This is a genomic window from Pseudomonas sp. GW460-LB5, assembly GCF_059423245.1.
In genome coordinates this window covers 1-56,680 of sequence record NZ_JBWKXT010000004.1, presented here as the reverse complement: position 1 = coordinate 56,680, position 56,680 = coordinate 1, and the positions used below count along the sequence as shown (strand labels likewise).

Below are 56,680 nucleotides of genomic sequence, written 5' to 3'. Positions count from 1 at the left end.
GGGTGGCATCGCCCTTGCGCCAAGGCAAGGCTTTGTCGAACCAGCCCGGTACCACCTTGTCGGTGAAGTGCGGGTACAGCACCAGATCGTCGCCACGGTAGGGCAGGTCGAGGTGGTAGTCGAGCAGGCCGCCGTCGCGGTAGGTGCCGGCGCCAGCACCGGGGATGTCTTTCACGCCGTGCATGACCATGGGGATCGAACCCGAGGCCAGCAGGGCGTGGCGCAGGTTGGTCAGGTCCAGCGGCAGGTAGCGTGAGGGGAAGTCGGTCAGTGCGTCGAGCGGCGGCGCGGCGCGCCCGTCATGCAGGATGATGCGCTCGAAGTGGCGCGCCAGCCGCGAACGGCCAAGCAGGTTGCTGGCAACTACCGAGCCCAGGCCCAGGCCCAGCCGGCCGCGATGGTCGTGGGCAAGCTGGCCGTGGCTTTTCACTACCAGGATATTCAGGTGATAGTGCGGGTTGGCCAGCAGTTGGGCGTCACGGCCCTGCAGCAGGTCGTCGAGCATGCGTTGGCAACTGTGGCTGATTTCGGCCGGGGTGGCGCCCTTGGCAAAATCCAGTTCGGTGTACAGCTCGCCCAGCCGACGGATACCGGCGATGGGGTCCTCGAGGCAGGCGCTGGCGAAGCGCCAGGCACCGATCGAAGCGCCTATCAGGGCGCGCTGGCGGGGTGCCGAAGGCAGCCACTCGCCGAACAGTGCCAGGTCCAGCCCCTGGATACCCAGCGGCTTGGGCCCACCGGCTGCACCCGGCAGCACCCCGACATCGGCGGCTTGCAGGCCGCGCTCGCGGATGTGTTGCAGGGCACGCTGGCCGGCCTTGAAGGTGAGGGCAGGGTACTTGATGTGGATGGCGCTCATGACGGATCTCTCGGGCATGTCGGTGCGAAAGGGCCGTCATAGCCTACACAACTGGCTGCACCAGCTGCAGACCGAGTCTGTCTGAAGGTGTAACTGCGCTATCATGCCGCCAGCTGTTTTCAGGTTCAATTAAGGACCGGTGGTTAGTCTTGATTGCGTAGACAACTTACACAGTTCTCAGGAGAGAAGAACGATGAAAACCTTGACTGCCCTGTTCGCCGCCACCGCCCTCGCCCTGGGGGCCAATGCTGCTTTCGCCAAGGATGTACAGCCTGACGAAGTGGTCAAGCTGGTCAACGCCAAGACCATCAAGTCGCTGGATGAGCTCAAAGCCGCCGCCGTGGCCAAGCACCCCGGTGCCACCGTCACCGACTCGGAGCTGGAAAACGAATACGGTCGCTACATCTACAAGGTAGAGATGCGTGACACCCAGAACGTCGAATGGGACGTCGACCTGGACGCCAAGACCGGTGAAGTGCTGAAGGACGAGCGGGACAGCTGATGATTCACTTACCGCGGCCAGCGCGCTACCTCGCGCTGGCGCTGTTGGCCGTATGCTCTCTGGCCGCTGCCCGCGACCTTGACCAGGACGAAGCCCTGAAGCTTCGCCAGAAGGGCGTCATCCTGCCGCTTGAGCAATTGCTGGAAACCGCCTTGGGGCGTTACCCCGGGGCGCGCCTGCTGGAAGCCGAGCTGGAAGAAGACGACGATCGCTACGAATATGAAGTCGAGCTGCTGACGGCTGAAGGTGTGGTGCGCGAGATCAAGCTCGATGCCAGCACCGGTGCCCTGCTCAAAGACGAGGAAGACGACTGAATGCGCCTGTTGCTTGTCGAGGACAATGTCCCGCTGGCTGACGAACTGACTGCTGGCCTGCAGCGCCAGGGCTATGCCGTGGACTGGCTGGCCGACGGCCGAGACGCGGTCTACCAAGGCCAGAGCGAACCCTACGACCTGATCATTCTCGACCTTGGCCTGCCTGGCTTGCCGGGCCTGGACGTACTGGCCCAGTGGCGCGCTGCCGGCCTGGCCACCCCGGTGCTGATCCTCACCGCCCGTGGCTCCTGGGCCGAGCGCATCGAAGGGTTGAAGGCCGGGGCCGATGACTACCTGAGCAAACCGTTTCACCCGGAGGAGCTGCAATTGCGTATCCAGGCGTTGCTGCGGCGTGCCCGGGGCCTGGCCAACCAGCCGAAACTGGAGGCGGCCGGGCTGCACCTGGATGAAAGCCGTCAGTGCGTGAGCCGTGATGGCGTGGATGTGCAGCTGACTGCTGCGGAGTTCCGGCTGCTGCGTTACTTCATGCTGCACCCGCAGCAGATCCTGTCCAAGAGCCACTTGGCCGAGCACCTTTACGATGGTGAAACCGAGCGTGACTCCAACGTGTTGGAAGTGCACGTCAATCACTTGCGGCGCAAGCTGGGCCGTAGCGTGATCGAGACCCGTCGCGGGCAGGGCTATATCTATGCCGGGAGCGCTGAGTGAAGTCGATCCAGGCCCGCCTGAGCCTTGGCCTGGTGGCGGTGCTGGTGGTGGTGGGCGTGGTGCTGGCGCAACTGACTCTGTGGCTGTTCGAAGCCGGCCTGCAGCGCTACCTGGAAAACGGCCTGCGCAAGGAAAGCGAGAACCTGCTGGTGGCATTGGTGCGTGGCCCGTCCGGCCTGCAGCTGGATGAGCGCCGTATTTCGGCTGCCTACCAGCGGCCCTTTTCCGGTTACTACTTCCGCATCGATTTCGACAAAGGTACCTGGAGGTCCCGTTCGCTGTGGGATCTGGACATGCCGAAACCTTCGGCGCCCGGGCTCTCCGACAGTCATGAACTCGGCCCGGAAGGCCAGCAACTGTTGGCCCTGCGCGCCGACTACCGGCGCCTGGGCCAGGACATCTCGATCAGCGTGGCGCAGGACTATTCGCCGGTGCGCGAAGGCTTCCGGCGCTTGCAGCAGATCGGCCTGGGCATGGGGTTGGTGGCCCTGATCCTGGTCCTGGTGCTGCAGCGCATCACGGTTACCCGCTCGCTGCGGCCGCTGGAGCGGGCACGCCAGCAAATCGCCCAACTGCAGCAGGGCCAGCGCTCGCAGCTGGATGAGGAGGTGCCCAGCGAATTGGCGCCACTGGTGGGGCAGGTCAACCACCTGCTCAGCCATACCGAAGATAGCCTGCGCCGTTCGCGCAATGCCTTGGGCAACCTGGGGCATGCGCTGAAGACGCCGTTGGCAGTGCTGCTGAGCCTGGCCTCCAGCGAGCGTCTGAAGGATTTGCCCGAAGTCCGCGCGCAGATGCGCGAGCAGCTGGAGCAGATTCAGCAGCGGCTGGCGCGCGAGCTGAACCGTGCGCGGCTGGCGGGTGACGCGTTGCCAGGCGCGCAGTTCGATTGTGACGCCGAGCTACCGGGGTTGCTGGGCACGTTGGGCATGATTCACGGAGAAGGCCTGCTGTTGGCAAGTGATGTGCCGCCCGGGCTGTTATTGCCATGGGACCGTGAAGACTTCCTGGAGCTGCTGGGCAACCTGCTGGATAACGCCTGCAAGTGGGCTGACAGCGAGGTGCGACTGGGTATTGCGCCTAGTGCCGAGGGTTATCAGCTGTGGGTCGATGACGACGGTCCCGGCATCCCTGAGGGCCAGCGCCAGCAAGTGCTGGAGCGTGGTTCGCGGTTGGACGAGCAGGTGGACGGGCATGGCCTGGGCTTGGGCATCGTGCGCGATATCGTCGACGCCTGGGGTGGGCAACTGGCCTTGGAAGAGAGCCCGCTGGGCGGATTGCGCGTGAGCATTGACCTGCCGCGCAAGGCCCGGTAATGCTGGGGCCGCTGTGCGGCCCATCGCGACACAAGGCCGCGCAGCGCCCCTTTGGTCCTATCAGTACTGCAAAAAAATTGCAGTACAGCCGCAGTTTTTTGAATTAGCCCAATTTCCCTCCACCCGGCAAAATCCCCCTCACGAAACCCTGCGGTTTCCATCTCTCCACGGACGGAGCCCCTTGTGGTATTGCACGCGCAATACGAGGCCCAGGCCAGCTCGGCTGGGCTTTCTTTTTAATCAGAAATAGCAAAGATCCCGATTACCTAAATGTCTGCCTCGCGTTCCGAAAACCGTCTGCAGCGCCTGTTGCCGGCGCCTCTGAATACCCCTCCAAAAGAATGGTTGCGTGCCGGTATCGGTGCGGTGTTCGGTTTGTTCCTTGCGGGCTGGCTGACCAGCATGGCCTACGGTCCCGACATCGCCTTGCACCTGCTGGGCCCGCTGGCTGCCTCGGCAGTGCTGGTATTCGCCGTGCATTCCGGCCCATTGGCCCAACCTTGGCCGGTGCTGGGTAGCTACGCGCTGGCTGGCGCGGTCGGCCTGGCCCTGCGCCAAGGCTTTGGCCCGGAACTGTGGGTGGCCGCTGCGGCCCTGGGTATCTCGATCCTGGTCATGTGCCTGCTGCGCTGCCTGCACCCGCCGGGTGGCGGGGTGGCGGTGAGTGCAGTGCTGGCCGACACAGGGCTGACCGCCATGGGTGATCACCTGCTTGAGCCGATCCTGCTCAATGCACTGATCCTGGTGAGCGTGGCGGTGCTCTACAACCGCCTCACCGGGGTGCGCTACCCGAAAGGCGTCGCGGTACGCAAAGACTCGCACCACACCCACGACCGACAGCCCAGTGAACGGGTCGGCATCCGTGGCGAGGACCTGGACCAGGCCCTCGAAGAGTTGGGTGAGTTCGTCGACGTTACCCGTGACGAGCTGGAGCGCATCCTCCTGGCCACCGAGCAGCACGCCCTGCAGCGCAGCCTTGGCGGTATTACCGCGGCCTCGGTAATGTCGCGCGATGTTCAGTTTGCCACGCCCCAGACTACCCTCGAGCAGGCCTGGAAAATGCTGGCCAGCCACCACCTGAAAACCCTGCCGGTGTTGCAACAGGGCAGGCTGGTGGGCATCGTCAGCCTTAGCGACCTGGTGGGCCCGGCGATGCAGCATGGCCGCTTCAGCTGGCGGGGGCTGTTCGGCCGCAAGGCGGTACGCATGGAGCAGGTGATGAGCCGGCGGGTGGTCAGTGTCAGCAGTCAGCACCCGCTTGAGTGCCTGCTGCCGTTGCTGTGCGAGCAAGGTCTGCACTGCCTGCCGGTGCTCGATGGCGACCAGTTGGTGGGGGTAATCACCCAGACCGACCTCATCGCCGGCCTCAAGCGGCAACTGCTCAGCAAAGCCGTGGCCTCAGATAACCGGGTCCCAGCGTTGTGACCAGTCGCTGGCGCCGGCGGCGACCAGCCGGCGCAGGATGGCGAGGGCCTGTTGCAGGGCCTCGCTGTCGCGCTTGCGTGGGTATACCAGAAAGGTCGGGTAGGTGAATTCCGGTGCCTGCGGTACCCGCTCGAACACGCCACTGTCCAGGTAAGCCTGCACCACCCGCGTACGAAAATAACCGCTGCCGCCCTGATCGAGGATGAACTGCAAGGCCAGTGGGCCCAGGTTGAAGCTGAGCGCCGGGCGGGCGCAGTCGGGCAGGGCGGCATCGTGCTGGCGGCGGAAGGCCTCGCCCCAGTCGATGTAGACATAGGGCTCTGGCCGGTCGACCCGGCGCACGCGGATCAGCTTCTCTTCCATCAACTGTTCCACCTGCAGGCCCGGCCCGTAGGTCGGCTGGTACACCAGCGCAGCGTCCAGCAAACCCATCTCGACCTTGCGCAGCAGCGACTCGCCGTCGCTCACCTCGCTGCGGATGGCATGGCTGGGCAGCTCACGGTGCAGGGCGCTGACCCAGTCGAGCAGCATCGGGTTGCCCAGGCTCACTTCTCCCCCCACATGCAGCACTTGCTGGCAGCCCTCAGGTAGCGGCAGGTCACGTCGCGCCGCTTCCCAGGTTTGTACCAGCTGGTTGGCATAACTGACGAATGCCTCGCCATCGCTGGTCAGGCTGGCGCCGTTGCGGCTGCGCACGAACAGCTGGCAGCCCAGTTGCTGCTCCAGGCGCTGAACCCTGGCGGTTATGGCCGTTTGTGACACGAACAGGCGTTCGGCGGCGGCGACCAGGCTGCCGCAACGCACGATTTCCAGGAAGGTTCGGGCCTGATCGATGTCCATGGGCTGCTCGGTGGCTGAGGGTGGCCTATTCTAGAGGCTTTGCACCGTTATGGGGCGTTTTTGCGTTGTCTGCAAATTTGCAGGTCGGTTGTGACTTTAGTCCCCTGGCGGCGCGGGTGTAGCGGTCCATACTCAGGGTTCGCCCTTCAATAACAACAAGTACCGGGTTCCCTTCGATATGAGCTATCAGCACAGCTACGCCCATTCCATTTCCGACCCTGCCGCTTTCTGGGCGGAACAGGCCGCGCACCTGGCCTGGCACCGCAAGCCTGCCGTCATCCTGCAAGACAACCCTGACGGTACCCACCGCTGGTTCGCCGACGGCCGCCTGAACAGTTGCTACCTGGCCCTCGATCACCAGATCGAGCAGGGCCGTGGCGAGCAGTTGGCGCTGGTCTACGATTCGCCAGTCACCGGCGTGCAGCAGGCCTACACCTACAACCAGCTGCGCGATGAAGTGGCGCAACTGGCCGGTTTGCTGCGCCAGCTAGGGGTGACAAAGGGCGACGGGGTGATCATCTATATGCCCATGGTGCCGCAAGCGGCCATGGCCATGCTGGCCTGCGCGCGGATCGGTGCAGTGCATTCGGTGGTGTTCGGCGGCTTTGCCGCCAACGAGCTGGCTTTGCGCATCGATGACGCCCGGCCCACGCTGCTGTTGACGGCATCTTGCGGGCTGGAATTCGACAAGGTTATTGCCTATAAGCCGCTGGTCGACCGCGCCCTGCAGCTGGCCCGGCACCAGCCGCGCAATGTGCTGGTGCTGCAACGACCGCAGGCGCAGGCTGCACTGCACCCAGGCCGCGACCTGGACTGGCAGGCAGCGTTGGCCGGCGCCCAGCCGGTGGCACCGGTCGAGCTGGATGCCGGCGACCCGCTGTACATCATGTACACCTCGGGTACCACCGGCAAACCCAAGGGCATCGTCCGGGAAAATGGCGGCAATGCCGTGGCGCTGTGCTATGCCATGCGCCATATCTATGGCATGCAGGCCGGCGACGTGTGGTGGGGCATTTCCGATGTAGGGTGGGTGGTCGGCCATTCGCTGATCGTCTATGGGCCGCTGATGAGCGGCTGCACCACCGTGTTTTACGAAGGCAAGCCGATCCGCACCCCGGATGCTTCGGCCTACTGGCGGGTGGTGGAGCAGTACAAGGTCAACGCGCTGTTCTGTGCGCCTACCGCCATGCGTGCCATCCGCAAGGAAGATCCGGAGGGCGAGTTGATCCGCAGGCACGACCTCAGCTCGCTGCGCCAGCTGTTCCTGGCGGGTGAGAAGCTCGATTCCAGCACCCATGAATGGCTGGAGCGGGTCACTGGCAAACCGGTGCACGACCACTGGTGGCAGACCGAGACCGGCTGGCCGGTCACCGCGCCCTGTGTGGGGCTGGAAGGCAGTGCGGCGAAGCCGGGCTCAAGCAACCGGGCGGTGCCGGGTTATCACGTGCGTGTGCTGGATGACGAGGGCCACTTGCTGGGCCCCAACCACCAGGGCTCGATCGTCATTGCCTTGCCACTGCCGCCTGGGTGCAGCCAGACCCTGTGGGGCGACCACGAGCGTTACTTGCAGGCTTACCTGCGCACCTACCCGGGGTATTACCACACGGGCGACGGCGGCTTTCTGGATGATGACGGTTTTGTCTACATCATGGGGCGCACGGATGACGTGATCAACGTGTCCGGGCACCGGCTGTCTACCGGCGAAATGGAGGACCTGGTGGCCTGCCACCCGGCAGTGGCCGAGTGTGCGGTGATTGGCGTTCATGATGAAATCAAAGGGCAAGTGCCGTTGGCGCTGGTTGTCCTCAAGGACGGCGAGGGCATTGCCGAGGCGCAGTTGCTGGTGGACCTGGTGGGTAGCGTGCGCGAGTCGATTGGCCCGCTGGCCTGTTTCAACCGGGTTCGGCTGGTGAAGCGGCTGCCCAAGACCCGCTCGGGGAAAATCTTGCGCGCGGTGCTGCGCAAGATTGCCGATGGGCAGGATTACGTACCGCCTTCTACCCTGGACGACCCGGCGGTGCTTGGGGAGATCGAGGCGGTGCTGGCGGATTTGCCCAGGGCGGGTTGATGCTTGACCTCAGGGCCTCATCGCCGGCAAGCCAGCCCCCACAGGTTGGTCACAGACCCTGAAGCCTGCGCGGTACCTGTGGGAGCCGGCTTGCCGGCGATGAGGCCGGTGCGGGCAATTCAGGTCTAGGGGGCTACCTGGTGCAGTTGCCCCAGCCGGCTGCGGGTACGCATCAGGTCGGCGAGTGGGCCGCCCAGGCTCTCTTCCAGCGGCCGTTTGCCAATCACCGTCACCTGTCGGTCCTGGTCATACAACACATCCACCAGGTTGACGAAGCGCTGCTGGGCCGCCAGCGAGCACTGCGCCAGGTCATCCAGACCATCGATGATCCATTCATCGTACTGCTGCGCCAGCGCCAGGTAGTCGATCACCGCGGTGGCTTTTTCACACAAATCGTCAAAGCCAAGTACCACCCGCCGGCCATCGATAGCCAGCGCACGCAGCGGGCGTTTGTTCACTTCAAGCATGACCGGCTGCTCGTGCGGCACGCTCAGCGCCTGGCGCTGTGCTGCCGTCCCTGGCCATACATAGTGGCCCTGGGTAAACCGCTGGTGCTCGCGATTGGCTGGCAAGCTACGGAAGTCGGTGTCGCCACCCACTTCCAGCACTTGCATGCGCCCGTTGATCAGACGGATTACCGGCAGGAAGCGCTCGTGGTACAGCGGGTTGGGCAATAGCCCTTCGGGTGCATAGTTGGAGGTCACCAGCAGGAACACGCCACGGGCGAACAGCGCGTTGAACAAGCGAGTAAGCAGCATGGCATCGCCGATGTCATGCACGTGAAATTCGTCGAAGCACAACACCTGGCAGCCGCCCACCAGTTCGTCGAGGGTCGCGCCCAACGCATCGTCCAGGGCTCGATGGCGGTGCATGCCCTGATGAAGGCGGGCAAAGAAGTCATGAAAATGCAGGCGGCGCTTGGCCTCGACCGGCACCGCCTGGAAGAAGCCGTCCAGTAGCCAGCTCTTGCCGCGCCCCACCGCCCCATAGAGGTACAGGCTGCGCGGCTGGCCGTGTTCAAGCAGTACCAGTTGTTCGGCCATGCAGTGGATCACCTGTCGCTGGCCGTCACTGAGCTGGTAACCCCGGCTTCGGGCTTTGTCCTCGAACCCGTCAAGCAGTTCGCTCTGGTTGACGGGGGCGCCGCGCAGGCGCTGGCCAAGCTGGCGCAGTGGGGCAGGGATCCAGGCAGACACAGGCAACGCTCCTTGGGCGATGGCGGGGCAGCGTGCAGCTTGCCCGAGGGCGGCCGTTTTGACTAATACAGAAAGTGACCGGCAATGATCACTTCATGCGATAGGTCGGGCCGCACACCCGCTTTGCCTAGCCCTTGCGCTCCAGCTGACGCTCGATCATGTACTTCACTGCCAGGCGGCGCTCCTTGAGGTGGCGCAGGTCTTCGTCGACGAAGTTGCCCGCCGAGATCGATTCGGCGGCCAGTACCTGGTTGTCGATGTCCACATACTCGTCCAGCAGCCGGTCAAGCGCCTTGTCCTGCTGGCGGCGTTGCTGGACGATTTCACGCGGGTAGTGCAGGTCCTGGTAGAGGTCGTGGGAGACAGGCATGAGGTCCTCCTTGGTCAATGCAATGGGCTTATCTGATTGGAAGGGAGGAATGCGATTGTGTTGAAGCGAAGCGGAAGGAAAGCGACGGATGGTCGTTCTCGCACCACTGAAATGACTAACCCGCTGTTTTTTGGTAATTTTTTTTCATCAGGGGGTTCACAGACCGAAAGTTTGTTGTTAAAGTGCCGCGCATTCCAAGACAACAACCCAGTTGTCACTCAGTTGGAATTGTCAGAGCAGCGAATGCTGCATCCGATACAGGGGCGTCGCCAAGCGGTAAGGCAGCAGGTTTTGATCCTGCCATGCGTTGGTTCGAATCCAGCCGCCCCTGCCATTTTTCAGATTAAAACGTATGTCACCCGGTGCTTAGAAAAATAGGCGCTGGGTTTTGTCGTTTCCGCAGTTTTCTCATCTGTCCGCAATCCCTGCAGAAGCGGCCTTGTGTTGCGATGGGCTGCGCAGCAGCCCCGGGGATCTGCAATCCTTGGGGCTGCCATGCAGCCCATCCGACCGGTCCGGCGCCCCGGCAAGGCCGCTCTTACAGCCGCGGGTTACCCGGTAATGCCCAGCATCTCGTTCAGCACCCTGGCCAGCTGATCACTCTGCACAGGCTTCTGGATCACCACGCTGCCCGGTAGCTCCAGCCCTTGCAGCTCTGCATAGCCAGTCAGGAACACCACCGGCAACTGGGGGTACCCTTCGCGCGCAGCCAACGCCAATTGTGCGCCGTTGAATTCGGGGATTGCGAAATCGGTAAGCAGCAGATCGATTTCATCGTCCAGCAACGCCAATGCCTGCTCGCCGCTGTGCGCCTGACGCACCTGGTAGCCATACTGGCGCAGCACATCGCCAAGCATGTCACGCACCAGATGGTCATCGTCCACCAGCAACACCGTGCGGTTGCGGCCACTTTCGCTGACTGGCTGGTTGAGCATCGGTACCACGGGCTCACTGACGGCCTGGTCCTTTACTGCTGGCAGGTACACCGCCACCTGGGTGCCCTGGCCAGGCGCGGTGTCGATGTGCACGCCTCCCCCGGACTGTTTGGCGAAGCCGAACACTTGGGCCAGACCCAGGCCCGAACCCTTGCCGATGTCCTTGGTGGTGAAAAACGGCTCGAATACCTTGGTCAGCACCTCTTCGTTCATGCCGCAGCCGGTATCGCGGATGCTCAGCATTACATACTCGCCGGGATCCGGATCTTCCGGGCGTTGCGGGCGGGTGTCGATGCGGGTGTTGCGGGTAGTCAGGGTCAGTTGGCCGCCGTCAGGCATGGCATCGCGGGCATTGATCGCCAGGTTCAGGATGATCATCTCTGTCTGGGTGGGGTCGGTCAGTGCCTGCCACAGGGCCTGGTCCAGGTCCAGGCGCACTGAGACGTTGCCCCCCAATGTGCGGCGCAACAGTTCTTCCAGGCCGGTCAGGGTCTGGTTGAGGTTAAGTGCTACCGGCTCCAGGCGCTGGCGGCGCGAGAAAGCCAGCAACTGCGACGTCAATTTGGCGCCACGCTCGCCCGCTTCGCGGATGTGGGTGAGGCGCGTGCGGGCCTTGTCCAGGTCGGCCTTGGCCAGGTCGCGCTCAAGGAAGCTGGCGCCGGTGAGGATCACCGTCAGCAGGTTGTTGAAGTCGTGGGCCACGCCAGCGGTCAGCTGGCCGACTGCTTCGAGCCGCTGCATCTGCTGCAGCGCCGCCTCGATGCGCTCGCGTTCGTTGATCTGTTCACGCAGGCGGGCGTTGGCCTCTGCAAGGCCCAAGGCGGCTTCGCGCTCGCTGGTGATGTCGCGTGCCACCACGTACAGCAGGGTGTCTTCAGGCACCACCACCCACGACAGCCAGCGTTGCTGGCCGCCGGCGTGCAGGATGCGGCCGACGAAACGTACGCTGGTACGGCCATGGGCGAGGGCGGCCAATTCGGTCAGCAGCAGTTCCTGGTCGGGCTCGGGCAGCAGGTGCAGCAATGACGTTTGGCTCAGGCGCTCGCGGGAGAAGCCCAGGCTGGCTTCCCATGCAGGGTTCAGTGCGACTGGGGTCAGGTCTTTGTTCAACACTGCCAGCAGGTCCTGCGACAGCTCCCAGGCACGGTCGCGTTCGCGGGTGCGGCGCTCGACCCTTTCTCCCAGCATCTCGTTGAGCTGACGCAGCGCCTGGGTGGCCAGGCGTTGCGTGTTGACGTCCTGCAGCACGCCGGAAAAACGCACGCACTGGCCATCGACGAACTGGCTCTGGCCGCTGCTGAGCAACCAGCGTGGTTCCAGGCCGTTGGGTTGCGCGATGCGAAATTCGACCCGATAGCGGCCGCCGCTCTCCGGGCGCATGGCGTGTTCCACGGCCTCACGTACCATTGGCAGGTCGTCCGGGTAGATGCCGTCGTAGAACACTTCAAGGCTCATTTCGGTGCTGACAGGCAGGCCGAACAGGATCTTGCAGCGGTCGTCCCACAGCAACAGGTGCTCTTGTGGGCGCAGGTCCCAGGTGCCCATGCCGGCGGCATCGATGGCAATCCGCGCACGTGCTTCGACGTCGACCAGGGCCTCTTCGGCGCGGCGCCGGCGCTGGCGTTCCTGCACTTCGGTCAGGGCCCGGCGTACCGCCTTGGGCAGCAGTGGCAGGTTCTTCTTCAGCACATAGTCAGTGGCGCCCAGGCGGATCATTTCCACCGCGTGCTCTTCGCCGTAGATGCCAGACAAGAAGATGAACGGAGTGTCCGGTGCCAAACGCTGCGAGATGGCCAGCACCTCGGTGCCAGACGACCCCGGCAGGACGCAGTCGCACAGGATCAGATCGTAGCGTGCCTCACGCAGGGCATGTTCAACCCCCACATGGTCGAACACAAGCTGTGACTGCACATGCAGCCCGCTGCGCTCCAGACGCATCAGGGTAAGCTCGGCGTCCATCGAGCTGTCTTCGACCATCAGCAGTTTCAATGGTGTTTGCTGCATCGTTGCGGCGGCCTCAATTGCTACCGCGACGATTCAGCCGCAGTGAGCCGGGTGGCGGTTCGTTAAGCACTGCCCAGAATATCCCGAGGTCGGAAATGGCGGCGACGAATTCCTTGAAATCTACCGGTTTGACCACGTAGGCGTTGACCCCAAGTTCATAGGCACGCAACAGGTCGGGCTCCTCCCGCGAGGAGGTCAGCATTACCGTGGGGATGCTGCGCAGTTCGGCAGTGGCGCGTACTTCCTTCAGCACTTCCAGGCCATCGACCTTGGGCAGTTTCAGGTCCAGCAACAGCACGGCAGGGTTGCCGTCATCGCGTGTGGCATAGCTGTTGCGGCGCAGCAGGTAGTCGAGTGCGTCGGCGCCATCGCGCAGCACGATGACCTCGTTGGCCAACTGGCTGCGTTCCAGGGCCAGCAGGGTCAGTTCCAGGTCCCGGGGGTTGTCTTCGACCAGCAGGATGGGTTTGAGCATGATAGTAGCGGTGCCTCAGGTAGCAGTGTTTCGGGGGAGGGTAAAGTGGAAGCTTGCGCCCTGGTCGGTCTGGCCTTCTGCCCAGACCCGGCCATCATGGCGCTCGATGATGCGGCGCACACTGGCAAGGCCAATCCCTGTGCCCTCGAAGTCTTCCATGCGGTGCAGGCGCTGGAATACACCGAACAGCTTGCTTGCATAGGCCATGTCGAAGCCCACGCCATTGTCGCGAATGCAGATCTCGGTTTCGCCCGGATGCAGCACCGCACTGATCGCGATGTGTGCAGGTGAACGGCCGCGCGTGTACTTGATTGCATTGGCGATCAGGTTGCGCAGCGCCAGGTTGATGAAGGCCGGATCGCCAATTACCTTGGGTAGCGGAGCGATGTCCCAAACGATTGCGCGGCCTTCGTAATCGGGGGCCAGCTCGCTGCGAATGGCATCGACCAGCGTATTGAGGTCCACGTCGGACAGGCGCAGGGCCGAGCGGCCCATCTGCGAGAAGTTGAGCAAGTTGTCGACCAGGCTACCGGCGAAGTTCGCCGCTTCGCCGATATGATTCAGGAAGCGCTTGCCGCGCTCGCTCAGGCCCTGGCCTTCCAGTTCGCCCAGCAGTTCGGTGTAGCCCGCGATGTGCCGCAGGGGGGCGCGCAGGTCGTGGGAAACACTGTAGGAAAACGCTTCGAGTTCCTTGTTCGAACGGCGCAGGTCACCCGCCAGCTGGGCCAGTTCTTCTGCTTTACGCAGGACGATGCCAAGCACGGCGGTGCGCAGTTCCAGTACGCCCTCGATCACCAGCGGGTCCCAAGGCTCGCTGTAGCCGCGCAGTTCTTCCTGCCAGCGTTCGAAACTGTGCCGCGGGTCGAGGTTGCCCTGCGGCCCGACCTGCTTGATCGGCTGGCCCGCCCAGTTCACCGTGCGCACTTGCTCTGGCCGGAACCACAGCAGGTAGTGCGAGTGGATCTGCGAGATGGCCACCGCCAGTACGCCGCCGGCATGGGCAGCGAGCTCGGGCAGGTCAGTGATGTCGCGGCGCACGTTGTCACTGTGGAATACAGTGTCTTCGCCGCGCTGGCCAAGCCAGTGCACCAGCGCGGTCACCTGGGCTTCAGGCGGCGTCTGGCCGATCAGGTCACAGCGTTCGGCCGAGATGACGGCGGCGCCCTGGGCATCGGCAAAAGCCAGCAACACCTGGGGCAGGTCACGCAGGCCATCACTGACGCTGTCGTGGTCGGCCATGGACGAAATCATGCGCACGATGTGTTGGCGCAATGCCAGCAGCTTGCGCGTGTTGGCATGGGACTCGCGCGATTCGATCTGCAGCGACAGCACACTGGCCAGCAACTCGCAGGCTGTGCGGGTACGCAGGTCCACCGCGCGCGGCTGTTGATGGTGGCAGGACACCAGCCCCCACAGCTCGCCGTCGACCACGATCGACAGCGACATCGAAGCCAGCGTACCCATGTTGCGCATGTATTGCAGGTGCACCGGCGAGACACTGCGCAGCGCGGCAAAACTCATGTCCAGTGCCTTGCCGGTGCGTGGGTTGAGCGCCGGGAGCAGGGGCGAGGGTTGATAGTTGGCATCCTCGATCACGCGGATGCGGTTGACCCGGTACAGTTCGCGCGCCTGGCGCGGGATGTCTGCAGCCGGGAAGCACAACCCCAGGTAAGCGGGGTAACTTGGGTCAACCGCCTCGGCCAGTACCTGGCCGTTGCCCTCGGCATCGAAACGGTACGCCTTGACCCGGCCAAAGCCGGTAATGCGCTTGAGCTGCAACACCGTTTGCTGCAGCAGGTCTTCGAGGCTGCTGGCCAATTGCAGGCTGCCGACAAAGTTGCGCACCAGCGGGTAATAGTCGCCTTGCCCCGCCAGTTCCGGCGATAAACACGGAGGTTCGAATTCGGCAATCAGTACGTCGTCGTGGCCGTGCACCAGCAAATGCAGCGGGGTGCCGTAAGGCGCACCTTGGGACAAGCGCACATCCCCGATGTGAAAGGGGAAGATTTCATCTTCAGGCAGCCGTGCCAGTTGCGTGTGCAGGTCAAAGCCATCGTTGACCAGGTTGGCGAAAGGGCAACCGATCAGTTCACGGGCCGGCAAGCCCAGCCAGTGCTCGACGTTTTCACTGGCCTGCAGCACGCACAGGTCGATGGGGTCCAGCACCAGCAGAAAACCGTGGGGCTGGACGCTGCTCGGGACGTGGATAGGTTCCCGGGCACAGCGCTCCATGGCTTCTGCCAGCGTGGTGTCTGCAGTCATCAATGAAAACGCTCCTGTCATGTCCGTCCATGTATGGCATAGGCGCCTGGCGCTGGATGAACGCTCTTCAGCCTACCAGAAACCAGGCACATTTACCGGCCCTCGGCCATTGGAGACATGGAGTTCGCCTGTGGTTCTGCGCCGTTTCGGGTTTTTTTTAACGGGGCGCTATCGCTTTATCGCTAATACCAAAAAACGGTTGGGTGCCACCGTCGTTGCCCTGCCTCACTGCTACGCTCTGTTCAGGACGTTTCGACAAGGATAACAAGGTGACGGAGCGCTTAATGGCAGCGGTATTGGGCCTGTTGTTCAGCGGCAGTACCGTAGCAGCGGATTTTCTCGTGGAAGTGCGTGTGCTGGTGCAGCGCGGTTGCATGCTGGTCAACCAGCCCCGCGACGCGGGTGCCCAGGCCCTCGGGCGCATTGACCTGGGCTCGTCGGCACGCCTGGACGGCCCCGGCGCGCCGATGAGCGGTGTTTTGCTCAGCCAGCGTCCCCCGCGCCTTGAATGCAATCCGGACACGCCGTATCAGGTGCGTGTCGATGGTGGCCAGCATGGTGGCGCCGGCGAGCTGCGCTACCTGGCCAGCGACGACCGCACGGCTCGGCCCATCCCCTATCGCTTGTACCGCGACGCTGCCTGGCGTGAGCCGCTTGCGGTAGGGGTCGCCCAGTCGGCAAGGGTGCCGGGCAGTGGCTCGGTGGAGCTGCCGTTGTACGCACGCATCGACAAACTGGCGTGGGTGCCGAATGCAGGGGTTTACGCCGACCTGCTTAAAGTCACGGTCACCTGGTAGGGACGCCGCCATGCTCAAGGACGCCACGCCATGAACCGCATCTCGATCTTGTTGCTAACCCTTGGCCCGCTGCTGGTTCCCGGCGGTGAGGCGCACGGCAGCACCACCGGTTTCATCCAGGCGCGGTTGGTGATCAGTGCAGCCTGCCAGATCAGCAGCAACGACACGCAACCGGCTGTGCTGGGCAACCCAGGGGTGCTGGATTTTGGCGAGCGCGGCCCGAACTGGGACCAGCCCCTGCGCAGCCGGGTTGATGAGGCGGGCGGCGCGGGCACCCTGCAGATCAGCTGCACGCCCGAAGTGCGGGCCTTTAATGTACGGATCAATGGTGGACTGAATGGCGACGACGGGGTGCGCCGGTTGAGTAATGGCCGAGAACTCATCCCTTATCAACTGGCGGTCGACCCAGGCGGTAATAGCCGCTACGCCATCGGCCAAGCGCGTGCTTTTACCATCAACAGCACCCAGCAGGTGCCAATCCCGATTTATGGCGTGGTAGTGGCACCAGCGCGTGCACTGCCGGCCGGGCTGTACCGCGACACCCTCAGAGTGACCCTGGACTGGTAACCACGCAAGGAGACTCCGATGCGAACGAACCTTACATGCTGCATGCTCGCAGGCCTGGGCCTGGCCTTGGCTTCACAGGCCCAGGCCGCCACGGTGACCGGCAGCATCAACTCGACCCTGACGCTGATTTCGGCGTGCCAGGTAAATGGTAGTTCGGGGACGTCGGGGCTCAACTTCGGTGCCTTGAACTTCGGTACCCAGGATGCCTTGTTCGTCACCGCCAATGCCCAGGTGCTCGGCGGCGGCGGCGGTGCCATGAGCATCCTGTGCTCGGCGGGTACGGTGCCTGCGATCAAGGTGCGCGCAGGCCTGCATGACGGCCAGTCGAGCGGTGGCACGCGTGCGCTCGCCGATGGGGCCGGCAACTTTGTGCCGTATGACCTGTACACCGACACCGGGCGCACGACCTTACTGGCCATTGACGGCACCATCACCCTGCCGACCAGCACGGGCGTGGCCCAGACCGTCAACCTCTACGGCAAGGCCGTGGGCAAGGCGGGCCTGCCTGCAGGAGTCTACAGCGACACCATCTCGGTCGAACTGTCGTTCTGAGCCATGCGCGGCTGGCTGGCAGGTGGCATGGCCGGAGTCGGCATGCTGTTGGCCGCCCCGTTGGGGGCGGTGACCACCAGTACCTTCACAGTCACAGCGCAGGTGGTTGCCGGGTGCCTGGTGGTGGGCGGTGTCACCAGTTACGGCACGCTCGATTATGGCTCGCAGTCGGCGCTTTCCAAGGGGTTGCTCAGCACGTCGCTGGGTGGCACTACAGTGACCTTCCAGTGCACGCCGGGCGTGGCCATGAGCATGAGCCTGGACGGTGGGCAGAACAGTGCCAGTGGCACACGCAATTTGAAGCGCACCTCCGGCACGCAAGTGCTGGCTTACCAGTTGTACCGGGACGCGGCCTACAGCCAGAGCCTGGGCATCGGCCAAAGCGTGGCCGTGAGCTATTCCGACCCGACGGCGATCAAGCTGCCGGTCTACGGGCGGGTCCAGCTGACCGGCGTGCTACCGGCTGGGACCTACACCGATGTGGTGCAAGTGACGGTGACCTGGTAATCGCCAGCGCCACCAACGACAAGTGTCTAAGGAGAGCTGCATGCGGGCAGGCGCGAAGTGGGCGCGTGGATTGATAGGCTTGTTCTGGCTGGCGAGCCTGCCGGCCGGGGCAGCCACCTCGGTGCTGATCTGGCCGATCGACCCGGTGCTGGAGGCCGACCAGAAGGCCGGTGCACTGTGGCTGGAAAACCGGGGCACTGCGCCGGCCAACCTGCAGGTGCGGGTATTCGCCTGGCGCCAGGGTGATTATCAGGAGCAGTTCCAGGCGCAGCGCGAGATCATCGGCAGCCCGCCTGTCGCGAACATTGCCCCCGGGCAAAAGCAGCTGATCCGCCTGACCCGAACTGGCCCTTCACCTGCCGGCCAGGAGCAGGCCTACCGCATCATCATCGACGAGATCCCGCCCGCCATCCCGGTCGACAAGGCCGAGCCCGGTGCCACGGCGGCCATTCGTTTGCAGATGCGTTATTCGGTGCCGCTGTTCGTTTATGGCGAAGGGCTTTGGGGTAAGGCCGACCCTGAAGGCAAACGCAATGCCGAGGGCGTGGGCAAGCCGCAGGTCAGCTGGCGGCCGGTGACGGTGCAGGGCAAACCTTACGTTGAACTGCGTAACACCGGCCCCGTGCATGCGCGGCTGACCGATGTAGTGGTGCAGCAAGGCAGCCAGAGCAAGCCACTGGCTGAAGGCCTGTTGGGCTATGTGCTACCGGGCGCCAGCATGCGCTGGCCTGCTCCCATGGCGGCCTCCAGCGGCAGCGTGCTGAAGGGCAGGGTCAATGGCCAGAGCGCAGCGGACGCCATCCGCCAAGGCCAATGAGTCAACGATTGAATGCAGTGCAGGGGCCAGGGAGGACCCGGCGATGGTTGGAAACCGTGTGTGAAATGGCTCTTGGCGACGACGCGCCGCAGGTGCCTGTTGCTGGCCATGGCCAGCCCGGTGCTGGCGCTGGCCGACGACCTGCCCCCGCCACCCACGGAGATGTCCGCCATCGCCGACGCTACCCTGTACCTCGACCTGGTGGTGAACCAGATGCCAAGGGCTGAACTGGTGCCGGTGCAGCAGCGGGCCGGGCAGTTGTACCTGGGCAGCGAGGTATTGCGGGCAGCCGGTATCTCGTTGCCGGGCAACCCCCAAGGCGAGGTAGCCCTGGAAAGCATCGCGGGGCTACACACCGACTATGACAGCCAGAACCAGCGTTTGCTGTTGCAGGTACCGCCGGCCTGGTTGCCAGACCAGCAGGTGGGTGATCGCAACCTGTACCCGGCCAGCGACGCGCGCAGCAGTTTCGGCGCCCTGTTCAATTACGACCTCTACCTGAACGACACCGATGAAGGCGGCACCTACCTGGCAGCCTGGAACGAGCTGCGCCTGTTCGACAGTTGGGGGACCTTTTCCAGTACCGGGCAATGGCGCCAGTCATTCAATGGCGCGCAGGCGGACGATACCCGCCAAGGCTTCATGCGTTACGACACCACCTGGCGCTTCACCGACGAACAGCGCCTGCTCACTTACGAAGCCGGTGATTTCGTGACCGGGGCCTTGCCATGGAGCAGTTCTGTGCGGGTAGGCGGCGTGCAGCTGTCGCGCGACTTCGCTGCGCGCCCCGATCTGGTCACTTACCCGTTGCCGGCGTTCGCAGGCGAAGCAGCGGTGCCGACATCGCTCGACCTGTTCATAAACGGGTTCAAGTCCAGCACCACCGAGCTGCAGCCGGGCCCGTACACCCTGACCAACGTGCCGTTCATCAATGGTGCCGGGGAGGCGGTGGTGGTCACCACGGACGCCCTGGGCCGGCAGGTGTCGACCACCTTGCCGTTCTATGTCACCAGCAGCTTGCTGCAGAAGGGCCTTTCTGACTACTCGGTGGCCGCCGGTAGCCTGCGGCGTGATTACGCCGTGCGCGATTTCAGCTACGGGCCGGGTGTTGCCTCGGGCAGCCTGCGCTACGGGCTCAGCGACACCTTCACCCTGGAAACCCACGCCGAAACAGCCGAGTCGCTAATGCTTGGCGGCTTGGGCGGCAACATGCGCCTGGGCACCTTCGGCGTGCTCAACGCCGCCTTGGCGCAAAGCCGCTTCGACGGTGACACAGGCCACCAGGTTGCCCTCGGTTACCAGTACAACAGCCAGCGCATCGGCTTCAGCTACCAGCGCCTGCAACGCCGCGGCGACTATGCCGACCTGACCCGGGTCGACTCCCAGGACATGCAACTGAGCAAAAGCAGCGAACAGGTCACCCTCAGCCTCAACCTGAACGAGTACGGCAGCATTGGCGCCGGTTACTTCGACGTGCGCGCCGGGGATGGCACGCGTACCCGGCTGATCAACCTGAGCTACAGCAGGCCGCTATGGGGCAGCAGCAGTGTGTACCTGTCTGCCAACCGTGAAGTGGGTGACAGCCAGTGGGCCGTGCAGGCGCAACTGGTGATCCCGTTCGACCTGCACGGCACCCTGGCGCTGGGCATGGAGCGCAGCAAAGAAGGCGAGACCCTGCAACGGGTGAACTACAGCCATGCGGTGCCGGCGGGTGTCGGCGTCGGCTACAACCTGGGCTATGCGGCAGGCAGCGACCGTGATGCCTACCGGCAGGCAGACGTCACCTGGCGCTTGCAGTCGGTGCAGTTGCAAGCCGGTGTGTATGGCAGCAGCGGCGAGATGACACGCTGGGCCGATGCCAGTGGCTCCCTGGTGTGGATGGATGCCGGGGTGTTCGCCGCCAACCGCATCGACGATGCCTTCGTGGTGGTCAGTACCGCAGGCTACGCCGATGTGCCGGTGCGCTATGAAAACCAGGAGGTCGGCCGTACCGATGGCAATGGGCACTTGCTGGTGCCGTACAGCAGCGGTTACTACCGTGGCAAATATGAAATCGACCCCATGGACCTGCCGCCGGACGTCCTCGCGCCAAGCGTCGAGCAGCGGGTGGCGGTACGACGGGGCAGTGGCTACCTGCTGGAGTTCCCGCTCAAGCGTGTGATGGCGGCCAGTGTCGAACTGGTGGACAGCAACCAGCAGGCGCTCAAGCTGGGTAGCCGCGTTACCCATGCTGAAAGCGGCAGCCAGGCGGTGGTCGGTTGGGATGGGCTGGTGTACCTGGAGAACCTCTCGCCGCATAACAGCCTGCAGGTAGAGGTTGAGGGTGGTGGACATTGTGAGGTGGCCTTCGACCTGCCCAAGGCTGAAGGTTCGATCCCCCTGATTGGCCCGTTGGTATGCAGATGAAGACGGGTTGGCGCATGTTGTCGGCCGTTATACTGCTGCTGTGGGCTGGCTCGGCCTGGGCCAAGTGCACGGTAGTGTCGACCTTGCCGGTGCTGTTCGGCGCAGTCAATTCGACCCAGGTACGCCTGGCCAGCCAAGCCGCCTCTACCAGCAACGCGGGCTTGCAGTGCAACGGAACGGTGCTGAGTGTGCTCAGCAGCAGTGACTCGTTCAAGCTGACCGTGACCCCGGCCACTGGCGGGTTGGTAGGGCCTACCGGTGATGTTATCCCTTACACCCTGTATGCCGATGCCACCACCAACTTCCCGATTACCCGGAATGTAGCCTTCGAGTTTGGTCGCACCGGTATTCTCGACCTGCTCGGCCTGCTCAACGGCACGCCCAAGGCGGTGCCGCTCTATATCCGCACACAGATTGGCAGTAACGTTGCAGCGGGGTTGTACCAGGAAACCCTGTCGCTGGGGTGGGCATGGAACTATTGCGAAGGGATTGCCATCGGTGGGCTTTGCATCGGGCGTGACAATAGCGCTGGCTCTGCGAGCCTTACCGTGAGCCTGACCGTGACGAACGACTGCCAGATCACCACGCCTGACATCAATTTCGCCAGCGCCCCGGTGGTGGCCGGGTTCGGCACAGTAAGCCAGAGCCTGAGCGTTTCGTGCACCAAGGGCAGCAGGTATACGGTGGGCTTGAATGACGGGCAGAACGTGGCCAATGGTCGCCGGCGAATGAAGTCGGCGGCCAACAACTACCTGGCGTATGACATCTTCAAAAGTTCCGGGACGGTGCGCTGGGGTTCATCGGGTGCCGCCAGACGCTCCAGCACGGATGCCGACGTAAACCCCGGCGCGGGTACAGGCACGGGTAGCCAGGTGTTCAACTACAACGCCAAGGTCTATACCGACCAGGCTACACCGCCGGCAGCCACCTATTCCGACAGCGTGATACTGGATGTGCAGTTTTGACTGAACCCCATTCCTGCCTCGGTTCCCTGTAGGAACGGCCTTGTGTCGCGACAGGGCTGCGCAGCAGCCCCGAGATGGCAGACCCAGCACCGATTGCCGGGGCCGCGTGAGGCAAGGCTAGCGCAAGTCGCCAACCATCTCCGCCAGGGTCTTCAGCACCGCTCCGGCCAGTGCCTTCGAGCGCGCCCCCGACCAGCCGGCAACCGCATCGGGCGCGTCGTCGTGGTCCTTGAACGGCATCTCCAGCGTCAGCGACAGGCAGTCATGGGCCATGCCCACGGCATTGCAGGCCAACGTGGTATTCGCCTGCCCGGGCTCGTCGCGGGTATAGCCGTGCACGGTCTGGAAGTCGCGGGTCACGCTGCACAAAAGGCTGCGGAACTGCTCTTCGAGTTTTGCCAGCCGTGGGGTGTAGCCCGGGTTGCCCTCACAGGCGGCGGTGAATACGTGCGGAATTTCTTCGTCACCATGCACGTCAATGAACGCATCCACGCCGTACTGCTTCATCTGCGCCTGGGCGAAGAATACCTCCGGCGTCAGCTCGACGCTGGCGTCCTGCCAGGCACGGTTGAGGTCCTTGCCCTTGAAATTGGTGCGCAGGTGACCGAGGAACGCGCCGTCGGGGTTCATGTTGGGGATCAGGTACAGGTCGGCCTTGGCCAGCAAGCCCTGGAGCACCTCGTCGTTGGCTTGCAGGCGGTCGATCACGCCCTCCATGAACCATTCGGCCATGTGCTCACCCGGGTGCTGCTGGGCAATCAGCCACAGCTTGCGCTTGCCAGCCGCGCCATCGCCGGCTCGCAGCAGGGGAATATCGCGGCCCTGCACACTGCGACCGCTGGCCAGCAACTCGACCCCAGGGATTTGGCGAGCACGCTCGATCAGCTGGTTGTGACGCGCGCGTGGGTAGGGTTCGAAGTAGGCGAACCAGATCTGGTCCTGCTCCGCTGTCACTTCGAACGACAGCGCTGTGCCGTCGAACTGGCTGGGCACGCGGAACCAGGTTTGCTGGTCGTAGGAGGCCACCGCGTTGTAACCGCTCCAGGCGTTTTTGTACGAGGAGCCGGAAGCGTTGTCGAGGCTGAAGCGATGGACCTGGCCCGGCGTCAGTCCACTGACCTTGAAGTGGAACCACTGATAGTGGCCGCTGTGGGTATCCGGCCGGATGGCCAGGTGCACCTGGGCAGGGTTGCTGGCATCCAGTACCTGGATGTTGCCGGAATCGAAAGCGCAGTCGATCTGCAGGGGGGACAGCGTCACGGTCATGTGCCGGGCTCCTTTGCGGGCGTTGTTGTAGGGGTACTGTACACGGCTTGGCAGGGTTACTGCGCGCGATCAGGTGATACGCGGGCCCTGCGCGGGTACGCTCGCTGGGCTGAATGCGCTTTAACGTCACTGTCATACGGCCATGGCAGCATCCGGGTCCCCCTTCGCACAGGTGAAACCACAGTGCACTCCGGCCTGACCCGCAAGCCCTTCATGCTTCGCACAAGCGACATGCGCAGCGATGATTTCGGTGCCCTGTTCACCCAGATGTTCGGTAGCTTGTATGCCGACATGCCGCCGCTGGCCCAAGGCATCAGCATTGGGGGCGTGTATGGGCGCTTCGAAGGCATGAGCGTGCGCCGCATGCAGTACGGCGGCGATTTCAGCATCACCCTGCCCACACCACAGGATGAAATCACCTTCGTGCTGCCCACCGCTGGCAAGATCATTTTCGATCACCGGGGCGAGTCGATTGGTGGTGCCCACGTGGGGCTGGCGGTCGACAAGCGCGACATTCGCACCGTGCGTTTTGCCGAAAACCATGCCCAGTGCGGCATGTCGATACGGCGCGCGTTGTTTGCTGAGCGCTTGTCACTGTTGTTGGGCCAGCCTTTGGCGGCACCGGTGTGTTTTGCTCCAGTGGTCGACCTGGCGTTGCCGGTGTTCCAGGGCATACGTGCGTTGCTGGAAATGGCCACCGGTACGCAGTTCGACCAACTGATCAATACCGGCATGCTGATGCCCACCCGGCTGCAGGAAATGGTGGTGGATGCGGTGCTGGAGGCGTGGCCGCACACCTATAGCGATGCTTTGCGCAGCCCCGCACCTGCGTTGGCGCCGCGCCATGTGAAGCTGGCGATGGCCTATCTGCACGAGCACCCGGCGCGCTTGGTCAGTGGCACTGAGCTGGCGAGGTTGGTCAATGTCAGCCTGCGCGCCTTGCAGGATGGCTTTCGCCGTTTTGCTGGCACATCGATTGTGGGTTATCAGCGGCAGGTACGGCTGGAGAGCGCGCGCCAGGTACTGGCGCGCGGGGAGGGCGGGTCGGTGGCCGAAGTAGCCTTGCGCCATGGGTTCAGCAACGCGGGGCGTTTTGCCCAGTACTTCCAGCAGGCGTTCGGGGTAAGCCCGGCTGAGTTGAGGCGCGGCAGGTAAGGCCTGATACCAGTCAGTAAAGCCAATCGGGGCTGCAAAGCGGCCCCAATGATATGGTTTAGAACGCGTAGCTGGCCTTGAGGCTGCCACTCACCCCGTGGCTGTCGCCTGCGCCCATCGCCGCCACTTCGCCGCCCACACTCAACGCACCCAGGTTGGCCATCAGGCTCACCCCGCCAGTAAACTGGTCGCGGTTGTCGAACGCCGCACGTTGCTCGATATCCAGCCCCAGCAGATGCCCCTGGCTGTCCACTTGCTGATCCCCCAGGGCATGTTCGTAACCCACTTCCACCCCAGGCACCCACTGCCAGCTGCCGACGGGGATGGGCGCGAAAGACGCCTTCAGGTTGGCCCCTGCACTGCGGCGGGTTGCCTTGAGGTCGTCCACTTGCAGGGCCAGTTCGCTGCCTTTCTCGGTAAAGCCGTTCAGGTCGACGTGGCTGACCCGCACGCCAATGCTCGGCTCCAGCACCACGCCATGGGTGGGCAGGCGATAACCCAGCGCCAGGCTGGCGCCAGCCAGCGTACCGTGGCTGTCACCCTTGGCCGTGCCCAGGCCGCCGCCCAGTTCGCGTTTGCTGGAGTAGTCGAGCCAGCCACCCCTGATGTCGGCATCGATGAACAGTCCGTGCTCCAGGCCGCCAGGGGCGAAGCGTGCGCCCAGGCTGAGGAAGGTCAGGTCGGTATCGGCCTCGCCACCGGCCCCGCCCACCTTGCCACGGTTATAGCCAAAACCGGCATGGCCGCTGAGCTGCTCGGAAAAGCGCTGGGTCATGCCCACCATCAACCCCTGGCTATGCTCGTTGCTGCTGGCCGCATGGGCTGAGCCGTCAGTGCCGAGGTAGCCGGCCAGCCCCGTGCTCCACAGGCGCGCCTGGCCGGCCTTGAGGCCGCTGCCGTCGGCAAAGGGCGAAGCCGCACGCTCGACCATGGCGCCCTGGCGCAGCAGGTAGCTGGCGGCATCCGCGTGCACCTGGCCGCCAACGGTCGAGGTCACGCCGCCCAAGCTGCCGGCATCGATGGCCGATTGCAGGTAGTAGTTGTAGGCGCTGTAGCTGCCCGACAGCGAGGTGTCCTGCAGCTCGCGCAACAATTGCGCGCCGGCGGCAGCGTTGCCCAGCAGGCCTGCCTCGCCGGGCAGGGAACCATAGCGCACCATCTTGCCGCGCAGCACGTAGATCGTTTCCTGGCTCAGGCCCAGGCCCTGCTTGAGGTAGTTGTCCATGTTGCCGTAGTTGGCGCTGATTTCATCGAGGCCAGCCTGCAGGTAGCTGGCTTCGACCCCCAGCAGCGGTGCATAGATTTCGGCCATGCTCGCCGGCATCGCCGCCAGCGTGGCAGCCACGCGGGCGGCGGTGTAGCCGTTGGTGGCCAGGTAGTTACTCATGATGCTGGCCTCGTCCACCCCGGCGATGCTCAGCAGCACCGCTGCCGTCCAGCCGGTGCGGTCCTTGCCCGCGGTGCAATGAAACAGCGCGGCGCCATCGGCAGCCGCCAGTTCGTTGAACAGCACGGCAAACTGGCCACGCATGCCGGCGTCGCTGACGAAGGCGCGGTTGGTCTCCTGCATCATCGCCCGCGCCTGTTCTGCGCTGCTGAAGGAAATGTTGGTGATGTTGGAGCCCGATGTGGTGCTGCCAATGATGTCGATGTTGGTGTAGCTGGCGCCGCCCGGCAGCGTATCGGGCGTGCTGGCGATTTCGCTTGGGGTGCGCAGGTCGTACACATTGCTGATACCCAGGCCATTGAGGGTGGCCAGGTCGGCGGCGGTCGGGGTAAGGGCGTTGGCACGGTAGAACACACCCGCCCGCATTGTGCCGTCATGGCTGGTCGGGTAGGCGCTGGTGGTGCCGGCGAGGTCGCGGAAATTATCCATACCGGCCAGGCGTGGGGTGGCGAGCGCTTCGGCGGCATGGGCGGTGGAAATGGCAAGGGTAAGCAGGGACAGGGAGCAGAGCACACGTTGCAGCACGGATCAGGCCTCAGGCAGTGGGTTAGGCTGTCTACTGTCCTGGGGCAACATGAAACTGAATGTTACATTTTGCGGTGATGTGCAAAGGCTTGCGCGATCTGTCCTTGTTTTGCGTCTTCTGTCCCGGCGACTGGGGCGCAAAGCGCCCCGTTAATCACACACTGGCCAGACCTGGAACGCAGGGTTGCTTTCATTTCGGCTGAGGCGAGGGTTTGCCTGTTTTTGTTTTTTTGCATATTAGCTTATGAATTTAATTACTTTTATTTATTTGATCTAGCCGGCTACATTCGCAGTTTCTTCAACCTGCAAGGAACTGCGGATGTCCATTCGATCTCGCCTGCTGCTTTTCGCGGCTGCCACACTGCTGGCTACTCAGGCATTTGCCAGTGACCGCCTGACCCTGCGCATCGGTGACCAAAAAGGCAACATGCGCGCCCAGCTGGAGGCAGCCGATGCCCTGCGTGACTTGCCTTACGACATCCGCTGGGCCGAGTTCCCCGCTGCCGCGCCTTTGGCCGAGGCACTGAATGCCGGCGCGATCGATGCTGGCATCATTGGCGATGCACCATTGCTCTTCGTGCTGGCCTCTGGTGCGCCGGTCAAGGCCATTGCCGTGGACAAGTCCGACCCGTATGGCACGGCGCTGCTGGTGCGCCCCGACGCAGCGCTGCACAGCGCTGCCGACCTCAAGGGCAAGCGGATCGCCACGGGCCGTGGCTCTATAGGCCACCACCTTGCATTGAAGGCGCTGGATCAGGTCGGGCTCAGCGAAAAGGACGTGGAGTTTCGCTTCCTCGGCCCCGTCGACGCCAAGATCGCCCTGGCCAATGGCTCGGTGGACGCCTGGTCGACCTGGGAACCCTACACCGCGCTGGCCGAGCAGAGCGGCCAGGGCAAAGTGCTGGTCAACGGTCGGGGGTTGTCCAGTGGCAACAGTTTCCTGGCCGCCACCGACAAGGCGCTGGGTGATCCGGCTCGCAAGGCCGCATTGCAGGACTACCTTGTGCGCCTGGCCGGCGCCCAGGTCTGGGCTTACCAGCATCTGGACAGCTATTCACAAACCCTGGCTGCGATCATCGGCTTTCCGCAGGATGCTGCCCGCCTGCAGTTCGAGCGGCGCCAACTGGTTTGGCAGGCGATTGACGCGAAGACCATCGGCGAACAGCAGGAAACCGCCGACTTTTACCACGCCCACGGCCTGATGAATCAACGCCTGGACGTGGCCCCGACCTTTGCCAGTGGCTTTAGCGTGCCCGCCCCTGACTCACTGGCCCAACATTGACCCGGAGACGTCCCATGCTGCACCGCAAACGCCTGCGCCACCTGGCCTTGGGCCTGCTGCTCGGCTGCCTGCTGCCGTCGCTCGCCAGCGCCGATCAGACCCTGCGCATCGGTTACCAGAAATCCTCAACCCTGCTGACCTTGCTCAAGGCCCGTGGCACCCTGGAGCAGCGCCTGCAGGCCGAAGGTATCCGCGTCAGCTGGCACGAGTTCCCCAGTGGCCTGCCGCTGCTGGAGGCGCTGAACCTGGGCAATATAGACCTGTCGGCGGATGTGGCCGACACCGTGCCTGTATTCACCCAGGCAGCTGGCGCCAAGCTCACCTATTTTGCTCGTGAGGCGCCATCCCCCTCGGCCCAGGCCATCCTGGTGCCAGCCGACTCGCCGCTCAAGACCCTGGCCGACCTCAAGGGCAAGCGTGTGGCGGTGACCAAGGCGGCGGGCAGCCATTACCTGTTGATCCAGGCCCTGGCCAAGGCCGGTCTTGGTTTCAAGGACATTACCCCGGCGTACCTGATTCCCGCCGACGGCCGGGCGGCGTTCGAGAACGGCAAGGTCGATGCCTGGGTCACCTGGGACCCGTATGTGGCCAGCGCCCAGCGCCAGCAGAACGCGCGCATCCTGGCCGATGGCAGCGAGCTGGCGAGTTACCAGCGCTACTACCTGGCCGGTAGCGATTACGCCAAGGCGCATCCTGAAGTGCTGCAGCAGGTGTACCAGGCGCTGCGCGAGATCGGGGCCTGGACCAAGGCCAACCCTGCAGCGGCTGCCCGGGTACTGGGGCCGCTGTGGGGCAACCTGGACAGCGCGACGGTGCAGCAGGCCAATGGCCGACGCAGCTATGACGTGCAGCCGGTGCAACTGGACAACCTGGGTGAGCAACAGCGTATTGCCGATGCCTTCTACCGCGAAGGGCTGCTGCCCAAACCGGTGGATGCGCGTGCGGTGACGGTGTTCGAGCCGCACGCTGCTGACTGAGGATACGCGCGAATAGGCCGGTGCCGACAATCTGTAAACTGAGGGTTATTTGAAGAACTGGCTGGGCGTAGTACCGAAGTGGCGCTTGAACATGCTGGCAAAGGCACTGGGGCTGTCATACCCCAGTGCCCCCGCCACGTCGATGATCCGCTCGCCCAGGGCAATCCGCTCCAGTGCCTGCATCAGCCGCGCCTGTTGGCGCCACTGGCCGAAGGTCATGCCGGTTTCGCTGCGGAACAACCGCTGGATGGTCTTCTCGTCCACCCCCAGTTGCTGGCCCCAGTCGGCCACGGTGGCGTTATCGTCGGGCCGCTCTTGCAATCCCGTGCAAATCACCCGCAGGCGCTTGTCGCTGGGTTGCGAGAGCTTAAGCGGCAAGGTCGGCAGTACGCTGATCTCGTCGAGGATCAGGCGCATTACCCGGGCTTCGCGCGAGTCCTCGGCAAAGGGTGCGGTAAAGCCCACCGAAGCCTTGATCAATTCGCTGAGCAGCGGCGAGATGCTGATGGCCTTGCTCTGCAGGGGCAGGCCCGCTGCCGCATCGGTGCGCACGAACACACTGCGCATCTTCACATCGCCCACGCAGCGGATGGCATGCACCTGGCCGCAAGGCATCCACACCCCGCGGCTGGGTGGCACTGTCCAGCATTCGTTGCCGGACTCGACGATCATCAGCCCTTTGATGGCATAGATCAGTTGATGCTTGGCATGGGTATGGGGCTCGATGAACCAGTCGCTGGGGTAGTCCGTTGCACGGCTACCCACTTCCCAGGTCCACTGATCGACCTCCACCAGCAATTCGCGCTGCGGTTTTACCATCGTGACCTCGTATAGATGCAGCCTGGCAGCGCCACTTTAGCAGCAGCGGCTGGGCGGGGCCTTCGAACGGGTTGCTGGCAACAGCGCGGTTGCCAGGCCCAGCAGCGGCAGGAACGCGATCGCCTGGTATACCCACTCGATGCCATGGCGGTCGGCCAGCTCACCCAGGCCGGCGGCACCAATGCCGCTGATGCCGAACATCAGCCCGAACATTACCCCCGAAACCATGCCGACCCGGCCCGGCACCGCTTCCTGGGCATACACCACCAGCGCCGCGAAAGCCGAGGACATTACCAGGCCGATGGCCACCGCCAGTATCGCTGTCCAGGCCAGGTTGGCGTGGGGCAGGGCGAGGGCAAAGGGTGCCACGCCAAGAAACGAAACCCAGATCACCGCCTTGCGCCCGATGCGGTCTCCCACCGGGCCACCGGCAAAAGTGCCCAATGCCACGGCTGCGAGGAACACGAACAGATACAGCTGGCTGTGTTGCACGCTCAGGCCGAAGTGCTCGATCAGGTAGAAGGTGAAGTAGTTGGTGAACGAGGCGATGTAAACAAACTTGGCGAACATCAGCACGGCGACCACCACCACGGCGCGCCACATGGCGCCCCGCGACAGCCCGGGGGCCTGCTGGCCGGCGAAACGCTTGAGCCGGGCCTGGCCGTGGCGCATGCTCCAGCCGGTCACCCGCAGCAGCACCAGCACGGCCAGCGCAGCCGCCAGCATGAACCAGGCAATGGCCGGCTGGCCGTGTGGTATGACGATGGCAGCGGTCAGCAGCGGGCCGAGGGCGGAGCCTGTGTTGCCACCCACCTGGAAGGTCGACTGGGCGGTGCCGAAGCGCCCGCCTGAGGCCATGCGGGCCACCCGCGAAGCTTCGGGGTGGAAGGTTGCCGAACCTACGCCGACCACCGCAGCAGCCACCAGCAGCATTTCATAGCTGCCCGCGAAGGCGAGCAGGGCGATGCCCGCCAATGTCACCAGCATTCCGGCTGGCAACAGGTACGGTTGCGGGTGCTTGTCGGTGTACATCCCGACCCAGGGTTGCAGCAGAGAGGCTGTTACCTGGTAGACGAGGGCGATCCAGCCGATCTGGGCAAAGCTCAACGCGAAGTCGCTTTTCAGCATCGGGTAGATCGACGGCAGTACGGCCTGGATCAGGTCGTTCAGCAGGTGGGCGAATGCGGCAGCACCGACGATACGGACTACAAAGCCCTGAGGTTGGTCGGCAGGCGGGGCGGCGGCCAAGGCGGCGGAAGTTGTCATGGGCAAGGTTCTTCTGTGGCAAGGGAACAAGGCATTGCCGCCGCAGGTTAGCCAGTACCCGGGTTGCCTGTCTCCCGCCGAACAGGCAGCCACTGTCGCGTTTCGGGCATCCGTGCCCGCACCGCTGTTCCAACCCCCGCTGGTAGCTCAGAGACCCAGCTCGCTCAACCCGGGGTGGTCATCCGGGCGCCGCCCCAGCGGCCAGTGGAACTTGCGCTCGGCTTCGCTGATGGGGTGTTCGTTAATGCTCGAGTGGCGGTTCTGCATCAGCCCATCGTCGGCGAACTCCCAGTTCTCGTTGCCGTAGGCGCGGAACCATTGTCCGCTGTCGTCGTGGTACTCATAGGCATAGCGCACGGCAATACGGTTGCCGGTGAAGGCCCACAGCTCCTTGATCAGGCGGTACTCCAGTTCGTGGTCCCATTTGCGGGTGAGGAACGCCTCGACCTCGGCACGCCCACGGGGGAACTCGACGCGGTTGCGCCAGACCGTGTCAGGGGTATACGCGAGGGCGACTTTGGCCGGGTCGCGGCCGTTCCAGCCATCTTCGGCCAGGCGCACCTTTTCGATGGCACTTTCGTGGGTGAAGGGCGGTAGTGGTGGTCGGGACATCGGCGTACTCCTCAGGTCGTTTGGTTTTTAGCAGGTTAGCTGCCGGTGCCTGGACAGAGAATGGATGTGCGCGACACTTCATAATTGCGGTGCGTGGAACAATACAGGCTTGTGAACGAAGCCATGGCCTTGCCGCGCGCAGTCGGGCCTGGCTGTGCGGCAGTGGGCCGCAAGGCGGCCCTCAATGCCTGTATCAAGGCTGAAAAGTTGGGGTGTCAGTCCCAGACCGGCGCCAGGCCGTCAGGGCTGACTTCTCGGCCATTGCGTTCGAGTGTGGCGATGCGTGCCATGTCGTCGGCGCCCAGCTTCAGGTCACGGGCAAGCAGGTTGCTGGCCAGGTTTTCGCGTTTGGTCGAAGACGGGATGACCGCGTAGCCCAGCTGCAGGGCCCAGGCCAGCGCAACCTGGGCGACGGTGGCCTTGTGCTTGGCTGCTATTTCGGCCAGTAGCGGGTCTTTCAGAACCTTGCCGTAGGCCAGGGTCATGTACGAAGTCACGGTAATGCCCTGTTCATTCAGAAATGCTGCCAGCTTGCTGTTCTGCAAGTACGGGCTCAGCTCGATCTGGTTGGTGGCAATTTCGCCTTTGCCGACTACATCAATGGCCTGGCGGGTCAGCTCGATATTGAAGTTGGACACACCGATCTGGCGTGTCAGCCCCAGCTTCTTCGCTTCGGCCAGCGCAGTCATGTATTCGCGCAGTTCCACGCCGTTGCCCGGCGCCGGCCAGTGGATCAGCAGCAGGTCGACGTAGTCGGTGCGCAGCTTCTCCAGGCTCTCGCGCAGGCTGGCAATCAGCTTGTCGGCGGCATAGTTGTCGACCCAGATCTTGGTGGTGATGAACAGCTCGTTGCGCGGCACGCCACTTTCGGCGATGGCCTGGCCGACTTCGGCTTCGTTCTTGTAGATCTGTGCGGTGTCGATGGCGCGGTAGCCCAGCGCCAGGGCCGACTTGACCGAGTCGATGACAGTTTGGCCAGTGAGGCGGAAGGTGCCGAGCCCGAAGGAAGGAACGCTCATTGAGTTACTCCTGAAGAGTGGGGGAAATCATGTGACGGCCAGTGTGCAGGTTCGCAAGGCAGCGAATAAGCCGCTGCTGCGTCAAAGTCATTTGAACTGTAGGCAAGAATGATTCCGCGCACATCTGTTCAGAGCGTGAGGTAGCGCAACGGCAGGTTTAACTTGATTCGAGTCTTAAGGCCCTTCAACGCCAGGGGCCAGGAACGAAAAAGCCCGCCGGGTGGCGGGCTGTTCGCTGGAGCGGGACGATCAGCGGCGGCGGAACAGCGGCAGCGGCTCGTCGGTGGCGGCCTGGTAGGTCACCGAGAAGTCCTTGAGGCTTTGCAGCGCGTCTTCCGGGTCCTTGTCGGCCCGGATGGCGAACGCATCGAAACCGCAGCGGGCCATGAAGAACAGCTGGTCGCGCAGTACGTCGCCGATGGCACGCAGCTCGCCCTTGAACTTGTAGCGGTCACGCAACAGGCGCGCATTGGAATAGCTACGCCCGTCGGTGAAGGCCGGGAAGTTGAGCGCGATCACCTGGAAGTACTGCACGTCTTCGCCGATTTCTTCCGCTTCTTCGTCGCTGTCCAGCCACACGCCCAGGCCGCCGTCGCGGGCCTTGAGCACATGGGCGTGGTCACGCCACAGCTGCAGCGGCACGATGTAGTCGTCGCAGTTGGTCAGCTCGTCGAACGAGGTTTCCTTGGGCAGCAAGTGCCAGGTTTCGTCGACGATCTGGTTGTTCTTAATGATTCGCTGCATAGACGCGTTCCTTGAAGGGGTCGATGCCGATACGCTGGTAGGTGTCGATGAAACGCTCTTCCTCGGTACGTTGCTCGACGTACACGGCGATCAGCTTCTCGATCACATCGGCCATGGCATCCTGGGCGAAGGACGGGCCGAGGATCTTGCCCAGGCTTGCGCCGCGCGCAGCATTGCCGCCCAGCGACACCTGGTAGAACTCCTCACCCTTCTTGTCCACGCCGAGGATGCCGATGTGGCCCACGTGGTGGTGGCCGCAGGCGTTCATGCAGCCAGAGATGTTGAGGTCGATTTCGCCGATGTCGAACAGGTAGTCCAGGTCGTCGAAACGGCGCTGGATGGACTCGGCGATCGGGATCGACTTGGCGTTGGCCAGCGAGCAGTAGTCACCGCCTGGGCAGCAGATGATGTCGGTCAGCAGGCCGATGTTCGGGGTGGCGAAGCCGCTTTCGCGCAGCTCCAGCCACAGCGCATGCAACTGACGCTGCTCGACATCGGCGAGGATGATGTTCTGCTCGTGCGAGGTGCGCAGGAAACCGAAGCTGTAGCGCTCGGCCAGGTCGGCGACGGCGTCCAGCTGCTTGTCGGTCAGGTCGCCCGGGGCAACGCCGGTAGGCTTGAGCGACAAGGTCACGGCCACGTAGCCAGGGCGCTTGTGGGCGCGGGTATTGCGCGAGCGCCAGCGGGCGAAGCCTGGGTTTTCTGCGTCCTGGGCGGCGTAGTCGACATTGTCGAGGGCCAGGTACTCCGGGTCGACGAAGTGGCGCGATACGCGTTGTACTTCGTCTTCGGTCAGGGTGGTACTGCCGCCGCGCAGGTGGACCATTTCGGCCTCGACCTTCTCGGCAAACACTTCAGGTGTGAGCGCCTTGACCAGGATCTTGATCCGCGCCTTGTACTTGTTGTCACGGCGACCGTAACGGTTGTACACGCGCAGGATGGCGTCCAGGTAGCTGATCAGGTCTTGCCACGGCAGGAATTCGTTGATGAACGAGCCGACCACCGGGGTACGGCCCAGGCCGCCGCCAACCAGCACGCGGAAGCCCAGTTCGCCAGCAGCGTTGCGCACCGGCTCCAGGCCGATGTCGTGCACTTCGATGGCGGCGCGGTCTTCCTGCGAGCCGTTGATGGCGATCTTGAACTTGCGCGGCAGGTAGGCGAATTCCGGGTGGAAGGTGGTCCACTGGCGGACGATCTCGCACCATGGGCGCGGGTCGATGATTTCGTCTGCGGCCACACCGGCGAACTGGTCGGTGGTGGTGTTGCGCAGGCAGTTGCCGCTGGTCTGGATCGCATGCATCTGCACGGTAGCCAGCTCGGCGAGAATGTCCGGAATGTCTTCCAGTGCCGGCCAGTTGTACTGCACGTTCTGGCGCGTGGAGATGTGCGCGTAGCCTTTGTCGTAGTCGCGAGCGATCTTCGCCAGGGTGCGGACCTGGCGGGCGCTCAGCTGGCCGTACGGCACGGCGACACGCAACATTGGTGCGAAACGTTGGATGTATAGGCCGTTCTGCAGGCGCAGAGGGCGGAATTCTTCTTCGCTCAGCTCACCGGCCAGGTAGCGGCGGGTCTGATCACGGAACTGCTTGACGCGGTCCTCGATGATCCGCTGATCGTACTCGTCGTATACGTACATAAAAGTCCTGTCTCAGGCATGCAGCTATTCGCGCGCACGGCCGCGCACTCCGGTACGGAGCCGTGGAACGATATCAGGTTGCGGTTATGCGCTAAAGTGATGTTTTTGCATATGAAAAGAACCAAATGGACTATGTGAGACTGACTGCCATTTGTACGCCGGGCGCAGCCAGGCGGTTATAATCCGGCGTTTGCTTCGCAGAGATGTGACCCCATGCTCAAGGCCCTGTGCCAAAGCTTGTGTCTTGCCCTGCCACTGGCGGCAAATGCGCAGCCGGCCTCGGTGGTGTTCCTCAATCCGGGGCTGTCCACCGAGACATTCTGGACCAGCTACACCCGCTTCATGCAGGCCGCTGCGGACGAACTGGGCATGTCCCTGCGCGTTGAGTACAGCGAGCGCCGAGCCGACCGGGTGCTGACCCAGGCCCGCGCGATCTTGAGTGGGGCGCAGCGGCCAGACTACCTGGTGCTGGTCAATGAGCAGTACGTGGCACCGGAAATCCTGCGCCTGTCGCGTGGTACCGGGGTCAAGCTGTTGCTGGTCAACAACGGCCTGACCGCCAGCCAGGCCCGTAGCATACAGGCCCAGCCGGACAAGTACGCCGAGCCCCTGGGTACCCTGATGAGCAACGATGAGCAGGCGGGCTTCCAGATGTTGCGCCTGATGGTCGCGCAACTGCCTCGCGACGCAGGGCCGGTGGACCTGGTGGCCTTTGCCGGGCTCAAGACCACACCGGCCTCGCAGTTGCGCGAGGAGGGCATGCGCCGCGCCCTGGCCGACTTCCCTCAGGTGCGCCTGCGTCAGGTGGTATACGGCGGCTGGAGCCGCCAGCGTGCCTATGAACAGGCGCAGCAATTGCTGGAGCGTTACCCGGCCACCCGCCTGGTGTGGTCGGCCAACGACGAGATGGGCTTTGGCGCCATGCAGGCGTTCGAGGAAGCAGGGCACACACCGGGGCGTGATGTGCTGTTCGGCGTCGTCAACAGTTCGCCTGAGGCCTTGCGTGCGCGCATCGATGGGCGCTTGAGCGTGCTGATGGGTGGGCATTTCACCCTGGGTGGCTGGGCCATGGTGATGCTGCACGATGATGCCCACGGGGTGGCGCTGAACCGCGACGGCCAGCGTGTGCACAGTGCCCCAGTGTTGCAGGCGATCGATCAGGCCAAGGCCAGGCGGTGGCTGAAACTGCTGGAGCGGGACGACTACGGCGTCGATTTTCTGAATTACAGCGCCGAAGGGCAGCCGGCCAGTTACCAGTACCCGTTCCTGACGTCACCGGTCGAGTATTGAAAGACCCTGCTTGAGGGAAGGGCATTGCTCGTCTTAACTGCTGGTTGTGAAGTGCATTCCCATAACCACTACAAGAGGCAATGCAATGGGAAACTCAACCAAGGTCCGCAAAGCTGACAGCAGTGTCGACGCCTGGGCGATCCTCTGCCTGATCGTCCTGGTGGTGGTCACTGCCGTGTATTGGGTCAGCCACCAGTAGACTTCTCTTTCAGACCGTGATGTAGCAACAGCGCCTGCGGGGGTATGTCCTGCGGGCGTTTTTGTGTGGCCTGTCCCGGCCTCATCGCCGGCAAGCCAGCTCCCACAGGTACAGCGCAGGCCCTGAGGCTGCAGAAAACCTGTGGGAGCTGGCTTGCCGGCGATGAGGCCGGGGCAGGCTAGCGGGTAAGGTGCAGGGCCAGTTGCACCAGGCCGATCAGCACCATGATGAAAATCAGGGTGAAGAGCGTCCCCAGTGCAATGAAATGGCTGGCTTTGCCGTGGGTGAAGTCGCGGGTGCGGTTCTTGCCGCTTTGCACGCCGAAGGCGGCGGCGAGGATGCTGTGCAGCATCTGCCAGAAGGTTGGGGGTTTGCCCTGGCTGGAATCATCCATGGTAGCTCCTGAAGATCAGAGGCAATCAGGAACAGTGTAGGCAATGGCGCTAAGGTTGCTTGTGCCGGCCTCTTCGCGGGGCAAGCCCGCTCCCACAGGTTCGGCACAAACCGCCAGGGCAGTGATTTACCTGTGGGGGGCTTGCCCGCGAGGAAGCCGGCACAGTCTTAGCTGTCGTACCCGAGGTTCGGTGCCAGCCAGCGCTCGCTTACGCTCACATCCTGCCCTTTGCGCGCGCTGTAGCGCTCGATCTGGTCCTTGTCGACCTTGCCAACGGCAAAGTACTGCGCCTGCGGGTGGGCAAAGTACCAGCCACTCACCGCCGCCGCCGGGAACATGGCAAAGTGCTCGGTAAGGAACACACCGCTCGGCCCGGTTTCGCCGATGGCCGTGCCGTCGAGCAGGCGGAACAGGGTTTCTTTTTCGGTGTGGTCGGGGCAGGCCGGGTAGCCCGGGGCCGGGCGGATGCCGCGGTACTGCTCCTTGATCAGCGCTTCGTTGTCCAGGTGTTCGTCGCGGGCATAGCCCCAGTGCTCTTTACGCACCTGCTCGTGCAGCCACTCGGCGCAGGCTTCGGCCAGGCGGTCGGCCAGGGCCTTGACCATGATCGAGCTGTAGTCGTCGCCTTTGTCCTGGTAAGCCTTGGCCACTTCCTCTGCACCAATGCCGGCAGTGGTGATGAACCCGCCCACATAGTCGGTGACGCCGCTGGTTTTTGGCGCGACAAAGTCAGCCAGCGACCAGTTGGGTTTGCCGTCGGGCTTGATGGTCTGCTGGCGCAGGTGGTGCAGCGTGGCCAGCGCCTGGCCGTCCTCGCCGTACACCTCGATGTCGTCATCGGCCACCTGGTTGGCCGGCCAGAAGCCGAACACCGCGCGGGCGCTGATCAGCTGCTCGTCGATCAGCTTGTCGAGCATCTCGCGGGCATCCTTGTACAGCGCGGTGGCAGCCTCACCGACCACCTCGTCGGTGAGAATGCGCGGGAACTTGCCGGCCAGGTCCCAGGAAATGAAGAACGGGGTCCAGTCGATGTATTCGGCCAGGGTGCGCAGGTCGATGTCTTCCAGTACCTTGACGCCGGTGAAGGAGGGCACTGCTGGCTGGTAACCGGCCCAGTCGTACTTCGGCTTGGCGGCGATGGCCTGGGCGTAGCTCAGGCGCTCGGTACGGGCGCTGCGGTTGGCGGTGCGCTCGCGCACATCCACGTATTCCAGGCGGGTTTTCTCGACGAAGCCCGGCTTGAGCTCTTTGGACAGCAACTGGGTGGCCACGCCGACCGCCCGCGAGGCATCGGTGACGTAGATGACGGCGTCGTTGCTGTACTTGGGTTCGATCTTGACTGCGGTGTGCGCCTTAGACGTGGTGGCGCCGCCGATCATCAGCGGCAGTTCGAAGCCCTGGCGCTGCATTTCGCGGGCAACGTGGACCATCTCGTCAAGCGACGGGGTAATAAGGCCGGACAGACCGATGATGTCGCATTTTTCGTCGCGGGCGGTTTGCAGGATTTTCTCGGCCGGCACCATCACGCCGAGGTCGACGATGTCATAGCCGTTGCAGCCCAACACCACGCCGACGATGTTCTTGCCAATGTCGTGCACGTCACCTTTTACCGTGGCCATCAGGATCTTGCCCTTGGCTTCTGGCTTGTCACCTTTTTCGGCTTCGATGAACGGGATAAGGTGCGCCACCGCCTGCTTCATCACGCGGGCCGACTTGACCACCTGGGGCAGGAACATCTTGCCTGCACCGAACAGGTCGCCAACCACGTTCATGCCACTCATCAGCGGACCTTCGATGACCTCGATGGGGCGTGCGCATTGCTGGCGGCACTCCTCGGTGTCCTCGACGATGTGCGCGGTGATGCCTTTGACCAGTGCGTGCTCCAGGCGCTTGCCGACCGGCAGCGAACGCCAGGCTTCGTTTTCGACTTCCTTGGTGGCGCCGCCGCCTTTGTAGTCGTCGGCAATGGCCAGCAGGGCATCGGTCCCTTCCGGCGTGCGGTTGAGCACCACGTCCTCGACCTTTTCACGCAGCTCGGCCGGGATCTCGTCGTAGATCTCCAGCTGGCCGGCGTTGACGATACCCATGGTCAGGCCGTTGCGGATGGCGTGGAACAGGAACACCGAGTGGATCGCCTCGCGCACCGGGTTGTTGCCACGGAACGAGAACGACACGTTGGACACACCGCCCGAGCTCAGCGCATGGGGCAGGTGGTCACGGATATAGGCACAGGCCTCGATGAAGTCGACGGCGTAGTTGTTGTGCTCTTCGATACCCGTGGCAACGGCGAAGATGTTCGGGTCGAAGATGATGTCTTCGGGCGGGAAGCCCACTTCGTTGACCAGAATGTCGTAGCTGCGCTTGCAGATTTCCTTCTTGCGCGCGGCGGTGTCGGCCTGGCCGACTTCGTCGAAGGCCATGACCACCACGGCGGCACCGTAGCGCTTGCACAGGCGGGCATGGTGCTTGAACTGCTCGACGCCTTCTTTCATGGAAATGGAGTTGACGATGCCTTTGCCCTGAATGCACTTCAGGCCGGCTTCGATCACTTCCCACTTGGAGGAGTCGATCATGATCGGCACGCGGGAAATGTCCGGCTCGCCAGCGATCATGTTGAGGAAACGGACCATTGCCGCCTGGGAATCGAGCATCCCTTCGTCCATGTTGATGTCGATCACCTGGGCGCCGGCCTCGACCTGCTGCAGGGCGACTTCCAGGGCTTCGGTGTAGTTTTCTTCACGGATCAGCCGGGCGAATTTGGCCGAACCGGTGATGTTGGTGCGCTCGCCGACGTTGACGAACAGCGACTGGCGATCAATGGTGAACGGTTCCAGGCCGGACAGGCGACAGGCCTTGGCAATCTCCGGGATCTCGCGTGGCTTGTATTTGGCCACGGCCTCGGCAATGGCCTGGATGTGGCCCGGGGTGGTACCGCAGCAACCCCCGATGATGTTGAGGAAGCCGCTGGCTGCGAACTCTTCGACCACCGCAGCCATTTCGGCCGGGGTTTCGTCGTACTCGCCGAAGGCGTTCGGCAGGCCGGCGTTGGGGTGGGCGGAAACGTGGGTGTCGGCTTTGGTCGACAACTCTTCCAGGTAAGGGCGCAGGTCTTTGGCGCCGAGGGCGCAGTTCAGGCCCACGGAAATCGGCTTGGCGTGGCGCACCGAGTTCCAGAACGCTTCGGTGGTCTGGCCCGACAGGGTGCGGCCAGAGGCGTCGGTGATGGTGCCGGAGATCATGATCGGCAGTTCGATAGCGTCGTCTTCAAACACCTGCTGCACGGCAAAAATGGCCGCCTTGGCGTTGAGGGTGTCGAAAATGGTTTCGATCAGGATCAGGTCCGCGCCGCCCTCGATCAGGCCACGGGTGGCCTCGATGTAGTTCTCTACCAGCTCATCGAACGTGACGTTGCGGTAGCCGGGGTCGTTGACGTCCGGGGAAATCGAGCAGGTGCGGCTGGTAGGGCCCAGTACACCTGCGACGAAGCGCGGCTTGTCGGGCGTTTCCAGGGTCTTGGCATCGGCTACCTGGCGGGCAATGCGCGCGCCTTGCACGTTCAGCTCATAGACCAGCGACTCCATGCCGTAGTCGGCCTGGGAAATCTGCGTGGCATTGAAGGTGTTGGTTTCTAGAATATCCGCCCCGGCATCGAGGTAGGCTTTCTCGATGGCGGCGATCACGTCCGGGCGGCTGAGCAGCAACAGGTCGTTGTTACCCTTTACATCGCTTGGCCAATCGGCGAAGCGCGTGCCACGATAGTCGTGTTCCTCGAGACGGTAGCTTTGGATCATAGTACCCATGCCGCCGTCGAGGATCAGGATGCGCTCTTTGAGGGCGTTCTGGAGTGCTTGGAGACGAGCGCTGCGGTCGGACATAGGAACTACCTGGTCGGGCAAATATCAGAAGGTGCAGAATCATATCAAAGTTGCGCGGTTTTTAGGCGCACCGCCCATTTGCATGAAAACTGCTCATGTTGCTGACGCGATTAACAGCACCCAAAGACGACCAGGCAACAACAGTGACAGCTTTCAGGACCCAGGACTTTTCGCACATGGTGCATCGTATTCTTGCCGGCGCCTTCGCTCTGCTCATCAGCAGCGTGGTGTTCGGGCAAGCCCCCCAGTCGAGCCCGGCCATTTCCTATACCCGGGACATTCAGCCGATCTTCACCGAGAAATGCGTGGCCTGCCACGCCTGCAACGACGCCGCCTGCCAGCTGAAGCTGGAAAGCCCGGAAGGCGCGGTACGCGGTGCCAGCAAGGTCCCGGTTTACGAGGGCGACCGCAGCAAGGCGGTGCCTACCACGCGGCTGTTCTACGACGCCCATAGCGAGGAGCAATGGCGCAAGAAAGGCTTTTACTCGGTGCTCGACAACCAGGGCAGCCAGGCCGCGCTGATGGCGCGCATGCTGGAGCTGGGGCACAAGACCCCACTCACGCCCAATGCCAAACTGCCCGAGGACATTGTGCTGGGCCTGAGCCGCAACAACATGTGCCCGTTGCCCCATGAGTTCGACGCCTATGCCGGTGCCCATCCCAAGGAGGGCATGCCCTTGGCCGTTACCGGGCTGACCGACAAGGAATACGACACCATGCGCCGCTGGCTGGCGGCCGGGGCGCCTGTTGAGTATCAACCGATCAAGCCAAGCGAAACCGAAGCCAGGCAGATCGCCGAGTGGGAAGAACTGCTCAACCGCCCGGGTTCCACCGAGGCCCTGGTCGGCCGCTGGCTTTACGAGCACCTGTTCCTGGCGCACATCTACTTCGTCGGCGGCGAGCAGGGCCACTTCTTCCAGTGGGTGCGGTCACGCACGCCCAGCGGCCAGCCGGCCGACATCATTGCCACGCGTCGCCCCAACGACCCACCCGGCACCGACTTCTATTACCGCCTGATCCCGGTGCAGGGCGTGATCGTGCACAAGACGCACATCACCTACCCGATGGGGCCGCAGAAGCTCAAGCGGGTGAAGCAGCTGTTCTACGCCGGTGACTGGCATGCTACCGCGCTGCCAGGCTACGGCCCGCGTCACCGCGCCAACCCGTTTGAAACGTTCGAGGCAATCCCGGCAGTGGCGCGCTACCAGTTCATGCTGGATAACGCCGAGTACTTCGTGCGTACGTTCATCCGTGGCCCGGTGTGCCGCGGGCAGATTGCTACCGACGTGATCCGCGACAACTTCTGGGCACTGTTCCAGGAGCCCGCCTTCGACCGCTACATCACGGATGCCAAGTACCGTGGCGAGGCCACCCCGCTGCTGGCCATGCCTGGGCAGATCGATGATGTGGGCAGCGTGCTGAGCCTGTGGCACGCCTACCGCGACAAGCGCAACGAGTACGAAAAGCTGCGTCGCGACGCCTATGCCGACATGCCGGCGCCAGGGTGGTCGACGCTGTGGGCCGGTAACGACAACGCGCTGCTCAGTATCTTCCGCCATTTCGACAGTGCCTCGGTGACCAAGGGCCTGATCGGTGATGTGCCGCTGACCATGTGGTTGTTCGACTACCCGCTGTTCGAGCGCACCTACTACCAGCTGGCGGTCAACTTCGATGTGTACGGCAATGTTTCGCACCAGTTGCAGACGCGCCTTTATTTTGACTTGATCCGCAATGGCGCCGAAGTCAACTTCTTGCGCCTGATGCCGGCCGAAAAGCGCAAGGACATCCTCGGCGACTGGTACCAGAACAGCGGCAAGGTGAAGATGTGGATGGATTATGAAGACATCGACACCGACACGCCCAGTGGCATCTCGCTGGACGCGCGTAACCCCAAGCGCGATTTTGGCCTGAAACTGCTGCAGCGCACCGGCAGCCTGAATGCTGCGCCCGACCCGATAAACCGCTGCCAGGGCGCCTTCTGCTCACGGCCGCAGGTGAGCGAAGAGTTCCGCAATGCCGAGCAGTCGCTCAGCCGCCTGGTGTCGCGCCCGGCTGCGGGGCTGAAGGTGATCAACCAGTTGCCCGAAGCGACCATGCTGCGCATCGAAGGGCAGGGCGGCCAGCGCCAGGTGTACAGCCTGCTGCGCAACCGCGCGCACAGCAACGTGGCGTTCCTGTTGGGTGAGGCGTACCGCTACCAGCCCGGGTTGGATACCCTGACCCTGTACCCGGGCGTGCTCAGCAGCTATCCCAACTTCATCTTCAACGTGCCGACCAAGGATGTGGCGGAGTTTGTCGAGGACCTGGAATATGCGAAAGACGATGCAGCCAGGTTCGAGCGCATCGTCATGCGCTGGGGAGTGCGCCGCAGTCACCCTGAGTTCTGGCGCTACTTCCATGACCTGAACAGCTTCATCAAGGAGACCACGCCGGTCGAGGCGGGTGTGCTGGACATGAACCGCTATGAGAACCTCTGATCGGGTAGGCTGACCTTTCCGGGTACCCTGCGGTCGGAAATGGTGGGTGGTCCGGGGGCTGCTATGCAGCCCAATCGCCGGCAAGCCAGCTCCCACAGGCCTGCGTAGTGCTCAGGCGTGCGCGGTTTTTGTGGGAGCTGGCGTGCCGGCGATGGAGCGCAAAGCGCTCCCGAAGGCCTCAATACACCGGCAAGCGCAGGGTATTTCATGCTGTATTCGCTTCAGGCACTGCGGGCGTTCGCCGCCTGGGTGGTGGTCTGCCACCATTTCATGCAGATCTTCTTCGACTTCCACGCCACCGGCCCCATCGGCCAACTGCTCACCGACCGTGGCGCCGTGGGGGTCGACATCTTCTTCGTCATCAGCGGGCTGGTCATCTACCTGTCGACCCGCGACAAAACCATCGAACCGCGCCAGTTCCTGCTCAATCGGGTACTGCGTATTGTTCCTGCCTACTGGTTCTACACCGCATTGATGGCCGCGTTGCTGCTGGCCTTCAGCCAATGGATGCCACATCAGGAATTCGCCTGGCATCACCTGCTCTTGTCAATGTTGTTCATCCCGGCGGAGAACCCCGGAGGCTATGGCCTGTACCCGACCCTGAACGTGGGCTGGACGCTGAACTTCGAGATGTTTTTCTACCTGCTTTTCGGCCTGGCCTTCCTGGTACGCCAACGGCATCACTTGCTGTTGGTTACCGTTGCTCTGCTACTGGTCAGCGAGGTACTGGGGCGCATGGGTGTGGTCAGCCGCTTCTACAACAACGACATCATCTACGAGTTCCTGCTCGGCATCGGTGTGGGCGTGCTGTACCGTCGCGGGATGATCCGCCAGGGCAGGTGGTTGCCGCTGGCTTTGCTGGGCGTGGCCAGCCTGGCGATCTACCACCTGGACGCTTCCCAGCGCTTGCTGCATTGGGGGGTGCCAAGTGCGATGATCGTGCTGGTCTTTGTGGCCCTGGAGCCACTGTTCCAAGGCAATCGGCTGCTCAAGGCCCTTGGCGATTGTTCGTACTCGGTGTACCTGATCCATGTCCTGGTGCTGTATGCCGGCTGGTTCGCCAGCCAGCGCCTGCATCTGAACCCGTATCTGGTATTTGCCCTGTGCGTGCCGTCCATTGGACTAATGTCGTGGTTCAGCTACCGGTGGCTGGAGCGCGGCCTGTACCGGCGCATGCAGGCCTGGCTGGCGGCGCCACGGGGGCCATCCCGTGAATATGCGCTTTCCCGAGTCAATTACTAGGACTTTGTTCAAGGGCCGGGTTGGCGTACACTTGGCCGCAAGTCTGTGAGGAACCTACATGAGCGCTATAACCATTACCGACGCCGCCCATGATTACCTGGCCGATCTGCTTTCCAAGCAGAATACGCCTGGCATCGGCATTCGCATTTTTATCACCCAGCCTGGCACCCAGTACGCAGAGACGTGCATTGCCTACTGCAAGCCGGGCGAAGAGAAGCCTGACGACACCGCCGTGGGTCTGAAGAGCTTCACCGCTTACCTGGACGCAGTCAGCGTGCCGTTCCTGGAAGACGCACTGGTCGACTACGCCACCGACCGCATGGGTGGCCAGCTGACCATCAAGGCGCCTAACGCCAAGGTGCCGATGGTCAACGAAGACAGCCCGATCAACGAGCGTATCAACTATTACCTGCAGACCGAGATCAACCCCGGGCTGGCCAGCCACGGTGGTCAGGTCAGTTTGGTGGATGTGGTCGACGATGGCATTGCCGTGCTGCAGTTCGGTGGCGGCTGCCAGGGTTGTGGCCAGGCAGATGTCACCCTGAAGGAAGGCATCGAGCGCACCCTGCTCGAGCGTATTCCGGAGCTCAAGGGCGTGCGTGACGTGACTGACCACACCCAGAAAGAGAACGCCTACTACTGACGTCGACGCGCTCCTGTAGGGTTCGCGTAAATGCGGCTCTCTTAGCAACAAACTGTTACGGTTTCAACCCCTGCGACAACAGGCCGCAGCCCGGTTTCAAAGGGCTGCAGGCCATCCCCGCCTTCGTCGGGTAGAACCCCTTGGGGTGTCATGCCAGAATGCCCCGGTTTTTCAGCCGGCCCGTCCCGAGGGTCGGCACCTTCCCTGTAAAGGATGGTTTCATGAATGATCTATACACCCGGCGCGCCGTTGTCGCCGGGATGGGCGTTCTCGGGCTTGGCCTGCTGGCAGGCTGCAGCCCGGCCCGGGGGCTCGAGTTCAAGTACGGCAAGAACATGAGCAACGAAATCCTCGGGCGCAAGTTCAGCCTCAAAGACCCGCAAGGTAACGTGCGCACCCTGTCGAGCTTCTACGGCAGCATGCCGATGATCTTCTTCGGGTTCACCCAATGCCCGGCGGTTTGCCCGACCACCCTGGCGCGCGCGGCACAAATCCGCAACCTGCTGCGCGGTCGTGACCGCGACCTGTTCCAGGTAGTGTTCATCACCCTGGACCCGGAGCGCGACACCCCCGAGGTGCTCGATGCCTACGTCAAGGCCTTTGACCCCACGTTCACCGCGCTCACCGGCACCCCGGAAGATATCGCCGCAGTGGCCAAGGAGTTCAAGGTGTTCTACGAGAAGGTCCCGGCCGGTGACACCTATACGATTTCTCACTCGTCCACCAGCTACGTCTACGATACGCGTGGCACCCTGCGCCTGAGCCTGGGCCATTCCCTGAATGCCAAGGAATGCGCCGAAGACCTGGTTACCCTGATGGAGATCTGCTGAATGTCGATGCAACCGATCAAACGCGGCCTGGCTGCCCTGGCACTGATGGGTCTGGCCCTGCCGGCCCTGGCCCAGACTACCGTGAGCGATGCCTGGGTCCGTGCCAGCGTGCCGCACCAGCAGTCCACCGGTGCCTTCATGACCCTGACCGCCAGCAGCGACAGCAAGCTGGTGAGCGTGGCTTCGCCCGTGGCCAAGACCGTGCAGGTGCACGAAATGACCATGAACGGCGACGTGATGGGCATGCGTGAGGTGAAGGCTGTCGAGTTGCCGGCCGGCAAGGCCGTGACCCTGGACCCCAATGGCCTGCATGTGATGCTGATGGGCCTGAACGAACAGGTGAAGGAAGGCGATAAAGTGCCGCTGACCCTTACCATCGAGGATGCCAAAGGGGCCAAGGAAACCCTCGACGTGCAGGCCGAAGTGCGTCCGCTCAACGCCGAGGCCGGCGGTGGGCATGACCACATGCACATGAAGCACTGATAACGTTGAACGGGGCAGCCTGTGGGAGCGGGCTTGCCCCGCGAACACCGGCAAAGCCGGTGCCATTCACCGCGTTGTCTCCTTCGCGGGGCAAGCTCGCTCCCACGGCGGCCCCTGGTTCAATCAGCTGCGAAACTTGGGCAGCGGCCTGTCGAGTGTCAGCGAGGTCAGGGTCTTTCGAACCTGGGCCTCATCGGCCTCCAGTGCCTTCAGGCTGGCGCGGATCTTGCCGGCGGCGGGCACATCGCCCTGCCGGTCGATCCAGTCGGCAATCTCCTTGCAGGCGCTGTTCAGGCAGGCCTGGCGCTGGTTCATCAGCGACAGGAGGGTGGTGAGCTCTCTTTCGGACATGGCAGGATCCTCCATTCAGCCTTGTCAGTGTAGCAGAGGGTTGGCGGGGCTCCTGCTGCCTCTGGAGGACATGGCGAAAACGCGGAAAAATGGCCGCTCCGTTGCCCAAGTAACATCGAGTTACTATTTTGGGCGGATAAACGCAATGTTTAAACCGTTGCCACCACTCCGCATGCGGTACCAACCTGCACTGCTTGATCAGGTGTGCTGAATAGTTCTGCGATGCAGTTTTGCAAGGGGTAGGCCTGCTTTCGGCATTAATTAATGGGTGTAGGAATATTCCAAGCCTGAATTTTCCTGCGCTGGCCGTGCCGCAATGGTTACAACTTTAGCGTTGAGCCCGGTGTTGAATGAACTCTAAATTCAGCCGACCTAAACCGCTGGCTCAGGAATACAGCCATGATGCAGGCGTTGAGTCGTAACCCCGGAACACGTTCTCTGGCGGTGGGCTATTGCTTTTCCAAATGTGGTGAGTTTGCGTTCGAAGCTGCGTTTGCTGTGGCAATCGTGTCCATGACCGAGGCGGATCTGCTTTTGATTGGCATCGCCTATTTCTTCCGCTACTTGCCGAGCATGGTGTGTTCACCCTTGGGCGGTTGGCTGGCAGATAGCGCCGACAAGAAACGAATACTTTTGGCGGTAGAGGCGGCCAAAGGCCTGCTGGCACTTGCCTTCTTTACCTTGTTCAGCTTGTCCTCACCCGTGTTACCGGTCCTGGTCGGCCTTGCGATGTGATGACAGCGCTCGAATGCCTTTATGTGCCTGCGTTTCGCGCGTACTTTCCCGAACTTGTCGCAAAGCAACAGCTGGCCTCGGTCAACAGCGGTATTCAGGTGATCGAGGATGCTGCCTCGATTATCGGGCCTCTGGTGTTTTCGGCATGTGTGTTACTGCTGTCTCGCGAAGCAACCTTCCTGTTCTTTGCGGCGTGCCTGGTGTTGTCGGCCATTTCCATCGCTACCCTTGGGCCTGCCAGGCAGGGCGTCCGGCAGGTATTCGATGGGCGCGCCATTGTCCGGGATGCGGCGCGCAGTGTAAGTCAGCTCAGGGTCAGCAATGCGCCTTTGTTTGCTGTTATTGGCTGCACCACGCTCTGTGCGATGTTCGCCACGTCGGTGATTCGCTTCATTCTTCCTGCGTCAGTGCTGGAACACTTCGCCTCTGAAGCGGCGGTGGGTTACGTATTTTCACTGCTTGCTGCAGGCACCGTATTGGGTGGCATGCTCTACACACGCTTCAACCCGCGCACAACCGCACGACTGGTGGTGCGTTACTGGGTGCTGTACGGCGCACTGTTTTTTGCTGCAGCCGTGGCACTGCAATTCAACAGCTGGCTGTTTCTGCTGTTCTTGTTCATGGTCGGCTTCATGGGGGCATTTGTCGACATCGCGATCGTGACCAACATCCAGTGCTTGTCGAACGAGCAGGAAGTTGGCAGAAATTTTTCCCTCCATTACTTCACCGCTGTCATTGGTGACGCCGCTTCAGGGCTGGTTGCCAGCCTGGTCTTTGTGCTTGCGGGGCCGGCCACCTTGATCTGGATGACGCTCATGCTGTTCATCGCGCCAGTGCGCTGGAACCTGAAAGCACATTCCCTTGATGGCGACCATCGTGAATAGCCCGACGCGCGATGTTGGCGCATGGGGCAAGCTTGAGTTGCAGGGCGTCAGGCGGGTAATGCCGAGTGAGCGCATGCCTGCCGATACGCCCCTGGTGTCACCCCGTAGGCCTGCTTGAACTGCCGGCTCAAATGGCTCTGGTCGGCAAAGCCAAGGTCGAACGCCACCTCCGAAGCGGCCAGGCCGCTCTTCAGCATTTCCCGGGCGCGGACCAGGCGCCGCTGCTTCAGCCAGGCGTGCGGCGGCTGGCCGGTGGCCTGGCGAAACACCCGGGCGAAGTGGAAGGGCGACAGGTTGACGGCTGCCGCCAGCGCTTCGAGCGAGGGCGGGTCGGCCAATTGGCTTTCCAGCAGTTCGCGGGCGCGGGCCACGGCCAGGGGTTCGTGGCCGGGGGCCGAGGGTTCGGCGCATTGCCCGTGCCGCTGCACCAGGGCCAGTACCGCCTGGCGCCAGGCGGTCTGTTGCTGCAGGGCGCTGGCGCCGTTTTCGGACAACTGATGGAGTTGGCTGAAGGCGATGGCCAGGGCCGGGTCGTGGATCACGCTGTCCTTGAAGCTGGGCATGCCGTGGCGGCCCAGTTCCAGTTCGTCCAGTACACAGGTGACCCGCTCGTGCTCGGGGTAGAAGCCGCGATAACGCCAGCCTGCCTCATGGGCGGTGGCGCCGGTATGCAGCTCGTCGGGGTTGATCAGCACCATGCTGCCGACCGGCGCCAGGTGCTCACTGCCCCGGTGCCAGAAGCGCTGGGCGCCGGATTCGATCACGGTGAATACATAGCCTTCATGCACATGCGGGGCGAACCGCTGCTGGACGTAGCGCGCGTGCAGCATCTCGACGTCGCCCAGGGCCGGCGCTTGCCAGAGGTGTGTCTGTTCGCGCAGGGGCGGGTTCATGCCAGCCAGCTGCGTAGAAGGAAGAAGATCAACATGCTCACCAGCATGCTCAGCAACACGCTGCGGGTCAACAGTACCAGGGCGATGGCCACCAGAGAACCCAGCAGGTAGGGGTTGAGCAGGCTCAGGTTGAGCTGGTGGTCGGGCATGAAGATGATCGGGCCGCAGATGGCAGTGAGCATGCCCGGCACGGCAAAGCCGAGGAACTGCCGGGCGTTGGAGCTCAGCCGCAAGGGGAGCCGTGGCTCCAGGAACGCGTAGCGGTTGAGGAACACAATGGCGCCCATGGCGAAAATCAGGATCCAGGTCATGCTCGGGCTCCGGCAAATTTCTGGCAGATGAACCCGGCGCTCATGCCCAGCAGGCCTGCGACCACCAGGGCGGTTTCCCAATGCCAGTGGCTGAACAGGACCGAGCAGAACAGCGACACGGCGACGCACACCACGGTCGGCAGGTTGCGCACCAGCGGTGCAATCAGGGCGACGAAGGTGGCGACGATGGAAAAGTCCAGGCCGAGTTGGTCCAGGTGGGGAATGTTCTGGCCCAGCAGGATACCGGCCAGGGTGAACAGGTTCCAGGCGACGTAGAACGTCAGGCCTACCCCCAAGGCGTACCAGCGGTTGAATTGCTGCTGGTCGTACTGGCTGGTCAACGCGAAGAATTCGTCGGTCAGCAGAAAGCCCAGGCCCAACCGCCAGCGCAATGGCTGGCTGGACAGCACCGGGCGCATCGACAGGCCATACAGCAGGTGCTGCGAGGTCAGCAGCAGGGTGGTGAGCAGGATCGACGCCAGGTTGGCGCCGCCCTTGAGCATACCAATGGCGACCAATTGCGCGGCACCGGCGAAGACGATGGCCGATAGCCCTTGCCCCTGCCAGGCACTGAGGTTGGCCTCGATGGCCATGGAACCGGCCAGCAGGCCCCAGGGGGCGACGGCCAGGGACAGCGGCATGATGGCGATAGCGCCGTGGAGGAAGGCTTGGCGAGCGATGTGGGGCATGATGGCTGCAACGCGTGTACGAGGCAGATCAGCATGCCAGACGGGGCGGGGGATGGCTTGAACGATCTTGCTGATCGGGTTTGATTTCAAGGCAACCACAAGCCCTGTAGGAGCAGCCTTGTGCTGCGAAGAGGTCATTGCAGCCGAAAACAATCTTTAGCCTTACCGGCCTCTTCGCAGCACAAGGCTGCGCCTACAGTGATCGCGCGGAATACAAAGTTTGAGTGAGACAGTTGCCCAACAGGGACCGCGTCTGGCAGAGGATCACGGGCGGCTGGTCAGGTGCTGTTGCGCTGTCACGCAGCCGTTGATGTCCACGGCTTTCTGCAGCAGGCTCAGACGGTGCGGTGGGTCCAGGTCGCCGAGCAGGCGGTACACCTCGGCCTGGTAGTCGCGCTGCCGGCCCCAGAGCATTTCGAGACCTTGAGGCTGGCTGCGGCTGCAGGTCAGGCGGGTGGCTGGCTGCGGGTAGTAAGGGGCGTACACGGTGGCCATGCTGGGGATGGCTTCCAGCGCTGCACGGTACTCGCTGCTGGTGTTGTAGGGCCGGCACCAGGTAGCGATCGCTGGCGCGGGTGCAGCAAAACCCTGCTTGAGACTGGCTTCGAGCAACGGGCAGGCGGCATCCGGTATTTGCGTGGCGGGCAGATAAGTCATGTAGTACAGCGCCAGGCGGTACTGCGCAACCGGGTGGCCCAGCTCTACCGACTTTTTCAACAGGGCAACCGCTGTCGGCAGCGTGTGGGCCATGGCTTGGCCCTGGCGGCTGAGCTCGGGGTCGCTGCCCAGGGCGGTACGCAGGGTGCTGGTATCGTCGCCCTGACGATCGGCCTGCTCCAGCAGCGGCAAGGCCTGGCGGTAGAGCAGGTCGGCGTGAGGGTCGATGCTCACCTCCAGCGCGTGCGCAGCCAGCGGCATCAGGGCGACCAACAGCGGGGTCAGGCGTCGCGTGCGGCTCACAGGCAAGCCCCGTGGACGGCCATGCAAGGAGGGGCGGCTTCGATGTTAATAGCGGTCAAGCGTACGCCTCGGGAAAATCGGAACGACGGCCTATTCTAGCCACCCAAGGGGGGTGGCCGGAAGACCACTCGGCAACTGTCAGACGAGCTTGATCGGTGTGACCTTGCGTTGAGCGTGTTTTTCCTGGGCGAGGCCAAGCTTTGCGGTAATCACTTTGGCCAGGGCGTTGTTACCCAGGTCGTTCAGGTGCAGGCGGTCGATGAACAGGTCCGCGCCGAACACCGGCGAGCTGCTGAGCATGCTGTTCATGTCGTAGCAGGGCACTGGGTCGGCCTGGCTTTTGATACGGCGGAAAAAGGCCGAGTGCAACTGGCTATCGAATGCGCCGTCGAGCAGCCGGTCGAAGTTCGCCGGTTGTTGCTCCAGCGCGGCCAACATGGCTTGCTCACCAACGGGCAAGGTGTCCCGACACCAGGGCAGCAGCGGCTGCAGGATGAAGGTGAGGGTGGCATGGCTGTCTGCCAGCAACCTGTCCCACTGACGCAAGGTCCGGCCAATGCTGTCGGCCGCGCGAGCCAAGCGCTTCTCCGGGGGTGACAGCGGCCAGAAGGCCGGGGGGGCGGTCGCAGGTGTGGTCAGGGCCTGGCCGATGCGCCGCCACAGTGACTGCCGGCGGGGTGGTGCGGCAGGCTGCATGCCTTCGCTGAAGCTGTTGAGAAAGGCCTGGTAGGCCTTGGCGTGCTGTGGGTCGTTGGGGCTGGCGAGGACTTCGCACAGCGCTTCATGGGCCAGGCTGTTGAGGCCACTGAGCACCACCACGTGGCCGAGTTGGCCAAGGCGGTGCTGGTGAGTCAGGAACATCAGTAGTTCCTGGCCAGCATTGAGACCGCAACCGGCCAGGCTCAGCCACACCTCGCCGGTAAGGGCCGACAGGTGCGAGGCCACCGTGTGCTCGTCGGAGCTGGCGCCGATACCCAGGGCGGTCGAGCCGCCGACCAGCAGGTTGATACGTGAGGCGCCGCCGCGTTCTGCCGCCGAAAAACGCTTGCCGGCAAAGTGGCTGTAGCGCAGGCCAAGGGCATCAGTGTTGATGGTTCCGGACCGGTAGCCGGTTTCATGCACGTGCACAGTGTGCGGCGCACGGCGGCTGCCCAACAGCAGAAAGCGTTGGTAGTCCTGCTGCAACGGTGAAGGAGACGGGCCTGTATCAGTCGCTGTCATGGTCTTTCCTTCTGTTGCACCGGGCGTTTCGCATCCGCTTCAGGCCGCCAGTTCGTTGAGGTTGTACAGCAGGCCGCCAGCGGCAATCAGCAGCAGGGCAACGCCCGAAGCCAGGCTGATCACCCGGTTGCTGCGCTGCGAAGCGATCTTGCCGATGGCGAAGATGTACAGGCTGAGCACGGCGAAATCGATGGCCACCCACAGCAGCGACAACACCACCATGCTTTTGCCGAATGACTCGGTGATCTGGATGAACTGGGGGAAGAAGGCAATGAAGAAAATGATGTCCTTGGGGTTGGAAATGCCCACCATGAAGCCTTGCAGCAGCCCGCCACGCGCGGTTTTGGGTGCCTCGCTCGTCGCGTCCGGGGCCGGCGCCTGCAGCACATCTCTTAAAGTGCCCACGGCGATGTAGCCGATGAACAGGCAGCCCAGCAGGCTCATGGTGCTGAGCCATGCCTTGTCGATGGCGGCACTGGTGAGGATGATCCAGGCTGCGGCACCGATCAGCACCAGTGAGGCCCAGTTGGTGCCAACGGCAGTGAACATGGCCTTGCGCGAACCGGATGCAGCCGCGGTGTTGACGATCAGTGCCACTACGGGGCCTGGGGTGGCGATGAGCAGCAGGACGGTGAGGGCATAGGTGGCGGTGAGTGCGGTATTCACGGTCAGTTCTCGATCAGTAGGTCGGGTGTCGCCGGGTATGCGGCATGTGCGTGGAACGGGCAGCGTGACGGGTTGAGCGAGCCAGCCTCCTGCAACTGGTACTGCTTCCACTCGAAGTTGTCGTCATCGCCGAAAAAACCCAGGGTGTCAGGCATGACGCCGTCGTTGTAGTGGTGCACGCGCTCGCGAATACGCTCGCGGATTCGCTTGCCACTTTCGGTACTGGCGTTGGCCACTTCGTCGAAGTTCGCCCGTGGATTGATGACGAAGGTGATGTGATGCCCCAGGTTGCGGCTTTTCATCTGCTGGTGGCCGGGGAAGTTCATGTTGATGAACAAGGGCATGCCGGCATAGCAGAACGACCAGCCGTTGTCGTCGGGGTCGGTCGGCATGCCCTGCGGCCATGGGTGCGGGTCGCGCGCATGCACGCCACGCAGCACCTTCCAGGCCAGTGCCTGCTGTTCGGCCAGGGTGTAATCGGCGGCGGTTTCGAGAAACACCACCAGCGGGCTGCCGATGCGCTGCTTGGGTGTGATCGGGGCGATGGCGCGCACGTAGTCGGCCAGACCCTGGGCGATATCATCGGCGAGTTGCTCGGCACGGGCGAAGAGTATGTGGCAGGTTTCGCCGTTTACCGCCTTGCGGCCGAACAGGCAAGGGAAGTCGGGGTTGGCGAGAATACTGCGAAAGTGTTCTATGGTTTTGAAAGTCCAGTGTTGCGTAGTGCATCCATGTTCAACGGCCAGCTCTAGCGCATCCAGGCGATAGCAAGTTCCATATCCCGTAAACATGATTTCCCCAGGCGTTAATTAAGTGAACGTTCCAGTCATATGCAGGCAGGATCTTGGTTATCTTTATTATTTACCTGCATTTTCCGAGACGCTCTCGACGTTGTAAAACGCGTGGAACTGTGACCTACTATTAGTCTTATTCATGCTCGGGACGCCGCCATGTCGGAACGGATTCAGGCCTTGCACGCCCTGCGTGCCTTCGAGGTGGCCTCTCGCTATGGCTCTTTTACCCGTGCGGCGGAAGAACTGGCCCTGACCCAGGGGGCGGTCAGCCATCACATCAAGACCCTGGAAGCCCTGTTTGGCTGCGACTTGTTCGAACGGCGTGGCCCGAAACTCAGCCTGACCGAGCACGGGCGCCTGCTGGCGCAAGAGCTGAAAGTTGGCTTCAAGATCATCGAAAATGCTTGCGCATTGCTGCGCCAGGACCGCTACGGCCTGCGCTTGAAGGCGCCTTCCACGCTCACCGTGCGCTGGCTGTTGCGGGCGCTGGATGCGTTCAAGAAGGCCGAGGACAACTGCAGCGTGCAACTGTCCAGCGTGTGGATGGACATCGACACCGTGGACTTCTATTCCGAGCCCTACGACTGCGCCATTCTGTTGGCCAGCGGGCGTTTCCCCGCCGATATCGAGAGTTTCAAGCTGTTCGATGAGTGGTTGATCCCGGTGTGCCACCCCGATTACATGCCACAGGCCCAACCGGCCTTGGCCGACCTCGCCCAGTGCGAAATTCTGCACCCGTCACCCGACCGGCGCGACTGGCGGCGCTGGCTGGCGCGGATGGACGCACTGGACATCAGCATCGACCAGGGGCAGGTGTTCGATACGCTCGACCAAGGTATTTCGGCTGCGCAGCAAGGCCTGGGTATTTCGGTGGTCGACCTGGTGCTGGCCAGTGCCGACCTGCAGGCGGGGCGCCTGGCCACGCCGTTCAAGCATGCAGTGGCCACCGGTGACGGTTACTACATGACCTGGCTCAAGGCCAGCCCGAAAGCGCGGCAAATGCACAAGCTGCGCGACTTCCTGCTTGGCCAGGTGCCACCGCTGGCCCACAAGGACATCAACTATCTGTACGGTTGAACACCCGCTCAAGCATGAAATCGATGAACACCCGTAACTTCGGCGGCACCTGCCGCCCGGACGGCCACAGCAGATAGAAACTGCCACGCCGCTCCATGAAGCTGTCGAGTACGCTGACCAGTGAGCCGTTGCCCAGTTCGCGACGTACGTTGAAGTCCGGCAGGCAGGTGATGCCACGGTGGTTCAAGGCAAAGCAGACGCGTGTCTCGACATGGTTGCAAACCATCGAGATGGGGATGTCGTAGGCTTGTTCGGGGTGCTCCTGGCGCAGCGGCCAGGTTTCCAGCTTGCCATTGCTCGGGAAGCGATAATGCAGGCAGGTATGCGCGGCCAGGTCGCGCGGGTGCAAGGGTGTGCCGCGTTCGTGCAGGTACTCGGGCGAGGCCACCAGGCGGTGCTGGAAGTGCCCCAGGAATTTGGCGTTGAGCCGCGAATCCACCGGCTGCCCACCGCGCATCACCACATCGAAGCCTTCGCCGACGATATCCACCATGCGGTCGGAAAAGTCCAGGTCCAGTTCCACCTGCGGATACAGCGCCATGAACTCCGCCAGCGCCGGCATCACCAGCGCTGTGACCTGTGGCATGCTGACGCGCAAGCGGCCACGCGGGCTTACGCTGGCCTGAGACAGCGCCTGCTCGGTGGCCTCGATTTCGGCCAGAATGCGCCGGCTGCGCTCGAGGAACAGCGTGCCTTCGGCGGTGAGGGTGATGCTGCGTGTGCTGCGGTGGAACAGGCGCACACCCAGGCGGCTTTCCAGGCGCGCAACGCGTTTGCCCACGGCCGAGGCACTGATACCCAGCGACTGGCCGGCGGCGACGAAGCTGCGGGTTTCGGCCACCCGGTTGAAGACCACGAAGCCGCTGAGGCTGTCCATGCTGCTTTCCTGATTGCGGACATGGGTGTCCGGGGTGAGCGGCATTGTAGCCACCTTTTTCCGCTGTAAGCTTCCCTTGCAGACTGTCCGCCTTGTTTTCCTGCTCAAGGCACTTGCAATGTCACAGACATCCTCCCCCCTGCTGCTGGATGCCAGCCGCGAACGCCTGCCCGTCAGCGGGCTGCTGGCGCTGGCCATGACCGGCTTTATCGCCATCCTCAGCGAAACCTTGCCGGCGGGCTTGCTCGACCAGATCGCCAACGGCATGCACATCAGCCAGGCCATGGCCGGGCAATGGGTCACGGCCTATGCGCTTGGCTCGTTGCTGACGGCAATCCCGCTGGTGACCCTGACCCAGGGCTGGTATCGCCGGCGGGCCCTGTTGCTGGCGATCATCGGCTTTGTGCTGTTCAACGGGCTGACTGCCTTGTCGACGTCCAACAGCGTGACCTTGGTCCTGCGCTTTTTCACCGGCGCTGCCGCCGGGCTGGCCTGGGGCCTGATCGCTGGCCATGCCCGGCGCATGGTGCCGGTGGCACAGCAGGGCCGGGCCATGGCGTTGGCCATGCTCGGGCAGCCGATTGCCTTGTCGCTCGGGCTGCCGATTGCCACCTGGCTGGGCGCCGGGCTGGGCTGGCGTGCAACGTTTGTTGTGGTCACCGTGGTGGCGTTGCTGCTGGTGGTGTGGGTGCTGCGCTCGGTGCCGGAGTACCCGGGGCATGCCGCCGGCAACCGCCGGGCGGCCAAGCAGGTGCTGCGCACGCCGGGGGTGTTGCTCGTGCTGCTGGTGATCCTGAGCTGGATCCTTGGCCACAACATTCTCTACACCTACATTGTGCCGCTGCTGGCGGCGGCCGGCATGGCTGCCGACATTGGCCCGGTGCTGATGGTGTTTGGCCTTTCGGCTCTGGCCGGAATTGGCATGGTGGGGTTGCTGGTCGACCGGCATTTGCGCACGCTGGTCTTGCTCAGCCTGGTCGGTTTTGCCTTGGCCACACTGGCATTGGGGCAGGCGTCGTCGTGGTTGATGTACCTGAGCATCGCCCTGTGGGGCCTGACCTACGGTGGCGCACCCACCCTGCTGCAGACCGCCTGTGCCGATGCTGCGGGCGAGGGGGGAGATGTGGCGCAGTCGATGCTGGTGACCGTGTGGAACAGTGCTATCGCTCTGGGCGGGATCGTGGGGGGCGTGTTG

At 63.2% G+C, this 56,680-nt stretch carries 50 protein-coding genes, 1 tRNA gene and 1 pseudogene (1 of these 52 cut by a window edge); 26 read left to right on the top strand and 26 right to left on the bottom strand.

From position 1 onward, the window contains the following. A protein-coding gene (locus tag AC07XM_RS04880; protein WP_016485919.1) for a patatin-like phospholipase domain-containing protein crosses the window boundary here: on the bottom strand, nt 1–859 show its 5' portion. It extends 221 nt beyond the left edge of the window; 859 of the gene's 1,080 nt are visible here — the first part of the coding sequence; it begins with the start codon at nt 857–859; its stop codon lies off the left edge, out of view. 193 nt (nt 860–1,052) lie between these two features. On the opposite strand from AC07XM_RS04880, the gene AC07XM_RS04875 reads away from it, so the two are divergent. From AC07XM_RS04875 to AC07XM_RS04855, 5 genes are all read left to right on the top strand, one after another. Further along, on the top strand, nt 1,053–1,361 hold the full coding sequence (locus AC07XM_RS04875) for a PepSY domain-containing protein (RefSeq protein ID WP_016485920.1): 309 nt from the start codon (nt 1,053–1,055) through the stop codon (nt 1,359–1,361). Next, nucleotides 1,361–1,675 (top strand): PepSY domain-containing protein, encoded by a 315-nt coding sequence (locus AC07XM_RS04870; protein WP_016485921.1) that lies wholly within the window; start codon nt 1,361–1,363, stop codon nt 1,673–1,675. The genes AC07XM_RS04875 and AC07XM_RS04870 overlap by 1 nt, the downstream gene beginning before the upstream one ends. Then, on the top strand, nt 1,676–2,344 hold the full coding sequence (locus AC07XM_RS04865) for a response regulator transcription factor (RefSeq protein WP_016485922.1): 669 nt from the start codon (nt 1,676–1,678) through the stop codon (nt 2,342–2,344). After that, nucleotides 2,341–3,660: an ATP-binding protein gene (locus AC07XM_RS04860; RefSeq protein ID WP_016485923.1), complete on the top strand. Its 1,320-nt coding sequence runs from the start codon at nt 2,341–2,343 to the stop codon at nt 3,658–3,660. The genes AC07XM_RS04865 and AC07XM_RS04860 overlap by 4 nt, the downstream gene beginning before the upstream one ends. A gap of 270 nt (nt 3,661–3,930) precedes the next feature. Continuing rightward, nucleotides 3,931–5,085: an HPP family protein gene (locus AC07XM_RS04855; RefSeq protein WP_016485924.1), complete on the top strand. Its 1,155-nt coding sequence runs from the start codon at nt 3,931–3,933 to the stop codon at nt 5,083–5,085. Here AC07XM_RS04855 and AC07XM_RS04850 read toward each other — a convergent pair. Further along, nucleotides 5,059–5,925 carry a LysR family transcriptional regulator gene (locus AC07XM_RS04850; protein ID WP_102689236.1) on the bottom strand — a complete coding sequence of 289 codons (867 nt, stop codon included), beginning with the start codon at nt 5,923–5,925 and terminating at the stop codon, nt 5,059–5,061. The two genes, AC07XM_RS04855 and AC07XM_RS04850, sit on opposite strands and share 27 nt — an antisense overlap. Nucleotides 5,926–6,103: 178 nt before the next feature. Here AC07XM_RS04850 and AC07XM_RS04845 point away from each other — a divergent pair, with 178 nt between their 5' ends. Then, nucleotides 6,104–7,993 (top strand): propionyl-CoA synthetase, encoded by a 1,890-nt coding sequence (locus AC07XM_RS04845; RefSeq protein WP_070086769.1) that lies wholly within the window; start codon nt 6,104–6,106, stop codon nt 7,991–7,993. Nucleotides 7,994–8,118: 125 nt separating this feature from the next. Here AC07XM_RS04845 and zapE read toward each other — a convergent pair whose 3' ends face one another. Together zapE and AC07XM_RS04835 are read right to left on the bottom strand one after the other, a co-directional pair. Further along, nucleotides 8,119–9,189 carry a cell division protein ZapE gene (gene zapE, locus AC07XM_RS04840; protein ID WP_095114808.1) on the bottom strand — a complete coding sequence of 357 codons (1,071 nt, stop codon included), beginning with the start codon at nt 9,187–9,189 and terminating at the stop codon, nt 8,119–8,121. A 127-nt stretch (nt 9,190–9,316) separates the two neighbouring features. After that, complete coding sequence (locus AC07XM_RS04835) at nt 9,317–9,559, bottom strand: hypothetical protein (RefSeq protein WP_016485928.1); 243 nt, start codon at nt 9,557–9,559, stop codon at nt 9,317–9,319. A 259-nt stretch (nt 9,560–9,818) separates the two neighbouring features. Between AC07XM_RS04835 and AC07XM_RS04830 the strand changes: the two genes are divergently transcribed. Then, a tRNA-Gln gene (locus AC07XM_RS04830) sits at nt 9,819–9,893 on the top strand. Between the two features lie 217 nt (nt 9,894–10,110). Here the strand turns inward: AC07XM_RS04830 and AC07XM_RS04825 are convergent. The 3 genes from AC07XM_RS04825 to AC07XM_RS04815 are packed head-to-tail and all read right to left on the bottom strand — an operon-like array spanning nt 10,111 to nt 15,235. Next, complete coding sequence (locus tag AC07XM_RS04825; RefSeq protein ID WP_102689235.1) at nt 10,111–12,498, bottom strand: hybrid sensor histidine kinase/response regulator; 2,388 nt, start codon at nt 12,496–12,498, stop codon at nt 10,111–10,113. A 13-nt stretch (nt 12,499–12,511) separates the two neighbouring features. Then, entirely contained in the window at nt 12,512–12,973 is a 462-nt protein-coding gene (locus tag AC07XM_RS04820) for a response regulator (protein ID WP_016485929.1), read from the bottom strand. A 15-nt stretch (nt 12,974–12,988) separates the two neighbouring features. Next, complete coding sequence (locus AC07XM_RS04815) at nt 12,989–15,235, bottom strand: ATP-binding protein (protein ID WP_060518826.1); 2,247 nt, start codon at nt 15,233–15,235, stop codon at nt 12,989–12,991. 269 nt (nt 15,236–15,504) lie between these two features. On the opposite strand from AC07XM_RS04815, the gene AC07XM_RS04810 reads away from it, so the two are divergent. From AC07XM_RS04810 to AC07XM_RS04780, 7 genes are all read left to right on the top strand, one after another. Continuing rightward, complete coding sequence (locus AC07XM_RS04810; RefSeq protein ID WP_016485931.1) at nt 15,505–16,032, top strand: Csu type fimbrial protein; 528 nt, start codon at nt 15,505–15,507, stop codon at nt 16,030–16,032. Nucleotides 16,033–16,062: 30 nt separating this feature from the next. Then, entirely contained in the window at nt 16,063–16,599 is a 537-nt protein-coding gene (locus AC07XM_RS04805) for a Csu type fimbrial protein (protein ID WP_095114812.1), read from the top strand. Nucleotides 16,600–16,617: 18 nt separating this feature from the next. Then, a complete protein-coding gene (locus tag AC07XM_RS04800; protein ID WP_016485933.1) occupies nt 16,618–17,151 on the top strand; it encodes a Csu type fimbrial protein in 534 nt (177 codons plus the stop codon). A gap of 3 nt (nt 17,152–17,154) precedes the next feature. Then, nucleotides 17,155–17,658 carry a Csu type fimbrial protein gene (locus tag AC07XM_RS04795; RefSeq protein ID WP_102689234.1) on the top strand — a complete coding sequence of 168 codons (504 nt, stop codon included), beginning with the start codon at nt 17,155–17,157 and terminating at the stop codon, nt 17,656–17,658. 40 nt (nt 17,659–17,698) lie between these two features. After that, the gene (locus tag AC07XM_RS04790) at nt 17,699–18,475 is read left to right on the top strand and encodes a fimbrial biogenesis chaperone (protein WP_016485935.1); all 777 of its coding nucleotides are present in this window, start codon (nt 17,699–17,701) and stop codon (nt 18,473–18,475) included. Between the two features lie 108 nt (nt 18,476–18,583). After that, complete coding sequence (locus tag AC07XM_RS04785) at nt 18,584–20,881, top strand: fimbria/pilus outer membrane usher protein (protein WP_095115093.1); 2,298 nt, start codon at nt 18,584–18,586, stop codon at nt 20,879–20,881. Next, nucleotides 20,872–21,846 carry a Csu type fimbrial protein gene (locus AC07XM_RS04780; protein ID WP_102689233.1) on the top strand — a complete coding sequence of 325 codons (975 nt, stop codon included), beginning with the start codon at nt 20,872–20,874 and terminating at the stop codon, nt 21,844–21,846. The genes AC07XM_RS04785 and AC07XM_RS04780 overlap by 10 nt, the downstream gene beginning before the upstream one ends. A 117-nt stretch (nt 21,847–21,963) precedes the next feature. On the opposite strand, the gene AC07XM_RS04775 is transcribed toward AC07XM_RS04780, so the two are convergent. Next, nucleotides 21,964–23,112 carry a M14 family metallopeptidase gene (locus AC07XM_RS04775; RefSeq protein ID WP_060518824.1) on the bottom strand — a complete coding sequence of 383 codons (1,149 nt, stop codon included), beginning with the start codon at nt 23,110–23,112 and terminating at the stop codon, nt 21,964–21,966. Between the two features lie 183 nt (nt 23,113–23,295). Here AC07XM_RS04775 and AC07XM_RS04770 point away from each other — a divergent pair, with 183 nt between their 5' ends. Further along, nucleotides 23,296–24,267 (top strand): AraC family transcriptional regulator, encoded by a 972-nt coding sequence (locus AC07XM_RS04770; protein ID WP_016485939.1) that lies wholly within the window; start codon nt 23,296–23,298, stop codon nt 24,265–24,267. Between the two features lie 58 nt (nt 24,268–24,325). Here AC07XM_RS04770 and AC07XM_RS04765 read toward each other — a convergent pair whose 3' ends face one another. Next, on the bottom strand, nt 24,326–26,239 hold the full coding sequence (locus tag AC07XM_RS04765; RefSeq protein WP_102689232.1) for a tyrosine-protein phosphatase: 1,914 nt from the start codon (nt 26,237–26,239) through the stop codon (nt 24,326–24,328). 325 nt (nt 26,240–26,564) lie between these two features. Here AC07XM_RS04765 and AC07XM_RS04760 point away from each other — a divergent pair, with 325 nt between their 5' ends. Further along, a complete protein-coding gene (locus tag AC07XM_RS04760; protein WP_024717708.1) occupies nt 26,565–27,521 on the top strand; it encodes an ABC transporter substrate-binding protein in 957 nt (318 codons plus the stop codon). A 14-nt stretch (nt 27,522–27,535) separates the two neighbouring features. After that, nucleotides 27,536–28,498 carry an aliphatic sulfonate ABC transporter substrate-binding protein gene (locus tag AC07XM_RS04755; protein WP_096425875.1) on the top strand — a complete coding sequence of 321 codons (963 nt, stop codon included), beginning with the start codon at nt 27,536–27,538 and terminating at the stop codon, nt 28,496–28,498. Nucleotides 28,499–28,543: 45 nt separating this feature from the next. On the opposite strand, the gene AC07XM_RS04750 is transcribed toward AC07XM_RS04755, so the two are convergent. The 6 genes from AC07XM_RS04750 to AC07XM_RS04725 all read right to left on the bottom strand — a co-directional run bounded on the left by AC07XM_RS04750 (nt 28,544) and on the right by AC07XM_RS04725 (nt 34,594). Next, complete coding sequence (locus AC07XM_RS04750) at nt 28,544–29,317, bottom strand: AraC family transcriptional regulator (protein WP_016485943.1); 774 nt, start codon at nt 29,315–29,317, stop codon at nt 28,544–28,546. A 36-nt stretch (nt 29,318–29,353) separates the two neighbouring features. After that, nucleotides 29,354–30,583: an MFS transporter gene (locus AC07XM_RS04745; RefSeq protein ID WP_096425876.1), complete on the bottom strand. Its 1,230-nt coding sequence runs from the start codon at nt 30,581–30,583 to the stop codon at nt 29,354–29,356. Nucleotides 30,584–30,730: 147 nt separating this feature from the next. Continuing rightward, nucleotides 30,731–31,195 carry a nuclear transport factor 2 family protein gene (locus tag AC07XM_RS04740; protein ID WP_016485945.1) on the bottom strand — a complete coding sequence of 155 codons (465 nt, stop codon included), beginning with the start codon at nt 31,193–31,195 and terminating at the stop codon, nt 30,731–30,733. A 215-nt stretch (nt 31,196–31,410) separates the two neighbouring features. Continuing rightward, the gene (gene dkgB / locus AC07XM_RS04735) at nt 31,411–32,214 is read right to left on the bottom strand and encodes a 2,5-didehydrogluconate reductase DkgB (RefSeq protein ID WP_023047804.1); all 804 of its coding nucleotides are present in this window, start codon (nt 32,212–32,214) and stop codon (nt 31,411–31,413) included. Nucleotides 32,215–32,463: 249 nt separating this feature from the next. Then, a complete protein-coding gene (locus tag AC07XM_RS04730; RefSeq protein ID WP_016485947.1) occupies nt 32,464–32,958 on the bottom strand; it encodes a DUF934 domain-containing protein in 495 nt (164 codons plus the stop codon). Then, entirely contained in the window at nt 32,942–34,594 is a 1,653-nt protein-coding gene (locus AC07XM_RS04725) for a nitrite/sulfite reductase (RefSeq protein WP_016485948.1), read from the bottom strand. Before AC07XM_RS04725 ends, AC07XM_RS04730 begins: the two co-directional genes overlap by 17 nt. A gap of 213 nt (nt 34,595–34,807) precedes the next feature. Here AC07XM_RS04725 and AC07XM_RS04720 point away from each other — a divergent pair, with 213 nt between their 5' ends. Next, nucleotides 34,808–35,884 carry an ABC transporter substrate-binding protein gene (locus AC07XM_RS04720; RefSeq protein WP_016485949.1) on the top strand — a complete coding sequence of 359 codons (1,077 nt, stop codon included), beginning with the start codon at nt 34,808–34,810 and terminating at the stop codon, nt 35,882–35,884. Nucleotides 35,885–36,261: 377 nt separating this feature from the next. On the opposite strand, the gene AC07XM_RS04715 is transcribed toward AC07XM_RS04720, so the two are convergent. Next, on the bottom strand, nt 36,262–36,477 hold the full coding sequence (locus tag AC07XM_RS04715; RefSeq protein ID WP_016485950.1) for a DUF2970 domain-containing protein: 216 nt from the start codon (nt 36,475–36,477) through the stop codon (nt 36,262–36,264). A 167-nt stretch (nt 36,478–36,644) separates the two neighbouring features. Further along, nucleotides 36,645–40,352, bottom strand: coding sequence for a methionine synthase (gene metH, locus AC07XM_RS04710; protein WP_016485951.1), 3,708 nt, complete (start codon nt 40,350–40,352; stop codon nt 36,645–36,647). Nucleotides 40,353–40,528: 176 nt separating this feature from the next. Between metH and AC07XM_RS04705 the strand changes: the two genes are divergently transcribed. The 5 genes from AC07XM_RS04705 (at nt 40,529) to AC07XM_RS04685 (ending at nt 46,027) form a co-directional block, all read left to right on the top strand. Further along, nucleotides 40,529–42,829, top strand: a complete 2,301-nt coding sequence (locus tag AC07XM_RS04705; RefSeq protein WP_016485952.1) for a fatty acid cis/trans isomerase — start codon at nt 40,529–40,531, stop codon at nt 42,827–42,829. A 207-nt stretch (nt 42,830–43,036) separates the two neighbouring features. Continuing rightward, the gene (locus AC07XM_RS04700) at nt 43,037–44,071 is read left to right on the top strand and encodes an acyltransferase family protein (protein ID WP_102689231.1); all 1,035 of its coding nucleotides are present in this window, start codon (nt 43,037–43,039) and stop codon (nt 44,069–44,071) included. A gap of 58 nt (nt 44,072–44,129) precedes the next feature. Then, entirely contained in the window at nt 44,130–44,714 is a 585-nt protein-coding gene (gene nfuA, locus AC07XM_RS04695) for a Fe-S biogenesis protein NfuA (RefSeq protein ID WP_012271640.1), read from the top strand. Nucleotides 44,715–44,935: 221 nt separating this feature from the next. Continuing rightward, a complete protein-coding gene (locus tag AC07XM_RS04690; protein ID WP_102689230.1) occupies nt 44,936–45,544 on the top strand; it encodes an SCO family protein in 609 nt (202 codons plus the stop codon). Further along, entirely contained in the window at nt 45,545–46,027 is a 483-nt protein-coding gene (locus tag AC07XM_RS04685) for a copper chaperone PCu(A)C (protein WP_016485955.1), read from the top strand. Between the two features lie 123 nt (nt 46,028–46,150). On the opposite strand, the gene AC07XM_RS04680 is transcribed toward AC07XM_RS04685, so the two are convergent. Continuing rightward, nucleotides 46,151–46,378, bottom strand: coding sequence for a hypothetical protein (locus AC07XM_RS04680; protein ID WP_024717704.1), 228 nt, complete (start codon nt 46,376–46,378; stop codon nt 46,151–46,153). Nucleotides 46,379–46,780: 402 nt separating this feature from the next. Here AC07XM_RS04680 and AC07XM_RS04675 point away from each other — a divergent pair. Beyond that, nucleotides 46,781–47,997, top strand: a pseudogene (locus tag AC07XM_RS04675) (MFS transporter). A 47-nt stretch (nt 47,998–48,044) separates the two neighbouring features. Here the strand turns inward: AC07XM_RS04675 and AC07XM_RS04670 are convergent. The 7 genes from AC07XM_RS04670 to AC07XM_RS04640 form a co-directional block, all read right to left on the bottom strand. Then, on the bottom strand, nt 48,045–48,890 hold the full coding sequence (locus AC07XM_RS04670) for an AraC family transcriptional regulator (protein WP_060518815.1): 846 nt from the start codon (nt 48,888–48,890) through the stop codon (nt 48,045–48,047). After that, on the bottom strand, nt 48,887–49,201 hold the full coding sequence (locus AC07XM_RS04665) for an AzlD domain-containing protein (protein WP_010953340.1): 315 nt from the start codon (nt 49,199–49,201) through the stop codon (nt 48,887–48,889). Before AC07XM_RS04665 ends, AC07XM_RS04670 begins: the two co-directional genes overlap by 4 nt. After that, complete coding sequence (locus AC07XM_RS04660) at nt 49,198–49,890, bottom strand: AzlC family ABC transporter permease (RefSeq protein ID WP_024717703.1); 693 nt, start codon at nt 49,888–49,890, stop codon at nt 49,198–49,200. Before AC07XM_RS04660 ends, AC07XM_RS04665 begins: the two co-directional genes overlap by 4 nt. A gap of 264 nt (nt 49,891–50,154) precedes the next feature. Continuing rightward, the gene (locus tag AC07XM_RS04655; protein WP_016485959.1) at nt 50,155–50,850 is read right to left on the bottom strand and encodes an SEL1-like repeat protein; all 696 of its coding nucleotides are present in this window, start codon (nt 50,848–50,850) and stop codon (nt 50,155–50,157) included. A gap of 138 nt (nt 50,851–50,988) precedes the next feature. After that, a complete protein-coding gene (locus tag AC07XM_RS04650) occupies nt 50,989–52,071 on the bottom strand; it encodes a hypothetical protein (protein WP_060518814.1) in 1,083 nt (360 codons plus the stop codon). A gap of 39 nt (nt 52,072–52,110) precedes the next feature. Next, nucleotides 52,111–52,737 carry a LysE family translocator gene (locus AC07XM_RS04645; protein WP_102689229.1) on the bottom strand — a complete coding sequence of 209 codons (627 nt, stop codon included), beginning with the start codon at nt 52,735–52,737 and terminating at the stop codon, nt 52,111–52,113. 2 nt (nt 52,738–52,739) lie between these two features. Beyond that, on the bottom strand, nt 52,740–53,528 hold the full coding sequence (locus AC07XM_RS04640) for a YqcI/YcgG family protein (RefSeq protein WP_016485962.1): 789 nt from the start codon (nt 53,526–53,528) through the stop codon (nt 52,740–52,742). A 159-nt stretch (nt 53,529–53,687) separates the two neighbouring features. Here AC07XM_RS04640 and AC07XM_RS04635 point away from each other — a divergent pair, with 159 nt between their 5' ends. Further along, nucleotides 53,688–54,608 (top strand): LysR substrate-binding domain-containing protein, encoded by a 921-nt coding sequence (locus AC07XM_RS04635; protein WP_016485963.1) that lies wholly within the window; start codon nt 53,688–53,690, stop codon nt 54,606–54,608. On the opposite strand, the gene AC07XM_RS04630 is transcribed toward AC07XM_RS04635, so the two are convergent. Then, the gene (locus tag AC07XM_RS04630; RefSeq protein WP_102689239.1) at nt 54,589–55,485 is read right to left on the bottom strand and encodes a LysR family transcriptional regulator; all 897 of its coding nucleotides are present in this window, start codon (nt 55,483–55,485) and stop codon (nt 54,589–54,591) included. The two genes, AC07XM_RS04635 and AC07XM_RS04630, sit on opposite strands and share 20 nt — an antisense overlap. Nucleotides 55,486–55,603: 118 nt before the next feature. Between AC07XM_RS04630 and AC07XM_RS04625 the strand changes: the two genes are divergently transcribed. Further along, nucleotides 55,604–56,680 (top strand): MFS transporter (locus tag AC07XM_RS04625; RefSeq protein ID WP_102690318.1); only part of this gene is annotated, 1,077 nt, incomplete at its 3' end.

Coding starts and splice junctions, on each gene's coding strand:
- AC07XM_RS04630 (WP_102689239.1), bottom strand. CDS start 55,485: ATGGACAGCCTCAGCGGCTTCGTGGTCTTCAACCGGGTGGCCGAAACC.
- AC07XM_RS04775 (WP_060518824.1), bottom strand. CDS start 23,112: ATGACCGTGACGCTGTCCCCCCTGCAGATCGACTGCGCTTTCGATTCC.
- AC07XM_RS04715 (WP_016485950.1), bottom strand. CDS start 36,477: ATGGATGATTCCAGCCAGGGCAAACCCCCAACCTTCTGGCAGATGCTG.
- AC07XM_RS04690 (WP_102689230.1), top strand. CDS start 44,936: ATGAATGATCTATACACCCGGCGCGCCGTTGTCGCCGGGATGGGCGTT.
- AC07XM_RS04790 (WP_016485935.1), top strand. CDS start 17,699: ATGCGGGCAGGCGCGAAGTGGGCGCGTGGATTGATAGGCTTGTTCTGG.
- AC07XM_RS04845 (WP_070086769.1), top strand. CDS start 6,104: ATGAGCTATCAGCACAGCTACGCCCATTCCATTTCCGACCCTGCCGCT.
- AC07XM_RS04780 (WP_102689233.1), top strand. CDS start 20,872: ATGCAGATGAAGACGGGTTGGCGCATGTTGTCGGCCGTTATACTGCTG.
- AC07XM_RS04785 (WP_095115093.1), top strand. CDS start 18,584: ATGGCCAGCCCGGTGCTGGCGCTGGCCGACGACCTGCCCCCGCCACCC.
- AC07XM_RS04805 (WP_095114812.1), top strand. CDS start 16,063: ATGAACCGCATCTCGATCTTGTTGCTAACCCTTGGCCCGCTGCTGGTT.
- nfuA (WP_012271640.1), top strand. CDS start 44,130: ATGAGCGCTATAACCATTACCGACGCCGCCCATGATTACCTGGCCGAT.
- AC07XM_RS04730 (WP_016485947.1), bottom strand. CDS start 32,958: ATGCAGCGAATCATTAAGAACAACCAGATCGTCGACGAAACCTGGCAC.
- AC07XM_RS04820 (WP_016485929.1), bottom strand. CDS start 12,973: ATGCTCAAACCCATCCTGCTGGTCGAAGACAACCCCCGGGACCTGGAA.
- dkgB (WP_023047804.1), bottom strand. CDS start 32,214: ATGAGCGTTCCTTCCTTCGGGCTCGGCACCTTCCGCCTCACTGGCCAA.
- AC07XM_RS04870 (WP_016485921.1), top strand. CDS start 1,361: ATGATTCACTTACCGCGGCCAGCGCGCTACCTCGCGCTGGCGCTGTTG.
- AC07XM_RS04720 (WP_016485949.1), top strand. CDS start 34,808: ATGCTCAAGGCCCTGTGCCAAAGCTTGTGTCTTGCCCTGCCACTGGCG.
- AC07XM_RS04750 (WP_016485943.1), bottom strand. CDS start 29,317: ATGGTAAAACCGCAGCGCGAATTGCTGGTGGAGGTCGATCAGTGGACC.
- AC07XM_RS04660 (WP_024717703.1), bottom strand. CDS start 49,890: ATGCCCCACATCGCTCGCCAAGCCTTCCTCCACGGCGCTATCGCCATC.
- AC07XM_RS04850 (WP_102689236.1), bottom strand. CDS start 5,925: ATGGACATCGATCAGGCCCGAACCTTCCTGGAAATCGTGCGTTGCGGC.
- AC07XM_RS04825 (WP_102689235.1), bottom strand. CDS start 12,498: ATGCAGCAAACACCATTGAAACTGCTGATGGTCGAAGACAGCTCGATG.
- AC07XM_RS04685 (WP_016485955.1), top strand. CDS start 45,545: ATGTCGATGCAACCGATCAAACGCGGCCTGGCTGCCCTGGCACTGATG.
- AC07XM_RS04680 (WP_024717704.1), bottom strand. CDS start 46,378: ATGTCCGAAAGAGAGCTCACCACCCTCCTGTCGCTGATGAACCAGCGC.
- AC07XM_RS04745 (WP_096425876.1), bottom strand. CDS start 30,583: ATGACAACTTCCGCCGCCTTGGCCGCCGCCCCGCCTGCCGACCAACCT.
- AC07XM_RS04670 (WP_060518815.1), bottom strand. CDS start 48,890: ATGAACCCGCCCCTGCGCGAACAGACACACCTCTGGCAAGCGCCGGCC.
- AC07XM_RS04700 (WP_102689231.1), top strand. CDS start 43,037: ATGCTGTATTCGCTTCAGGCACTGCGGGCGTTCGCCGCCTGGGTGGTG.
- AC07XM_RS04865 (WP_016485922.1), top strand. CDS start 1,676: ATGCGCCTGTTGCTTGTCGAGGACAATGTCCCGCTGGCTGACGAACTG.
- AC07XM_RS04795 (WP_102689234.1), top strand. CDS start 17,155: ATGCGCGGCTGGCTGGCAGGTGGCATGGCCGGAGTCGGCATGCTGTTG.
- AC07XM_RS04665 (WP_010953340.1), bottom strand. CDS start 49,201: ATGACCTGGATCCTGATTTTCGCCATGGGCGCCATTGTGTTCCTCAAC.
- AC07XM_RS04875 (WP_016485920.1), top strand. CDS start 1,053: ATGAAAACCTTGACTGCCCTGTTCGCCGCCACCGCCCTCGCCCTGGGG.
- AC07XM_RS04815 (WP_060518826.1), bottom strand. CDS start 15,235: ATGACTGCAGACACCACGCTGGCAGAAGCCATGGAGCGCTGTGCCCGG.
- AC07XM_RS04635 (WP_016485963.1), top strand. CDS start 53,688: ATGTCGGAACGGATTCAGGCCTTGCACGCCCTGCGTGCCTTCGAGGTG.
- metH (WP_016485951.1), bottom strand. CDS start 40,352: ATGTCCGACCGCAGCGCTCGTCTCCAAGCACTCCAGAACGCCCTCAAA.
- AC07XM_RS04740 (WP_016485945.1), bottom strand. CDS start 31,195: ATGTCCCGACCACCACTACCGCCCTTCACCCACGAAAGTGCCATCGAA.
- AC07XM_RS04835 (WP_016485928.1), bottom strand. CDS start 9,559: ATGCCTGTCTCCCACGACCTCTACCAGGACCTGCACTACCCGCGTGAA.
- AC07XM_RS04705 (WP_016485952.1), top strand. CDS start 40,529: ATGGTGCATCGTATTCTTGCCGGCGCCTTCGCTCTGCTCATCAGCAGC.
- AC07XM_RS04725 (WP_016485948.1), bottom strand. CDS start 34,594: ATGTACGTATACGACGAGTACGATCAGCGGATCATCGAGGACCGCGTC.
- AC07XM_RS04640 (WP_016485962.1), bottom strand. CDS start 53,528: ATGTTTACGGGATATGGAACTTGCTATCGCCTGGATGCGCTAGAGCTG.
- AC07XM_RS04755 (WP_096425875.1), top strand. CDS start 27,536: ATGCTGCACCGCAAACGCCTGCGCCACCTGGCCTTGGGCCTGCTGCTC.
- AC07XM_RS04800 (WP_016485933.1), top strand. CDS start 16,618: ATGCGAACGAACCTTACATGCTGCATGCTCGCAGGCCTGGGCCTGGCC.
- AC07XM_RS04650 (WP_060518814.1), bottom strand. CDS start 52,071: ATGACAGCGACTGATACAGGCCCGTCTCCTTCACCGTTGCAGCAGGAC.
- AC07XM_RS04855 (WP_016485924.1), top strand. CDS start 3,931: ATGTCTGCCTCGCGTTCCGAAAACCGTCTGCAGCGCCTGTTGCCGGCG.